The following is a 57,671-nucleotide window of genomic DNA, read 5'->3' as shown; positions in this document are numbered from 1 at the left end:
TTCGGAAAGTCAAAAACATCCTTTGCTTCATCCACAATTAACCCAAAATTTAATTGGTCCTTGGAAATGACTAAAATTCTCGTCGTATCATCTACTTCTTTTTCATCAAGGCCAAAACGCAGTCTAAGATCAATAACTGGAGTGATAACACCTCGTAGGTTCATAACCCCTTTGATAAATGAATCCACATTCGGGATCCTTGTAATGGGCAACATTCGCTCAATCGATTGAATAAACTCAACCGGAATCGCATATTCTTCCTTTTCAATTCGAAAGACGATAACTTTCATTTCCTCTGATGCCGTTAATGCATTTGTCATCTTTTTTCGCCTCCCATTATTACTTAATTAAAGCATTTGAGTCGACAATTAATGCTACTTGTCCATCACCGAGAATCGTCGCACCTGAAATAGCAAAGATATTCGTTAAATATTTTCCTAATGATTTTAAAACAACATCATGCTGTCCAATTAAGGAGTCAACGACTAATCCAGCGACCTTACTTCCTTTTTGCACAATAATCAATGAGTAAAAGTCTTCTTCAATCGCTTCTTCTGTCACATGAAACACGTCTCTTAAGAAGACAAGCGGGACCACTTTCCCTCTAAAATCAATCACTTTTTGATTATGCACCGTATAAATATCGGTTTTATTAACAATAGCCGTTTCAACAATTGATGTTAACGGAACCGCATATTTTTCTTTTCCAAGTTCAACTAACATTACATCAATAATTGATAAGGTAAGTGGCAATTGTATGGAAAAGATTGAACCTTGTCCAAGCGTCGAATTAACGGTTACGCTCCCACCAAGTGATTCAAAAGTCGTCCTTACAACATCTAAACCTACGCCTCTTCCCGAAATATCGGTAATTTTATCAGCTGTACTAAATCCAGATGAAAATAACAAGGAGTATACTTGTTGATCATTCATCGCTTCCACATCTGCTTCTTTAATAACTCCATTTTTTAATGCCTTTTGAATGACTTTATCGCGATCAATTCCAGCACCATCATCTTCAATTTCAATAAAGACATGGTTTCCACTATGAAAGGCTCGTAATGTAATCGTGCCAACTTCTGGTTTCCCTAGACGTTTTCTTTCTTCCGGTGTTTCAATTCCATGGTCAATCGAATTTCTTAATAAATGTACTAACGGATCACCGACTTCATCAATAATCGTCCGATCGAGCTCCGTATCTGCCCCGATAATTTCTAAATTCACTTCTTTATTTAACTCTTTAGATAAATTGCGAAGCATTCTTGGAAAACGATTAAACACTTGCTCAACTGGCATCATTCGCATCGTCAAAATGATTTCTTGTAAGTCAATTGAGATTCTTGACATTCGTTCCACTGTATCATTTAATTCACTATTTTTGAGCTCATTAGAGATTCTGTTCTAGACGGCCTCTATCAATCACTAACTCTTCAAATAGATTCATCAACTTGTCCAATCGTTCAATGCTTACACGAATGGTTTTATTTGAATCTGCTTTTTTAACTACTTTTTGTGAGGATGAATTTGTCTCTTCAGCAGGTACCTCTTCTTGTGTTTCATTCATAGGTTCAGAGAGTTCATTCTCATTATTTTGTTTTACTTGCTGTTCTGTTAAAGCCACAAAATCAACTTCTTTTATTTCAGAAATATTTAAAATTTGCTCCTTCACTTGTTCAATTGACGCTTTAGCGATAAAGGTCACTTGAAAATGATGGTCAAATTTTTCTTCTTCTAAAAGTTCTGTTGACGGGTTCGCTTTAATCACTTCCCCATGCTGCTCGAGGACCTCAAAGACCATAAATACACGGGCTGCTTTTAACATTGTTTGCTCATCAAGAGTCACTTTCATCACATACACAGCATAGTTTTGTTCAATAGATTGAAGTAAAACCGTTCTTTCAAATTCATCAAAACTTTCCTTCAAGTCACTTGAACCTTTAATGAGCTCTGCCGTTGCGGCAACCTCATTATGTATCTCATTTTCAACAAATTCTTTCCCATTAACCACCTGCTCTAATTTTTGGTTCATTAACCGAACATCACGTTTTCCCTCTCCACCTTCTGAGATATTCGTCACCATATGTTCCAAATCATCAATCGCCGCAAAAACGACGTCGAGCACAGTTGTCGTGACCGCTAATTTTTCATTTCGAATCAGATCTAACACATTTTCCATATTATGTGTCAATTGAGCTAAATCTTCAAACCCCATGGTTGCGGCCATCCCTTTTAAAGTATGGGCTGATCTAAAAATTTCACCTACGATCGCTAAATCATTTGGTGACTTTTCTAATAGTAATAAGTTATCATTTAATGATTGCAAATGCTCCTGACTTTCATCAAGAAAGACATCTAAATACTCTGCATTAATCAAGAAACCACCCTCCCCATCATCCCCTCATTTATAACAAAAAAATCGTCCAACACCTTAAATAAGGACTTTCTATATATAAAGAGGATCTATCCGCTTAATTTTATAACAAAACGGATTTCATAAACCAAATAAACCATTACTTTTATACTATAAAACAAATCGATGGGAAGCAATAGTAAATATTAATGAATTGATCATATTCTATATAAAAAATTCAACTTTAATAACAAGCTGTAACAGAAGGTACAACGGTTAGATTCTCGACCTCTGAATCGTGACCATTTGGTTGAATATAAATCGCCTTTACCCCAAGAGAAAGGGCTGGAGCGATTTCGTTAATAAAATTATCTCCAACAGAAACAACTTCTTCTGGTTTTACTTTGTATTGCTCGATTAAGTGTTGGATTAACCCTTTTGTATATGTAGGTTTTTTAGCGGATGTAATAATATGCTCAAATACGCCTACTAAATCAAGTTCGTTTAATAACCGTCCCACATCTTCACGGTCACTATTAGTCATGAGGACAATATTAGAGTCTTTTTGTAATTCGAGTAAAAACTCTCTTAATCCAGGTAATTGCTCAATCGTAAAATCATTAGAGACCATAAATTCTTTCGTTGCTAGATAGCTACTATAGCAATCATTCACACCGTAATGTTTTGCACAAGCAAAGGGCAACCACCAACCATCACCGATCGCTACTAGATTATCAAAATCAAACTGTTGGGCTCCAGGGTAAAAAGTTTGCAACTGCTCATCTGTGATTTTTTCTCCGTCCCAACGATAGGCAGCTGTCACTAATAAATCAATTGGATTAATAGTTAAAACTAAATCTCGGCGTACATCATATACTTTTCCAATTGAAACAAGATGCTTTCCTTCTTTCATTTGTTCGTACTCTCGATAAAACTCTTCTCTTTTTTCTAATGAAACTTTTGCTTGTAAATGCCTCGCATAATAGTCAAAATGCTCCGTTCCTTCATATAAAGTTCCATCCAAATCAAAAATGACAAGCTTTGAGTTTATTTCCATCTTTTTTCGACACTCCTTCCGTTTATATTTTTCAAGTATAATACCACTCCCCCTTTATTTACAGCGTTTTTCTTTAATTAACTTTAACTGACTTAATTATTAAGCTAGTATTAAAATTGTGAAACTTTGTCAAAAATTATCCCAATCTAGTGGATTTTAACTTTTCTGAACAGTATAATAGAAAAGTAGTTTACTAAATTACAAAAATTGGGGGTAATTCTTTAATGTCAAAGAAAATTTTATTAATGTTGTTTGCCTTATTTATGGCAACGGTATTAGTGGCATGTGGATCCGGTGAAAATACAACGGACGAGGGCACTACAGGTGGCGATAATTCATCCGAAGATACAACGGATGAAAATGAAGCTAGTGGTGATGTACCTGATAAAATCATTATGGGCTTTGTTCCATCTACAGACGCTGATAAAATCGCAGATAATATTAAACCACTCGAAGAAAGACTAGAGCAAGAGTTAGGTATTCCTGTTGAGGGACAAGTAATGACAAACTTCACTGCACTTGTTGAGGCGATGGGTAATGACCAAGTACATATTGGTTTCATTCCAGCCTTTGGATATGTACAAGTGACAGAACGCTATGATAATGTTGAGGTTTTTGCAAAATCAATTCGTCATGGTAGCTCGACTTACAAAGCTCAGTATACGGTAAGAACAGACTCTGATATCCAAACATTAGAAGATTTAGAAGGTAAAATTTGGGCATACCCTGACCAAAGCTCAACAAGCGGCTTCTTATTCCCAGCTGCTCAGTTTATGGATGATTATGGTGTAACAGATCTTGATGCTTTCTTTGGTGGTCAGATCCAAGCCGGTAATCATGATAATGCATTAATTACCGTCCTTGAAGGAGACGCTGATTTCGCCACAACTTTTGATGATGCTCGTACAAACATCGAGGGCGATTATCCTGAAGCAATGGAGGAGCTTCGTGTCTTAGGTTACACAGACGAAATTCCAAACGACACAATTAGTGCAAACAACAATCTTTTAAGTGATGAGCTTATCACTGAAATTAGAGATATTTTCTTAAGCTTTAATGATGACGAGGAAATGATCAACGTTATGGATGAAGTTTATAACTGGACTGGACTTGACGCAGCTGAGCATGACGAGTATGAAATCGTTCGTTCTGTATACAAAAAATTCCAAGAACAGTTTGATTGATCACTTGCATTTCTAAAACTAAAGTAATGGTTGGGGGGAGAACATTTTCTCGCCCCTCTTATCATGTTAACTCATTTTAACATGATAAGAGGGGGCTCAACATTGACATCCTAATAAATCAAAAATCTCAACTTTAGAACCATTGATTAAACCCTTTTATTATAATAAAAAAGGAGACTCATAGTAATGATAGAATTTAAAGATGTTTCACTCGTTTATCCTAATGGTACACAAGGGTTAAAAAATGTAAACTTAAAGATAAATCCAGGCGAATTCGTAGTCATCGTTGGCTTATCTGGAGCTGGAAAATCTACGTTAATTCGAAGCATGAACCGATTAGTTACACCAACAGAAGGTGAATTACTAATTGCCGAAGAAAACATATTAGACTATCGGACACGGCAACTTCGGCAACTTCGGACAAAAGTAGGGATGATTTTTCAAAACTATAATCTAGTAAAACGTTCTACCGTGATGAAAAATGTCATTTCTGGCCGTCTAGGACATACCGGAACATTGAGGAGCATTTTGAACTGGTACCCTAAAGAAGACTTAGCACTCGCTTACCGAAGCCTTCAACGTGTAAACATCGCGGAAAAAGTTTATCAAAGAGCCGATCAACTTAGCGGGGGGCAGCAGCAGCGTGTTGCAATTGCACGTGTATTAACGCAGCAACCAAATATCATTTTAGCTGATGAACCGGTTGCATCACTTGACCCACCAACCTCCCATCAAGTGATGACTTATTTAAAAAAGGTTAATAAAGAAGATAACATTACAACTATTGTTAACTTACACTTTATCGACATGGCCATGGAATATGCCGATCGTATCATCGGAATGAGAGCTGGTGAAGTCGTTTTTGACGGTCCCGCAAGTGAAGTGAGTGAACAAACTTTTGAAGAAATCTACGGAAGAAAGATTCGGGAGGATGACCTTGTAGGAGGTCCTGAAGATGAATAATAAACAAGTCATAACAGGAATTACATCAAATAAAACGAAGATTAGAATTTCCATTATATTTGCTCTTATTGTTGGCGTCTATATTTATACATCATGGGTTACCAATTCTTCATTAGCCGATTTGTGGGCTGGAAGAGGAGGGTTTATCCGAATCGCTACTGATCTATTCCCACCAAATTGGAACTATACATCTACCGTTTGGAATCAGTTAGTAGAAACCTTACATATGGCGATTATTGCCACTACAATTGCAGCCATTATTAGTATACCGATTAGTTTATTATCAGCGGCCAATTTATTTCAGAGCCCATTCATCCATCAGCCTGTTCGTTTTATTATGAATGTATTACGAACAATTCCTGACATTCTACTCGCAATTATATTTGTTGGGATTTTTGGTGTTGGAGTATTCCCTGGAATTATGGCTTTAATCATATTCTCTTTAGGTCTTTTAGCTAAATTAATGTATGAGACAATTGAATCCATTGATATGAACCCAATCGAAGCCATTCGAGCTTCAGGAGGAAACACACTCCAAGTCATTGCATATGCTGTCGTTCCTCAAGTTCTACCTCAATTTGTATCTTTTAGCTTGTACGTTTTCGAAGTCAATGTAAGGGCATCACTTGTGCTTGGTTTTGTAGGAGCAGGAGGAATTGGTCTACTCTTAAACCAACAAGTAAGCTGGGCAAATTATAATAATGTCATGACCATTATTATCATCATTTTCATTTCTGTCGTCATTATCGACTACATCAGTAATAAAATAAGGGAGAGACTAATATGACAGAATTTACGTTACCTCCTAAACCTACTAAAACGATTTGGCAAAAAACAAGGCCTTACTTGATCGCTGCCATTTTAATTGCCATTTATACATGGACATTTACGAGTATTGATATTCGTTGGGAGCGCGTCTTTAGCCAACGAACGATTGACAGTATTTTTAGAGTCATTCCACAGTTATTTTCTCCTGATTGGAGCGCCTTTGGAAAAGTCATGGGATTAATGTGGGAAACTATTCAAATGGCCTATACTGGTACTTTAATGGCAGCGATTCTAGCCGTACCATTTGGATTCTTTGCTGCGAGTAATATGGTTAAAAATAAGTTTTTAAATACAGCATCCAAATGGGTGTTAAATGGAATCCGTGCCTTCCCCGAGCTCATTTTAGCGTTAATGTTCGTAGCTGCAGTTGGGCCAAGACCTTTCGCTGGGGTTATCGCGATTGCGATTGGTTCGATTGGGATGCTAGGTAAATTGTATAGTGAAGTGATTGAATCCATTGATATGAACGTTGTTGAAGCACTTGAAGCAAACGGAGCGAACAAAATGCAGGTGTTATTTTACGGAATTATTCCACAAATTATTCCTGAATTTTTATCCTATGCTTTATACCGTTTTGAGATCGATGTTCGTGCCTCCACAATTCTAGGAATTATTGGTGCCGGTGGTATCGGTACATTAATTACGATTGCTACCACAAACCGAAACTGGTCCGAAGTAGGATTAATTTTACTTGTGATCATCGTTGTTGTTACAGTCATCGACATCGTCAGCTCACAAATTAGAAAACGTTTAGTTTAATAGGGTGGAGATGAGGGGCTAGAACCTCTCATCTTTTTTTGTGAGTCTTTAATATGCGGTACACTCGCCTGAGGGGATTTCGTACCGTAATCCTAGCAATAGTTCATTTTCATTACTTATTGCCGGTTAGTCGTACCCTAATCCTAGCAAAACTTAAGTTCCATTACTTATCCACGCTCTCTCAGCCCTCCGCCACGAGCTCACATTTTATTAACGCCAAAAAGCCGACAAGCAGTCGCATTGCTCCTTGTCGGCTCTTATTTTTTTCCTCCTCATCATTAACGACTATTTAACTCACTGACTACTTGCTAGCCATTCAGATTTTGTCTCGGCTGTTTTTTTTCTTCTTACTAGTTCTTGAATTTCTGTCATTAACCTTTTTTCATTCGCTTTTGAAAAAACTAATGAATGAATTGGCTGATGTTGGTCTCTAAAAACAAATAATGAAGTTGATTCGACTTCCTTTTGGACTTGATACTCATAAGCCATTTTGTATAAATACAATTGCGGCTCATAGATTGATAAGAGCTCACCACCTGTTTGTTCGATTTTATTCGTCTTAAAATCAATTAGGTGAATTATGCCCTCTCGTTCGACTATTTTATCAATCTCTCCGATTATTTCCGCTCCTGCTTGGGCTAATGGAAATGAAAAGCTCCATTCATTCGCTACTGGACGCCCTAATTGAGCTCGAATATCTTGATTATACGTCTTTAGTAGCTCCTGCAACTCTAGACGAACCTTTCCTTTCACATCAGCTTCACTTATTTTATTTAAAGACTCATCAATCGCCTGTTCTTCGTCAATTCCGTTATCTAAAAGCTCACAGGCCTTATGAACAATGGTCCCAAATTCATTTGCTTTAATCGGCAAGGCCTCTTCCTGAGTAGGTGATTGTTCATTTGAGTTCCTTTCTTCTTCTAACCCAAGAACATATCGTTCAAAATAAGCCCCTTTATCGTGAATAAAGGTCATGACTTCTGAAACCGATAATGGCGTTAACACTTCCCTACTTTTTAATAACTTCGGTGCGTCGTAATTTTGCCCTTTTGGTGACCAAGCTCGTTCACTTAAGGCACCGATTTCTTCCTCAATCAATTGTGATAACCCAGTTGCATTTTTCGCAAATTCAACCATCTCTAACCAAGAATGCTTACTTCCTTTTTCACATCCAACCATAAGCAAATGATCTCTTGCTCTTGTTGCCGCTACATAAAATAACCGCTTCTCTTCTTCTCGGGCTTCTAAATTCCCTAAATCTTTTGCTATCGGGTAACCCGGCGTTTCAACTACAGCTGTCATTTGTTCCTCTTCTTCGTCTGATTCTAATCTAAAAACAATTCCAAGTTCTGAGTGAAAACGAACAATTCCTGTGTCCGGGCGTGGCCGTCGATCCATTTGCGGCAAACAAACAATTGGAAATTCCAAGCCTTTAGACGCATGAACAGTCATAATGTGAAGGGCATCCCCATCAAGCCTTTCCATTTCAGCCTCGCCCTCTTTTTCACTCAATTGCATCCGTTCATCAATTACCTCTACCATTTCTTCATAAAGGCGGCATTGATTTTGTTCTAATAAGCCAATTAACTTCTCGACGTTTTTCACTTTTTGTAACCCATTCTCTTGCAACAGTAAACTATTTTTCAAACCAATGTCTTCAAACATTCGCTGTAAGTAGCTTAAAGTAGATTGTGTAGGTTTACTTGAAATATACACTTCTAACCAGCCTTGAAGTTTCAAGGCGGCTTCAAAAATGACTGGTCCAGCGATTAATTCATTTTTTAACGTATAAAGGAACTCATAAAGTGACTGCCCTTCCTCCAAATGTTCTTGAATGTCCAAGAGCTCATTTAGTGTTAATCCAATTAATGGACTCCTTAGTAAAGCCGTTAGATAAAGGTCTTCAAATGGACGGTTCAACCAACGAATAAAATGACTAAAATCAATTACTTCTTGCCTTTGAAAAAAAGCAATTCCTCCATAGACGGTATAGGGAATTTGGTAAGATGTCAAAGCACGCTCTAGTTGAAGCAATTGCGTCCTTGTCGGTATTAAAATCGCGATATCTTTCCAACTTGGTTCTTGCCACACCCCATTAGAATTCACTAATGGTTTTCCTTCTTCCATCATCGTTACGAGCCTTTTTGCTAATTGAATATATTGATCCTCATCTTCATCGGTCTTAAAAAGTTCAATACTTTTCTTTTCGAATGATTCAGGTTCCCGTGCCGCCTCAAGGGCCGTATATTTTGTTTCAAAGGCAAAGTCAGGTTCAGGTTTCATGATACTTGAGAATATATGATTCACCGTTTGAATAACAGGATCAGTCGTTCGATAATTCATATTCATTAAAATCGTTTCAGCGTCTGGACTTGTTTCTGCCCCTTCCTCTAGTTGGTTCATTAAAGAAACATTGGCCCCTCTAAACCGATAGATCGACTGCTTCGTATCCCCAACAATAAATTGATAATCGGGGTCAATTCGTTTTAACATTTCAAGTTGTAGTTGGTTTGTATCTTGAAATTCATCTACCATAAAATGGCGGTATTGCTTCCGACAGGCGGCTTGAATACTTAGATTATTTAATAGTGATACGGCTTTTTGCTGTAAATCAGAAAAATCAACTAACCCTAAATAATCTTTTCGACTTTGATAGGCATAATCAAATTGTTTAATTAGTTCTACCAACCGTTTCAAAAGATCGACCGATTGCTCACTAAAATCTAAGCTCCCTGACATATCCTTCCACCATTTTTTCAATGGTTTCCACTCTAATTCAAATAAATCATATAGCGGTGGAATTTTCTCTTGCCATTTTTTATCGGTACGACTTGGCATACACTCTTCACAGATCTGGATGTATTCTCCAACAGGCAAACGTTCATGCAAGTCAGCAAAACCATTCTCTATCTTTTGAACATGCTTTTTTTGAGCAGCAGTTAACTCGTCATATGCTGGAAATTGACGAATATAATCATTCGCTTTTGTATGAAAGGATTGAATCTTTTCAATCAATTGTTGCCCAACAGCCGCTTTTTGAATCTCGACCATCTCCTCAACTCGCAGCTCCTGAACCTTTGATGGCCCGACAAACCACTCACGCATTTGATTTAATATCGAAAAAAGATAGTCTGTCAAACTGTCTTTTGACAAATAATCAAAAAAGGGCTCAGCTCGTTCCACAAAAGCCGATTGCTGAAAAAGCTTCTGAATGAGTTCCTTTTTTAACTGATTCGCTTCAAGCTCGTCGATGACTTTAATTCGTGGTGGGAGTTTGGCATAAATGGCATATTGACTAAGGATTTGCTGACAAAAACTATGAAAGGTCGAAATGATCGTCCTCTCTAATGCATCCTTTTGTTCCAACCAAAATCGTTGTTCCTCGTCCTCTTTGGAGTCAGCGATTTTTTCATTAATACGGCTACGGATTCGGTCTTTCATTTCACGAGCGGCCTTTTCTGTAAAGGTAATGGCAACAATTTCATCGATTGTCACGCCCATGCGGTGCTGGGGATTCGTTCGCTTTAATTCACATAAATAAACGATTCTTTCTGTCAAAACTCGTGTTTTTCCTGAACCAGCTCCGGCTGAAACAACGACTAAAGAATGTTCATTAAAAATCGCCTGTTCTTGGGCTTGATTAAACTTCATCACTGCTCCCCCTTTCTTTCTGCTCCTCTGTCACACGACAAATCGGTTTATATGGGCAAAAATCCGAACAATCCAACGGTTTCACTGGGTATTCTGTATAAGTCCCTTTCCATAATTTCTCGATTTTTTCTGGTAGTTCATTTTCATTCATATAATCGTCCGTAGCCCAAGTAGATTCCTGGTTTCTCGTTCTTGAACTTACGAAAAAAGGCGAGTCTTTGCCAATAAAATCGGGTCGCCACACGCCATTCCCCGCTCTTTTTTCGGGGTCGCGTAAACTAATATAACTCGCTCCATACCCTGTCATCTCTTGGTTCAATTGATCACTTAACTGCTTTTGCATCACATACGCATAAAGAGGCAATTGGAGCTTTAATCCGGCTTGAATTTCTTCTTTTTTGATCGATGCTTGTCCTGTTTTATAATCGTAAATCGTAAATCCTTTTTGATCTGTGTCCACTCGGTCAATTTTCCCTCTTAGATACAAGTTCTCACCAGTGGATAAAGTAAAATCAAAATAAATCGGGGCTTCTAGTGCTTCAATTTTCATAGACGGAATTCTGTCATTGTCCCAGAAATGTTTCCTTTCCGCTAACCACCATTTCTTTAACCTTCTTTTCCACAATTTCTTTAAAAGTTTTAAATCTAACGCACTAATCTCAGCATTACGTTCCACTATTTCTTCCCAACCGTCTTCAAATTTCTGTTCAAGTAAGCTCGGTACTTTCCTTTTGACATCATCGGATATCGAAGAAAAAGGCACTCCAATTAATTGTAATTCTTTATAAATCGATTCAATAATGTCATGAACGAAGTCACCAATATCTAGGGGAGAAACTTGCTCTGAACGCAAAACAGGTTCCTGAATTTGTAGCTCTCGTTCCATTGCATATTTAAAAGGACATCTTGCATATGCCTCAAGAGCTGTAACCGTGGTTTCTCCCTTTTTTCTTTTCTGCTGGTGTTTTTTTTCAATGCTTTCCTCAAACAACTCCAAACGTTGCAATCGTTTTTGATAGGCCTTCAAATGAGCCGGCAAAACATTTTTTTGGAGTGCATACCCTTTCCCTACAAAATAAGATAAAAGTTCTTCTTGTTCTTCTTCACCTAAAACATTTTTTAACTGGCTTCTTTTTACGAATGTCCAATCTTTCTTTTCCATTTCAAGCCCTTCTAAAATAGGCGATGGCAAATGTGGGTGAGCTGCATCAAGTCCACGGACATACGAAAAAACAATCTCCTTTGCAACATAAAATAGTTGTTGAAAAAAAGCTTCCTGGCTTTTACGAGATAGCAGCTGACTAGGAGCTCCATTAACAATAGGCAGGGCTGATAAATCCCGTTCATTTAAATAACCTGATAACGTATGAGAACGAGGAAAAATCCCTTCATTCATCCCGACAACAAATAATTTCTGCCCTTTAAATAAACCAATATCTCGCCAAGTATGTAGTGCCACCCCGTCCTTATGTCCTCTCTCAATAAAAAGTTCGATCGCCTCACTTGATTCTTTTAACCATTCATAAAATAACTCCTGATTCATAAATAGCGAACCTAAGCCGCGATCAGTCAGTGTAACAAGTTGCTCGTTTATCTTTTCTTCCAATTTTTCTAACGCACGTTTTTCAGTTGAGATATTTTTTAAAAAAACAAGTTCCTCTTCTTCTCTTAATTTTTGAACCCAAATCTCTTGCCAATTTAGTTCCTCTAAAAACTGCTTAAGGATATTTAAATAATCCATAAAAGAAGCTTTTTTCGGCCATGTCCAGTTCCTTGTCGTTTTAAAAATAGCTTGTACTTGTTCATTGATGGCCTGTCCTTCTGATAAGAACGTTTTTTTCTCTTTAATATATTTATTCGCCTCTAAAAAGGAAAGCGAAAGAACTTGTTCAAATAAAGCAAGAGAATCCCATTTTGATAATGGTCCACCTTGTTTTTCAAAACTTAATTGAAGTAGGTGGTAGATGCCTGTCTCTGATAATTTTTTTTGTTTAGCTGTTTGAAAAGGGATTTGATATCGTTTTGCCTGTTCTAAAAGAGGGGTTATGTCTTCTCGCTCATTTGCAAATAAAATCGCCTGTTCCGAAAAGGGTAAATCCGATTGAGCAATTTCATATAAGATCGCTTTTAATTCTTCTTCTTTTGTAGAAGCGGCCGCTAAGCTCCTTTTTGGGTTTACCTCATTCGCTTCAGCTAGACGATAGTGATCGGTAAACCCAATTTGCCCCAACTCTAACCTCGTTTGCTCAACGATCGAAAAGTTGCGATCATTCGGTAAATAAATCTCAAGTGACATACCGATTTCTTTTAAAGTTTTAATTAATAAGTATTGCAAAGGATTAAAGCTATAAAACCCATCAACAACGATTCTAACTGGATCAATTGGATACTTTTTCAACAATTCAACCGCAAAGAGAATATGATTTTCTGGATCATACATCTTGTTATCTTTTAAAATTTGCTTCTCGTACTCTTCAAATAAGTTCTTCAGCTGAATCAAGGATTCTGGAATGTCATCGAGAGTTAAACCTAGTCTTTTTAACTGTCCGTATGTATCAGCAAATCCCTTTGATTGACCGAGTGTTTCAACCATTTCAAAGTCATATTGGTTCCGCTCTACAAATTGTTGAAAAAACAAAGTTCGCTCGTGCTCTGTAATGGAAACGATATTTGGTTCAATCTTTTGAATAAAAAGTTGAGCTAATTCATCAAAGTTTAAATAATGAAGGTTTTTTTGACGTTCTAATCCTTTACTTAACCAAATTCGCGAAGGCAACACATAAAAAACCTTCATCTCTTCTTTTTGCTGGAAGGCAACAAACTCATCTAGTCGCTCTTGTTTGGCTACATCTCTAAATGAAGTTCCATAAATAGTATGCGTCATATATTCCCTCCAATTGGTTTATTCCTTTCTTTTCTCATGTCCGTATGTAAAAGACCATCATGCATATAAGATTCTGAAACCGAATAAAAACCAAAAGACTGATAAAATTTTTCTAAATAAGATTGAGCTTGAATAAAAATCGATTTCTGCTCTTTTTCTTCTTCTAAAATTGAAATTGCTTTGTTTAATAACTGAACACCGTAACCGAGGGAACGTTGCTTTTGTGCGACAATCACTCGTCCAATCGAAGCCTCCTCAAAATAGTCCCCCTTAAGAAAAAGACGACTGTAGGCTAACATCGCTCCATTTTCATCTTTTAAGAATAAATGTAATGCTTTTTTATCTGCTCCATCTAATTCTTCATATGGACAATTTTGTTCAACAATAAAGACATTTACACGTAAACGGAGGATTTCATATAGTTCTTCATTTGTTAGCTGATTAAATTCTTTCACAACCCAATTCATCATCATTTCCCCTACCTAACCCGATTTTCAAAAGATTGATTTCTTCTATTTTAGCATAAAGAAAACTCACCCTCCGCTTCCCAACCTCTCATTTCTTTCTAAAAATAAAAAAAGTACAGCTTCGATCTCTCAAAGCTGTACTATCTTTTAATTAAAAGGAAATCACTCTAAAACCCATTAACGGTACAATTATCAGGATAATAATAAAAGCTCCCCCTAATACACCGGCATTGTTTAACTTTCCTTTTTTCGTTCTTGTTAAGATAACTTCCATTAACCCGATTAAGGCAATCGCTAATAAGCCTTTAACTGCGTACATAGCTGCGAATCCCCAAGAAGCAAATAGTAAATAAATACCTGAAACGACCATAATTACAAAGAACAATCTTAAAATCATATGTAGAATTTTTCCTGCTTTTGCTTTTCCACCTTTTAATAAGAAAAAGGCAATAATAAAGAGCAAAATTGTAATCGCCCATCCACTTGAATGCAAATGGCTAAACATTGTTTCCATTTTAATCCTCCTAAAATAATCAAAGTTATTACTGGTCCTCATTTGTATTATAAGCGAAATAGGAATAAGAATAAACTTTTAGACCTATGTTGCCATAGAACCATCATAATTCCAAAGTTTTTTTGGCTTACTCCCTCCATTAAAGAAGCTTTTGACCAAACAATGAGCCTATTAAGGCAACCGCCGCCTCAGCCGTCGTATTTTTCTCATCTAAAATCGGGTTCACTTCCACAAATTCTGCTGATGTAATGATTTTTGCTTCTGCTAACATTTCCATCGCTAAATGACTTTCACGATACGTGACACCACCAATGACAGGTGTCCCAACTCCTGGAGCCTCGAGTGGGTCCAAGGCATCCAAATCAAAGCTTAAATGAACACCATCTGTCCCTTTGGAAACATGGGCAATCGCTTCCTCCATGACACGAGTCATACCAAGCCGGTCAATTTCATGCATCGTGAACACTTTAATATTTAATCGTTTGATCAGAGCTTTTTCCCCGTCATCTAAAGATCGAGCCCCAACGATGACAACGTTTTCAGGTTTTACTTTAATTTTAGCTTTTCCTATTTCAATTAGCTCGTCTTCCCCTAAACCAAGGCTAACCGCTAGTGGCATACCGTGTATATTCCCAGATGGAGATGTCTCAAGCGTATTTAAATCCCCATGGGCATCATACCAAATTAACCCTAAATTTTCTTTCGTTTGAGCCACACCAGCAAGCGTCCCAATCGCTGTACTATGATCGCCCCCTAAAATCAACGGAAAATAACCCGTCGTTTCCACTTCCTCAATCTGATTTGCTAACGCTGTACATGCTTCAACAATTTCATTTAAATGCCTTAGCTTTTGTACCTTTTCCCCTTCCCTTGAAACAGGAATATCTCCAAAATCAACAACCTCATCACTCAACCTTTTTAAAGTCGCTTCGAGCCCAGCATATCGAATCGCACTCGGCCCCATGTCGACCCCTCTTCGACTCTGTCCTAAGTCTAATGGGACACCAATGATGCCTATCTTCTTTTTTGTCATAAAACTACCCCCATTGTGATATTTTCTCACAATATATATTTCGAGTTATTTCCCCAAAAACCCTTTTAAAGCGAACGAAACATTTTGCGGACGTTCGGCTAATCTTCTCATAAAATAAGCGAACCAATCATTTCCATAAGGTACATAAATACGGACTTGATAGCCCTGTTTCACTAACTCCCTTTGCAAAGATTCCCTAAATCCATATAGAAGCTGAAACTCAAATTTATGTCGAGGAATTCTCTCTTTAAAACAATATATTTTCACCTTTTCGATGATTCGATGATCATGGGTAGCAATAGCTGTAAACTCCCCCTCTCGTAAATGTTCTTTAATTCTCTCAAAATATTGAACATCAATTTCTTCTTTCGTTTGAAAAGCAATCGCTTTTGATTCTTTATAAGCACCCTTAACAAGCCGTAAGCGAGCCCCTTTTAAATGTTGAATATCACTTTTAGCCCGGAACAAATAAGCTTGTATTACAGTACCAACTGTATCAGGAAATTCATTTCGTAAACTTTCTAACAAAGTTATCGTATCTTGGCAATAATCAGAGCTCTCCATATCAATACAAACAAAATTACTCGACCGCTCAGCCGCCATCACAATTTTTCTAACATTTTCATAACAAAACTGCGGACTAATACTTAATCCTAGTTGAGTCAACTTAATCGATAGCTGACTTTTCAAGTGATGCTTATTAATCTTTTCTAACATTTCTAAACAAGTAACTGTTGCTTGAAGGGCTTCTTCCCTAGTTGTGACAAATTCTCCTAAATGATCAACTGTTACTAAAAAACCTTGTTCATTCAAATGTTCGATAATTTTTCGAGCTTCCTCAAGCGTCGTCCCTGCAATAACTTGTTTTGCTCCAAATTGTAAACCAAATTTTTTCGCTAAATGATTTAAGAGCTTATTTTTTGATAACATTAAAAAAAAGAGCCTTGTCATTTTATTAAACCACTCCTCATCTCACATAATGAGAGTTGAAATCATTTATTCTCCTTATTCATTTATATGCGATGGGATTGGGGCTATTCATTCCGGTTCGTTAGGTTTTAATAGGTGAAAAAGAAGCTACCCCATCAGGCGTCATGTTCATGACCTATTAGGGATAGCTCCTTTGCCATATGCATTAATTCAAGTCAAAATGTTTGCCGTTTAGCTCGTAAATGACCCATTCGGTAATGTTTGTAGCATAGTCGGCAATTCGTTCAATGTAGCGACCGATAAAGGCTAGTTGGGTTATTTGATTCACTCCGACCTCACCTGAATTCATTTCAAATAGCTCCTTAATGATTTCACCGTACATCCGATCAACATGATCATCAAGGGAAGCAATTCGTTGAGCGAGCATGGCGTCTGATCCGTCATACGCTTTTAACGATTCCTCGATCATTTGCTCGGCAAGATGAAACATTTTAAGCATTTTTTCTTTGGTATCAGTTAACAGTGAATTGTCTAGGCGACGGGCCGCTTTTGCCATATCGACAGCTAAATCTCCGACCCTCTCTAGATCACTCGAAATTTTTAATGTCACAATCAATTTTCGTAAATCCGTAGCGACTGGTTGTTGTTTAGTAATTAAAAGCGTAACGGAGTCATTAAGTTGATGCTCAAGCTCATTAATAAAATGGTCATCTTGAATAATCGATTCCATTTTAATCAAATCAGCTTCACGGAAGGCTTCATGTGTTTCATTTAATACTTCTGAAACTCTTGTACCCATCCCTAACAATTGATTTTTGATTGCTTGTAGTTGTTGCTGAAAATTTTCTCTGCCTGCCATAGATTGCACCCCCTTAACCGAATCGACCCGAAATATAATCTTCGGTACGACGATCGGTTGGATTAGAGAAAATTTTGTCCGTTTCGTCATACTCAACGACTTCACCATTTAAGAAAAACGCGGTGCGATCAGAAATACGTGCTGCCTGTTGCATGTTGTGTGTAACGATTACGATACTATAATCTTGTTTTAATTGTTGAACAAGCTCTTCTACTTTTAACGTTGAAATTGGGTCAAGAGCTGAAGTCGGTTCATCCATCAAAATGACATCAGGCTCAATAGCTAAACAGCGTGCGATACAAAGACGTTGCTGCTGCCCTCCAGATAATCCATAAGCATTTTCGTTTAACCGGTCTTTTACTTCATCCCAAATATAGGCTCCTTTTAAACTTTGCTCCACAATTTCATCTAATATTTTTTTATTTCGGATTCCATGAATTCTTGGTCCATAAGCGATATTATCATAAATCGATTTCGGAAATGGGTTTGGCTTTTGAAAAACCATTCCGACTCTCGTTCTTAATTCTTCTACTTTAAAAGACTTCTTGAAAATGCTTTGCTCTCTTAGTTGAATATCTCCGGATACCCGAACGATAGGAACAAGCTCAACCATCCGATTTAACGTTTTTAAATAAGTGGATTTCCCACATCCAGATGGCCCAATAATGGCGGTTACTTCTTTTTCATAGATCGATAGGTTAATATCTTTCAAGGCATGATCTTGACCATACCATAAATTTAAGCCTTTTGTATCGTAAACGACCTTTTTATCTTGTGCTTGGTACTTCGGCTTTTCATTCACTGAAATGGAAATCTCTTTCTTTTTCGGTTCCGTCAACATCGTCATCGTTTCTCCTCCTAAAGACTAATATCTCTTTTGAAATTTATTTCGAATAATAATCGCAATAGAATTCATTAAGAATAAAACAACTAATAAAACCACAATCGTCGCCGCTGCTAAATTAGCGTATTCTGCTACTAAAGCTGAATCCAATGTCCAATAATAGATTTGCATCGGCATAACTGTAAAGCGGTCAAAAATACTTTCCGGGAATGGAATTAATAGAGCTGGGATTCCAATTACGACTAATGGAGCTGTTTCTCCAATCGCTCGTGATAACGATAAAATCGCTCCCGTTAAAATACCAGGTAGGGCAGATGGTAAGATAATATTTTTAATCGTTTGCCATTTAGTAGCTCCCATCCCATAAGACGCTTCACTCAAATGGTTCGGTACCGCACGTATGGCTTCTTGAGAAGCGACAACAACAATCGGTAAAACGAGTAAGGACATCGTTAAACCACCTGCTAAGACCACATTCCCTAAGTCAAACCCACGAACAAAAACCGTTAAGCCTAAAATTCCAAAAACAATCGAAGGAACACCCGCTAAGTTCGAGATATTCGTTTGAATAAACGATTGAAGTCTTCCTTTTTTCGCATAGCATTCTAAATAAATGGCTGTTCCAACACCGAGTAGCATCGTAACTGGTGCAACAATAAGCATTAGCCAGAGCGTTCCTAAAATCGCTCCCATAATCCCTGCATTTTCCGCTCGAGTTGATAATTTATTTGTTAGAAAATCGAAGTCAATCCAACCTATACTTTGAGAAAAAACCCGATAGATTAATATCGCTAACACGAGTAATCCAAATGTTGATGCAAGAAAAAAGAGTGACTTCGCAATCGAATTTCTCACTAATCGTTTATCGATTCTACTTTGAACTTTTTCCATATCCATATATCGCATATTAGTATTCCTCCCTATACTTACGGGAAATATATTGGGCTAAGACATTCATTAATAACGTAAAAACAAATAATGTCATCGCAACAGCATATAAGCTGTAATAGATAGTAGTGCCTGCAGCAGCTTCACCGCTTGTGATTTCAACAATATAGGCGGTCATTGTTTGCATCGATTGAGTAATATCGAATGTAAAGTTTTTTGAACTTCCGCTAGCAATTGTCACGATCATCGTTTCACCAATCGCTCGTGATATCCCTAATACAAACGAAGCAATGATTCCTGAGATCGCGGCTGGAATGACAACCTTCCCTGTCACTTCAAGCTTAGTAGCTCCTAAAGCCAAAGCTCCTTCTCTCATCGAGTTTGGAACTGAGCTCATCGCATCCTCTGATAAGGAAGCGACCATTGGGATAATCATAATTCCCATCACAATCCCTGGACTTAATATATTCGTAGCTTCGAGTCCTGGAATAATCGCTCTTAAGATAGGAGTCACAAAGGTAAAGGCAAAAAAACCATAAACAATCGTTGGAATACCTGCTAGTAACTCTAAAATCGGTTTTAACGTTTTTCTTACTTTTGCTGAGGCGTATTCACTTAAATAAACGGCCGTCATCAATCCAATTGGAATCGCAACGAGCATCGCTATTAGTGAGGACAATATCGTTCCCGTAATTAAAGGAAGAACACCAAATTCAGGATTTTGACTCAATGGTTTTAAGACAGTACCTGTAAAGAAATCCAAGAAAGGCACACGTCTAAAAAACTCAAGTGTTTCAGTTAATAAGGTAAAAATGATCCCTACTGTTGTTAACACGGAAATCGTTGCAATGGTAAACAAAAGCTTCGGCATCAACTTTTCCATAATCGTTGTAAAGTTCTTTTTATGTTTATTTTGCTCAATCATTTCTTGAACGGTCTTTTTATTCGTTACTGTCTTGCTCATTTGTTCGGCTCCCTTCCCGCCATTTGTTCCCTTTTGAAAAGAGGGGAAAGAAACTCATTTCCCCTCCTCTATTTCTCTTTTTATTTTATAAGCCTTCTAGATAATCGATGAACTCTTGAGCTTCCTCATCTGGAATTGGGGCAAAGCCTGTTTCTCCAGCGAAGTCATTAATATGGTTCATGACATACTTTGCAAAATCTAATACTTCTGGTTTGCTTTTCGCATTATCCACATTTAAATACGTGAATACCGGACGTGTAAATGGTGCATAATCTGCCTCTTCGCCGATTGTATCAAGTGATGGAGCAACCGCACCTTCACCAAAATCAATACTTACAGCTTGTAATTTATCTTGGTTGTTCACATAATATCCAAATCCGAAAAAGGCAATTCCGTTCGGGTCTTCAGCAATCAAGTTCACTAGAGTTGAATAATCTTGTTGCAAGTTAACACCATCGACTAAATCTTGTTTTTCTAGCACTTCGTCAAAGAAAAACTCATAAGTACCATGATTTTCGTTCGGACCATAACGATTTACTTCAGTATCTGGGAAATCTGGATTAATATCAGACCATTTTTCAATTCCGCCATCTGCTAAGAACATTTGTACAACGTCCTCTTGCGTAAGCTCTGTTGCCCAATCATTTTCAGGGTTAATGACAAATGTTAAACCATCTAATGCTACCTTTAGTTCTTTTACTTCCATTCCTAACTCATCAGCAAGTTGTTGTTCTTCTTCTTTTATTTCACGTGAAGCATCATTAAAGTCTGTTCCGTTTTCTGCTAAGAATCTTTGAAACCCTGCTCCTGTTCCAGCACGGCTGACTTCAACCGATACTCCCTCTTGTTCATTAATCATATATTCTTCCGCTAAAATCGCCATTAAGGGATAAACAGTACCAGAACCATCAATGACAACACTACCTTCAAGCTCAGCATTTTCATTGCCTTCTACTTCTGCACTTTCATTTTGATTCTCTGAATCTGTGTCGTTCTCATCTGCATTTGTTCCTGTGTCATTAGAACCTCCACCACAAGCTACTAAAATAACGGACATTAAAGCGACTACTAGTAAGACAAAGTACTTTTTTGATTTCACGAATTGTTCTCCCCTTTTCTTTATCAATCAGTTTGTTTTGGAGACTAGCTCCTCTTTACAACTTCAGTATACGGTCACTTTATTAAGACAGTTTGCATCATTTGTAAAGCTTTCATAAATGGACGTAAACATTTTATTGAGAATGTAAATTTAATATTAAGGTCGTAAAGAGCTCTTTTAAAACAAAAAAAAGAGCCAAAACGCTCTGCCCCTTACCTACTTACTATTTAGATAAATAGAATCTTAATGTGAAAATCAAAATGGAACCAATAATTGATAACCGTACTATAAGGAAGAAATCAACACCCTTATTCTTCCATCGTTAGAAACCCCCGTCACTCTCCATTAATACTTTCTCAATGTACAAAATAAAAAGAACCACTCTTTTCCTCATTTGAAAAGTGGTTCTTATGTTTTCTTTGATAAAGTTTATCTTTTTTTGTTTTTGTTTTTCTTGTAAATAAGGATAATTCTACATAAGGACTTCTCCCAGTTTCAGGATTTCGACGACCTTCCCTCACTAACTTTTCTCTTTGCTTTTTCGCTTGTGATTTCGCCACTTTTTTCACCTCATCATTAAAGATTTGAACACTATTATCTATGATTTTTCATTTAAATTCAAGTCTAATATTTGGATCATCTATTCACTATAATAAATCTAATATATATTCGAGGAGTGACGAGAATGATTCGAAAAGCGATTGTAACCGATATCCCCCACATTCAAAACTGGATTTATGAGCGTGCAAAAGATATTCAGAAGAAAGAGCTTTCCCAATGGGAGTTTTATTTAACCCAAGAGAACACGCAAATTGTATTGGATGACTTTGAACAGAATACTTTATATGTATTAGTAGACAAGAACGAGACACCCATCGGTTCATTTACGTTAACACTAGGAGATGATTGGGATTTTAACCTTTGGCCAGACCACAAAGATAAACCCTCTTTTTATTTACATCGTGTAGTCGTTCCACTCAAGTTAAAAGGAGAAAAGATTGGCTCAAAGCTCATTTCATCTGCTCAAAAAATAGCATCCACCGCTGGATACTCACTCCGACTAGACTGTGCCAGATTTAACCCATTTTTAAAACCTTTTTATCTTCAACACGGCTTTGTATTAAAATCAACATTAGAGGAATTTTTGTTATTTGAATGGAAAGAGGGAACCGAAATTAAATGAATAGGACCATGATCGATTCACACCAAGACATGTGGGCTGTGAATCGTTTTTATATTTGAACCGCCTTTCTCCTTTTTCTCACAACATTCCCGGCCAAACGATAAAAAAGCTATAAATCGACTTTAAAGTAAATTTGTAGCCTCATTATAAGATTTAAGCACTTTCACCTTTCAAACTCTAGTTTCGTTTCATCGGAAAATTCGATGTCTATTTCAAAATCTTTCACATCACGATTATTTATACTAAAATAATTTAAAATCGAATTTTTTAAATCTCTTTTACTTGCGTCTGCACTCATTGGAACTTCTTGAAACAAAGCTTCAATTGCAGCTTGGGCCTGGGCACCATAAATCGTTTCCTTGTTAGGAACTCGATATTTAGCGACGACATATTGAGGCTTCACTTCATACTCTAGGTCATACTTTTGACCGTCCTTCAGTTCAATTTCTAATTCAAAATCAACGATCGATACATTCGCAAGCACTGGCAAACTAAACAGAAGTAAAAAAGAAAAGACAGCAAAGCTTATAACGAAATGTTTTTTCAATTAGGTTCCCTCCTTTTTGTTTTCTAGAATAATATTTCCTTTGAATCAATTTTTATTCTGCTCTGCTTAGCTGCCCCTAAAAAAAACTGCTTATTGACAATTTTCAATTACTTCGATAAAGTGAATACAAATTTGAAATGTGGGGATTAGGTACGTTAATGAAATTTCTTTAACGTTTAAAAGGGAATCCGGTGAAATCCCGGAGCGGTCCCGCCACTGTATTAGAAGAGCTGTAACTTCTGATCACTGATTCTGTCTAGAATTGGGAAGATCGTTATAGCAATGACGCTAAAGCCAGGAGACCTGCCTATTCTAACAGCACTGACTAACCCACGGGAGATGGGGAGGTGTTAAAAATATCATTGGTATAACAGGATATTTTTACCCACTCATGATGGTAAAAATATCCTTTTTTATATTTATAAATACATTGGAGGTATTTTTGATGGGAGAGATTAGAACTAGCAATCTTGGTTATCCAAGAATCGGAGAGAAACGCGAATGGAAAAAATTATTAGAAGCTTATTGGGCAGGTAATGTTACAGAAGAGGACTTTTTCAAAACAATGAAAGAGTATCGCCTTCTTGGATTAAAGAAACAAAAGGAAGCTGGCATTGATCTTATTCCTGTAGGAGATTTTAGTTTTTATGATCATGTGTTGGATCATTCGACCATGTTCGGTTTGATTCCCAATCGTTTCGATCATGTCGGTGAGACCAATCGCTTAAAAACTTATTTTGCAATAGCACGTGGAACGAAGGAAGCTCCTGCAAGTGAGATGACAAAGTGGTTTAATACGAACTATCACTACATCGTACCTGAATTAGAGAATAAAAAACCTAAGCTCGTTCACAATAAGCCACTCGAAGCATATCTAGAAGCAAAAAAAGAACTCGGGATTGAAGGAAAACCCGTCCTAATTGGACCTTTTACTTTCCTTAAATTATCAAAAGGCTATCAAAGCAGCGATTTCGAACAACATCTGAACGATTTTATTCCTATTTATATCGAAATTTTGCAGCAATTAGAACAAGCTGGTGCCAAGTGGGTACAAATCGATGAGCCAAGCCTTGTCAAAACTTTAACAAGCGAAGAAATCCGTCTATTCACATATACTTACCATAAATTAAAAGAGGCCGTTCCTCAGTTAAAAGTCATTTTGCAAACTTATTTTGACGCAGTTAGCTCTTATGAGGAGATTATTTCATTACCAGTTGAAGCGATCGGTCTTGATTTTGTCCACGGTTATGACGAAAACATCGCTTCATTAAAAGAATTCGGTTTTCCAACTGACAAATATTTAGCTCTTGGAATCATTGATGGGCGAAATATTTGGAAAGAAAACTTACAGAATATTGATACAAAACTTACAGAAGTAACAGCAGTCGTCCCACTTGAGCAACTAATCTTGCAGCCATCTTCTAGTTTGTTACATGTACCTGTTACGTTAAAACATGAAACGAAACTGGATTCACTCGTCTTAAGTGCTCTTGCCTTTAGTGATGAAAAGTTAGTCGAGTTATCAACCGTCAAACATTTGGCTGCGGCAAATGCAGAAGAAAAAGCGGTTGTACTTGAAAAAAACAATCAATTATTTAATCAAATCAGTTCATCTGAATGGCGCCGAAACGGTGTTAGTGAAAGCTCTAAACGTAAAACGAAAAGAGCAACAACTGTTAAAGAACGTCAAAGAATACAAAATGAAAAATTCCAGTTACCACTTTTACCAACAACAACGATTGGTAGTTTCCCACAAACGAAAGAAGTACGAAAGTCTCGGAATTTGTGGAGAAAAGGTGAGTTAACAAATGAAGCCTACACAACTTTTGTACAGGAGCAGATTAAAAAGTGGATTGGGATTCAAGAAGACCTTGAATTAGATGTCCTCGTACATGGTGAATTTGAACGAAACGATATGGTTGAATTTTTTGGAGAAAAACTAGGTGGGTTTGTCTTCACACAAAACGGCTGGGTGCAATCATACGGATCCAGATGTGTAAAACCTCCAGTTATTTTTGGCGATGTGCAATTCCTTGAAAAAATGACGGTCGCTGAAACCGTTTATGCCCAATCACTAACAGAGAAACAGGTAAAAGGGATGTTAACTGGACCTGTCACGATTCTAAATTGGTCATTTGTCCGTAACGATTTAACTCGACAAGAAGTTGCTTATCAAATTGCAGAAGCCTTAATTGAAGAGGTAGAAGCACTAGAAGCGGCTGGTATTGAAATGATTCAAGTTGATGAGCCCGCCATTCGTGAAGGTCTTCCATTAAAAGAAAAAGATTGGGCGGCTTATTTAAATTGGGCCGTTGAAGCATTCCGAATTAGCACAGCAACTGTAAAAGATTCGACCCAAATTCATACGCATATGTGCTATAGTGATTTCCGCACAATCATTAATTCAATTTCAGACTTAGATGCCGATGTTATTTCGATTGAGACATCTAGAAGTGCCGGAGAGATCATCTCTACTTTTGAAACAAATGTGTACGATAAAGGCATCGGACTTGGCGTCTATGACATTCATAGTCCACGAGTACCTAGCGTTAACGAAATGACAAAGGTCATTGAGCGTGCACTGGAAGTTCTACCACAGGAGCTATTCTGGGTCAATCCTGATTGCGGATTGAAAACACGTGGAGAAGAAGAAACGGTAGCAGCACTCAAGAACATGGTTGAAGCAGCGAAGGAAGTTCGAGTAAAATCGGAGACTGCACAATTAAGTTAAATCGATAATGTTTTAAAAGGACTCTAACCATACTCATTGGTTTAGAGTTCTTTTTTTCTATAGTGCATCGACTATTTAAACAAAAAAACCTTGAACGAGCACTTGGCTCATTCAAGGTTTTTTCATTATGCTGGATATACGCTTACTTGTTTGCGGTCACGACCAACACGCTCATATTTCACAACGCCGTCGATTTTTGCAAATAATGTATCGTCTCCACCCTTACCTACGTTCGTTCCAGGATAAACGCGAGTACCACGTTGACGAACTAAGATTGATCCGCCTGTTACAGCTTGACCATCTGCACGTTTAGCACCTAAGCGCTTAGAGCGTGAGTCACGTCCGTTTTTAGTACTACCTACTCCCTTTTTCGAAGCGAAAAACTGAAGGTCCATTCTTAACATAGTATCCACCTCCTCATTATTTACTGGCTATAATGGTCATATGTTCATGATACTCTTGTGCAATTGATTGAAGTGATGCGACCATTCCTTCAAGAAGAAGCTGAACTTTCTCAAACGTGTCCGCATCCAGACTAGCTGGCACAGAACAAAAAAGATAGCCACCATCTTCTTTCATCTCAACATCTAATTCGACATTCAAAATCGAATAAATCGCATTCACTGCACCTAATGACACAGCAGAGGCCCCCGCACAAACGAGGTCATATCCATATGGACCGGATTCAGCATGACCACTCATTAAAAATGAGTCAATCTTCTGGTTATCATTGCGTGTTACTTTTACCGTAATCATGTCAATTATGCGTTAATTTTTTCAATAACGACTTTCGTGTAAGGTTGACGATGACCTTGCTTACGACGGTAGTTTTTCTTAGCTTTCATTTTGTAAACGATGATTTTCTTTTGACGACCGTGTTTTTCAACTTTCGCCGTTACAGTAGCACCTTCTACTAAAGGAGCACCTACTTTTACATCATCGCCACCGACCATTAGGACCTTGTCAAAGCTAACTGTTTCACCAGCTTCAGCCTCTAATTTTTCGATGTAGATCTCTTGACCTTCAACTACTTTAAGTTGTTTACCACCAGTTTCAATAATTGCGTACATTTCTGCACCTCCTCATATACTCAGACTCGCCATCATTAGGTAGAAATTATAACATTTCGTTTAAAAACCTAGTCCGTGCGGTTGTAGTCGTTTGGGTGCGACCAAATAACTAACATTTGCAATCATACCATAAGAGCAAATCCGCTGTCAATCCTTGCCCGGTGCGTTTTTTATGTCTTTTTCTATTATCATTTTATCATCAAGTTTATGGAAAAAATAGCCTCTCGAACTTCGCTTTTGTGAGGAGCTTTGACGTTTTTTTAAAATTAATGCTAGCGATATAGTTTTGGGCGGCGTTACTCGGCCTTTTTTATACAATATCCCCGGCTAACCCCACACTACACAGTAAAAAAGGCAAAGGAACCATACCATTCCTATGCCTTCACCTCTATATTTACTCTCGCCTTAACGATTAAACGCTCTTAACATCCAGGCGTGTTTCTCTAAATTAGCCTTTAATGCAATAAACATGTCGGCTGTTGGCTCATCGCTTCCTTCTTCCGCTAACTCAATAATTTCATTCATTTCTACGACCATTCGTTCAAAGTCGTCTGCAACGGCTGCGACCATTTCTTCAGCCGTTTCAGCTCCACTTGCTTCTTTGACCGTAGAAAGTTGTAAATACTCAGACATAGTCGCAATTGGTGTTCCTTTAATCGCTAAAATACGTTCCGCTATTTCATCAATTTGTACTGCTGCTTCTCCGTATAATTCCTCAAACTTTGCATGTAAAGTAAAAAACTGTTCGCCTTTAACATACCAGTGATAATTGTGTAATTTTGTAAATAATACCGACCAGTTCGCTAATTGCCCATTAACTTTTGTAATTAATTGTTGATTCATTCTCATCCATCTCCTTGTTTGTTTTCTTATTATGTTTATATCATATCATTAATTATAATTATTATCAATAAGAAACCATTATAATTAAATAATAAATATAAAAAAAGAGTAAGATGACGGTCATCTCACTCTTTTTTTTTATCCCTATTACTTTCGTTCTAACTTACTTAAACCAAAGTGGATAGCGTTGAATCACACCCGATTCACCGCTCCCGAAAATCATTCTCCGCGTCCTAGAGGTCACGGAGAAACTCTGAGCGTAAGAATATGGCTATATCATTTAGCTTTACTCCACTCGCTGCATGCCCTACGCGTTCCGCGGGTGAACCGGGAGCCTCCTCACGACAAGTCGCTGCGGGGTCTCCCGTGTTTCACTAATCCCGCAGGAGTCTCCGGGCATTCCGCTCGTTCCGTTTTGGTAATCCAACTCATAGAATAACATTGAATGAAGTTTCTTCTCATTTAGTCTTAGAATACTACTTTTTCAGTGGCCCCCGCGTCCTGTGGGGTAGCACCGAACTAACTTTTTTATCAAAAAGTGGATTTCGGCCTGCCACTAGATCCCACGGGAGTCTTCTCATGTTTTCGTCCGCTAGGGCACAGCGTAATCTCTATTTACATACTTGTAGGTAATAGCGTAAAGTGACTTAATTCAAAACGGAGAAATAAAGAACCGAAAAACAACTAAAATATGTTCTTTGGACACGTTCTCTACTTCTATAGCTGGTTTTGTCCCTACCTCAGTATCTTTTATTTCGATTTTTTTAATTGTTCTAAGCGATGAGCAGCCTCTTCTAATGTGCCACTATAGCGGATCGAAAAAGCTTCTTCGTTCATCGCTTTATTAGGGTAAATGAGGATCCGATAAGCCAGTGCCTCTTCTAGGCGTTTTAAATGTTGACCTTTCTCACCAAGGAGCACTGTCTGAACTTTACTTGGGATCTCGATGACAATGGCTTCTTGATCGCCACCTTTATATTCCCATAATAACCGTTCAATTTTGAAAGCTTGAGCTTCATCAGACAGCACAGAACCTTTTCCATGACAAGTTGGACATGTTTTGGATAAACTGGCTTGCAAGTTGTTTCGCACCTTTTTTCGAGTCATTTCAACTAAACCAAGACCAGACATGCCAACAACATTTGTTTTGGTACGGTCAGATTTTAAGGCCTTTTTAAAAGCTTTTAAAACCGCTTCTTTATGTTCTTCTTTTTTCATATCAATAAAATCAATCACAATAATACCTGAAATATCTCTCAATCTTAGCTGATTGGCAATTTCTTTTGTTGCCTCGATATTTGTTTTTAAAATCGTATCTTCCAAATTAGTCTTTCCCGTAAACTTTCCTGTGTTGACATCAACAACCGTTAAGGCCTCGGTTTGGTCGATCATCAAATACGCTCCATTTTTTAACCACACTTGACGTTTTAAAGCTTTCTCTAATTCCTTTTCAACTCCAAATGCCTCAAAAATATTTTCTTTCCCATGATACAACCTTAAGGCATTGCCTAAATGAGGATAAGACTCAAATAAAAGCTTTAATCTTTTGTAATCAGGTAAATGATCGATCACGATTTCTCCAATGGAATGGTGGGCAAAATCTCTCACAATGCGTTCAAATAAACCCGAATCTTGATGCAAGAGGCTAGGAGCCTTTTTCTCCACTAAATCTTGGCGTAATTCTGCCCAGAAAGCCCGTAAAAAATGAAGCTCTTGTTTGAGCTCTTCCGCTGAAAGTCCTTCACAAATGGTCCGGATAATCACTCCTTCATTATCTTGAAGAAGGTTTTCACCTATTCCCCTTAAGCGTTCTCTTTCATCCTCAGAGGAAAACCTTCTAGAAACACCTACATATCCGCCTTCTGGTAAATACACAACATATCTGCCTGGTAAAGAAATGAGGCTTGTTAAGCGAGGCCCTTTTGTACCAAAACCTTCTTTTGTCACTTGGACAAGGAGCTCTTCCCCTTGAGTAACAAATTCAGAAATGCTGCGTTTTTTCTTTTTCTCATCCTCTTCTTCTAATAGATGAAAAGAAAGCAAGTCATCTCGATAAATAAAGCCGTTTTTTTCACGCCCAATATCAACAAATGCGGCTTGCATGCCCGGCAGCACATTAACGACTCGAGCTAAATAAATATTGCCAACAATTCGTTTTTCAACTGGTCGTTCAATCATAAACTCAACAACTTCACCATGTTCAACAATGGCCGCTCGTCTTTCTTTTGTATTCATATTAAAATAAATATTTCTCACGGTAGAAGCCCCTTTATTTCTTCATTTCATCCTTTGGTTCGTCTCTTTTTCGTACGAATTGTTGCCACTCATTCACAACCACTATATTTTTATCATTCGGAAATCATCGTGTTCCGTACTATCAAGCCACTCCTTTAATTGGATTCGTGAACGATTTCCTAAAAACGCCATTAATAACATTGACTCTGGTACATAAATAGGTGCTTCCTTTGATTGAGAAGACACCACTAACTGATGTGTTACACCTCGTTCAAAGAGATCCATTACATCTTTAATTATCATTGTATCATCAACTCGTATCGTTTTGATAGGTCGCTTCGGCACAAAAGCATTTCTCCCCATTAAAAAGCGAACAAATCGATAATGGCGTTGTTTCCACTCCAAATAATTGTTTAAGATTAAAAAGGAGAACACGACCCAAATATTAAGATGAAATGAAAAGAAAAAAGAAACGATCATAATGCAGGCGATTAAAATGAAGAAGGAAAGTTTTCTTGCTGTAGCCATCCCCTTTTTATATGGGGAGCGATAACAACATAACAGCTGCAAAAGTCGCCCACCATCAAGTGGTAAAATCGGTAACAAGTTAAATAATAGGATGACCAAATTATGATTTAAAAACAGTTGATGAGCTTGCTCCGACCAAAAAGAGCTTCCAGCGAATGAAAAAGACAAACCGATCATCCAGACGTGCTGAATAGGACCGGCTAAAATAATCATTAGTTCTTCACGAAATGGTTTATTGCCATTGTCCTCAATTTCGGCCACTCCTCCAAATGGTAAAAGCTCAATTTTATTTATTTTCCATTTAAAATAAGAAGCCGCAACAGCATGGCCTAATTCATGAATAAATACAATCATAAAAACCATTAATACTTCACGAAAATAACCGGTTATAATACCAATCCCTAACACAAACCAGAACAAAGGATGAATTTTAATTTTCCTCGCTAATAGAAACCATTCATTCAAATGAGATGACATCGCTTGGATCAATGTAAGAATCCCCTTTTTGTATGGCGAAGTAAAACTGACCTTTTTCCTCTCCTTCCGTTTTGGAGACTGTACCAATCGTATGTCCAGCTTGGATATGATCATAAATATTCACATCAATGGCATTAAGCATGCCATAAATCGTTTTCGTTTGATCATAATGTTGAACGACGACTCTTTTGCCAATTGTTTCGTCTTCTCCAATTGATTCAACAAACCCACCCTTGACCGCTTTTACTTCTTCCAAGGCTCCCGTCTCCACTAAAATCCCATGTCCATTTTCTGAAAATCGTTCCGTAATTGTTCCTCCCGAAGCAGGAATTGCATAATCCATCTCGTTGATTGGCTGCTGCTCTGGATCTGGTTGCTCATCTTTTACTGGTAAAAGAGCAAGTGGTCGTCCAAATTGTTCCTCATACCAATTGGCAATCATTGCAAATTGAAATTCTTGTTCGTACGCATGAGCGACAATTTTTTTGGTTCCTTCCAACTGTGTCACATTTCCTTTAAAAGAGATGGCAATGAGTAAAAATAAACAGGCAGCTATCATGATTCTTAATAAAAAGAAACTCTTATCATAAATGACACCATCGCTTTTCGGTTCTGTGGAGTTATGTTGAAAAGAGTAAGGCTTTTTTGATGGGCTCGATATGTCTGTTGCCCGATTTAAATCAAGCTGCTCCCTTGGCCTTTTGGCTAATCCTCGATTCCGACGCTTTAAATCCGCGTCTCTTTTTAATTGATTTAATTTATTTGACATGTGCATCCCCCTTAGCGCACCTTTTTCACATCTGCTTTGTATAATCTATGACTTGTCCGGTGTACTTATGCCATAATAGAAAGACAGATTTTAATAAGCTCAGGGAGAAAAGGAGGTTACATATAAATGAAAAGGATAGGTGTTCTATTAGCAGGAGGAGAATCAAGACGTTACGGTTCGCCTAAAGCCTTTGCGATGTTAAACTCTAAACCATTTTATCAACATAGCCTTACTTGTTTAGAATCATTCACAGACAAACAACTCATCATTAGTCATCCAAACCTCGTTTTAAACTTCAAACAAAACGGGCATAAAAACATATATACAGATAAAGAACCGTATCAAGGGTTAGGACCATTAGCTGGAATTTTCTCAGCAATGGAATATGAAGACTCAGATTGGTATGTGATTGCCCCTTGCGATACCCCTTATATCAAGGAATCCATTTATCAAAGGTTAATTCAACAACTTAACCAACCAAACAGTGATTATGATGTCGTTATTCCGCTCGTAAATGGCAAACGACAAACGTTAATCGGCCTTTACCATATAAGGACTAAACCGAAGATCAAACAATTATTAGAAGAAAAAACATTAAAAGTAGGGGCATTATTTCAAAGAGTGAACACTTTATTTGTAGAGGATTCAATGTTTGATAAAGACCCCCAATCTTTTCTGAATATAAACCATATCCACGATAAACCAAAAGAATAAGAACGAAATTTAGACTAACTCTTATAAACGTAGCCAAGAAAGAAACGGAATAAATCTACTTTTTGTTTGAAATAATAATAAATATTTAATTGAAATGGGTGTAAAACTTTGATCATTGCTATCATATTGTTGTTTATTGCTTCTAGTTATTTTTCAGCGAGCGAGACAGCATTAACTGCTACAAATAAAATCAAACTTCAAATCAAAGCAGCAAATGGCGACAAAAAATCTAAAAAATTATTGAAGCTCGTCACAAATGCGGAAGAATTTATTCCTGGGATTCTAATTGCTAATAACGTCCCTAATATTATTCTTCCTTCCTTAGTAACGATTGTAGCGTTACAATATGGCTTACCTGTTGGAATCGCGACAGGTGTATTAACCGTTTTAATCATCATTTTTGCTGAAGTATTGCCGAAATCGATTGCGGCTGCATTTCCAGAAAAAATCTCCTATCTTGTCTATCCGTCTACTAAAATTATGCTGATCATTTTAAAACCTTTAACGTATTTACTAAATGCCTTCACACGATTAGTCATAAAAATAATCGGTCAAGATGATGGAAACAAAGCAACTTTCTCAAAAGACGAAATGCGTGCGATGGTGGACATTGGACATACAGAAGGCACTTTTGAAAACGAAGAGATGTATCGATTGAAAGCAATGTTAGATTTTCAACATTTAAATGTGGCGGATGTGTTGAAAACACACCGAACCGAAGTACAAGGAATTTCTGTTGATACCACATTTGACGAAGCAAAAGAAATCCTTTTATCCAACCAATTTACAAGATATCCTGTTTACGAAGAGAACCTTGATAACATTGTGGGTGTTTTTCATTCTAAATTTTTTCTGAACTGGTCACGTGAACCTGAACAAAAAATAATAAAATTCTCTGATCCCCCTTTATTTGTTTACACTTTTCAACCGATTAACTGGGTGTTTCGTAAAATGATGAAGGAGAAAAAACATTTAGCAATTGTGCTAGATGAACATGGTGGAACAGAAGGAATCATTACACATGAAGATCTTATTGAAACGATGATTGGACAAGATATCGAGGATGAGACGGACATTGATGACCATTTATTAGACCAACACACTGATTCAACTATTATTTGTGATGCCAAAATCTCCTTAAGGCGCCTAAATAATGTTTTTCAAACAGATATTCCTGAGGAGTATGATAATTTAGCTGGGTTTTTATTACATCAATTTGGCTACCTACCAAAAGTCGGAGAAGAGCTAAACGATGGGAAGTTACTTTTTGAAATTGTTGAAGCGGATTCAAGGAAATTGATTAGAGTTAAAATTACAAAATAGTAAAGTCTCTTTCAAAATAATTCATTACATCAAAAATTTTCTAAAGAAATAAAATGAACCATCTACCCTGATTATAAGGATAGATGGTTTTATTTTTATAAATAAATATCAATCACATTCTTCTGTTCAACATTTAATAAGTTTTCAAGGTGATTTTTTTGTATTTTCCATCCACCTTGACGGTAACGGTTTTGAATGACATCTGCCTCTACCTTTTGGCCATTCACTGAAATGAATTTCTCTTTTTGGTTTAAGTGATACACGAATGTGACCGTTTGTCCATAAAACTTATAGTCAAACGTTAAATCGTTAAGTTCATTTGGGATGACTGGATCAATGATTAAATCTCCTGATTCTTGACGAATCCCTAAACAATTCGAAATCAATTGATTCATGTAGATTCCAGGGCCACTTGAGTAAATTCTCCATCCACCTTTTACAGCAACCGAACCATCACGTAGTTTTCCAAAATGATCTTGTGCCTCATAACGATCGTTGAACTTCCCGTCTGAACTACTGAAATACGAATTACTTTGTCTTCTTTCAGCATTTGGAACAACATCTTGAATACCTACCGGATTAATAGTTTGTAGCCCTTTCCAAACCTCATCGACTTTCCCAATTTTCGCCATCGCTTCTACAAAACGAATGTGAGCATGAACATATTGTAGCCCAATTTCACGCCCGAAGTTGGACGCTTGCTCGGCACGTTGGAAGTTCGTACTAACACCACCACGGTATTGGGCTGGACGATTCATTAAACGAACACCATCTGGACAAGAAAGCTTCTCTTTAATCAATTCATAATGAGACTCAGCTTGTTCTGGAGTTAATAATTCCCCTATCATACTACGAGTCATTGGTAATAAACGATAATTAATGCCTGTTTTCGTATCCTCTGGATGAAGCATGAGTTCTGCCTGATTTGGTTTTTCTAAATAAACAAACCCCGGAATCGTCTCGGTTGAAAGCATATATTCATGAAAGTCTTTTTCAATTCCACGGACGATTTTAGTTAGCTCAGCTGATTCTTCTACAAACATACCTTTTATTGCCACAGAGAAATTACGAAGCACCTGGTACGTCAAAGAAACGGTCCAACTACTGACCATAAACTCTCTTAATTGCGGGTTTGCTGGCTGTAATGTATCGTCCCAATCTCCATCTCCATAAGAAGAAAGATACGTATCATGGACAAAGTGAGTTTTTATATACTCTAGTTGCTTTTTAATATGGTCTAAAATGGTATACAACTCTTCTGTTTGTTTAAAGTCGCTCCGTTTTGTAAACGGGACTTTTTCTTCTAAAATCGAATAGTCTTCTGTTGCGATGAGATAATCACTAACTACTTTAAGTGGCCAAACGATAATGTCCCCATGACTTTCACCCGCTTTAATATGCGAGTATTTATCAAACATAAACCATTGAGGCCAGTTGCCATCATTGTCATATTGATGGGTATAGACGGTTTTAATAATTTCTTTCACAGACTCATAGTTTTGAGTCGCCATAAAATATTCCGTTGGTCCTTGGCAAACGTCTCGTGTTCCCCATGCCGCTCCACCGTATTGTTCCAATCCGTGCGGGACAGAGAAATGAACGAGCATGTTGTGCGTATACCACCAAGCTAGTGCATTGACTTTTTGTAATTCTTCAGTCACTTTTTCCCTTTGAGTTAAATGAAAACCGTTCATTACTTGACGGAAGTAATTACGATACTTTTCTTTTTCAATTTCAAGCTTTGTTTCGTTAAATGGAAGCTCTTGACCGTTCAACAACCCTTGAATCGTCATTGTCCACTCATTTGACTCCTCAAGATCAAAGACCATTAATGACGCACTATTTGCTTCAACATTTGTGACGAGAGCTGTCTCATCAACTAATTTAAATTCCGCTCCTGCTAAACGTACACGATAAGTAAGATTCGGATAAATATTGGAGCTATCTGCATGTTCAGCCGCTTTAAATGTAATAATGTTACCTTTTTCTGTAAAATGATAAGGCTGATCGTGCTCATTGGTGTTCATTGTCACTTGGTTTGTAACAAAATAACGATACGCTTTTCCTGATTGTGTTTTGAATTCTAATTGTACTTCAGGAGTGTCAACGCTTGTATAATTGGTAATGATAAACATCTCACCTGCTGTTTTATAATACCAGCGAACATAGTTAAAGCCAATTTCATATAAAGATGGCATTGTTAATAATTGATAAGTATCCTTCAATTGAACATAGATTCGTTGTCCAGATGTTTTACTAACATTTAAATGATTTCTAGCATTAGATAGTAACTTATTAAAGTTTGTATTACCAACAACTAATTGAGCGTTAAATAATCCATACATATAGGAAGTAGAGGTTATGACCGAATCATTTAATTTATCGTTATGACCACTCATAATGATATGACCATGTGGACGTTCAACAATGAGTTCTTTTTCTTTTAAGACGACATGCTCATACGTATCCGTAAAGAAAGACAGCAAATTTTCTCCTTCTTTCTCTTCTTGATGACGGTTTGGATACATTTTTTCAAGCTCTTCATTCGTAAATGAAACGGTTTGTAACGGAGCTCCCACTTGCTCTTCCTTCTGAACTTTTGCTACCTTTTCAAAAGTCTTTGTATCCCCCGACTGTACTTCCTCCCAAGCAGCGGCAACAATATCTTGATATTCTAGTTTTTCAATGGCGGCTTCATGATTTCCTAAAAAGAGACCATAGAATGTGAATTGAGCCGTTCCATTTAAGGTAGTCGCTTCAGATTGTAACGCACTGTATGCAAACTCATATTGATAAATTTGGTTAGCTAAACTCTCTTTTAATAAAATTTCTGGTCGATTCGTTTCTTTATAAGATAACCCGAAAAATTGAAACCCGTCAGTTGAATAGCCTACTGCTTTAGATAAAGCTCCTTGCTGTAAATAAGGGAAACCAGATGATTGTCTTTGATTTTGGCGTGAGCAAAGAATATAACCTTTTTCTTTGTCTTCAAATACTTTATGATCAACATACTGAGCAAGATACGCTTCATTATTTCGAACGGCCCCTTTATCAGCTAAACCGATGTCTTGTCCATAAATGATATCAACTTTTTCATCAGCACCATCTAATCTAATATTCCAAAACCAAACACCTAACGTTGATAACTGAAAGGATACTTTATAAGAGATCCCTTCAACGCTGCCACACCAAACTACTTCTGAATCTGAAAATTGGACTTCACTGTTTGATTGAACACCTAGTAATGGAAAAGCTTGAATTCCCTCTTCACGGTAAATACGTAAATATAAATTATTCATTGAACCATCAACAGGATTGGACATCCATTGGTTAATCATGACATGCTGATGGGTAACTTCAAAAATATCCCCACTATTTAAAAAGCGAAATTGATAGTCACCTGCCGCTACTGTGTATGTTGACTGAGCTATTTTCATCATAAAAACCCCTTAATGTAATAATGTAAAGCTTAATTTTTTTCCTTCTTGACTGTTTGTACCGATGAAGATGTCGAACTGACCAGCATCACTCGTAAACGATAAGTCAGCGTGATGATAACGAAGCATTTCTTCAGTAATTTCAAAAGATACTTCTTTTGCTTCACCTGGTTGTAACGAGATTTTTTCAAAAGCTTTTAATTCTCTGACCGGCCGGACGATTTCACCAACTAAATCACGTATATAGAGCTGTACGACCTCTTCACCATAAACATCACCCTCGTTTGAGACTGTAACCGTAGCCGTTAATTTCTCGCCTACCTTAAGTTCCTGGTGAGATAATGAGGCATTCTTATATTCAAAGGTCGTATAACTTAAACCAAAACCAAATGGCAATAGCGGTTCATTCGGAATATCTAAATATTGTGAGACATAACGGACTTGAGCATCTAGTGCTCCCTTTGGTCGACCCGTGTTAAAATGGTTGTAGTAAACAGGAATCTGTCCAACATGATAAGGGAAGGACATCGAAAGTTTTGCCGATGGATTAACATCACCATATAATAAATCGGCAATCGCTCTTCCTCCTTCTGAACCTGGGAACCATGCTTCTAACAGACCCTCCACTTCATCAATCACACCATCTAAATCAAGTGGACGTCCATTAAATAAAACCGCTACAATCGGCTTATTTAATTCTTTCATCCTATTCACAAGCTTTAATTGAGCAACTGGTAAACGAATATCTGCTAAACTCCCTGCTTCACCGCTCATTTCAGATGCTTCCCCTAAAGCAAGAACAATGACATCCGCTTCTTTTCCTATCTCTAGCGCTGCTGCTAATTCTTCCGCTGTCATAGATTCGATTTCAGCAATAGGAGCGAGCGTTAGCTTATCTGCCTTTAATTTAGATTTAAAAGCTTGTTCAAGGTTTATAGCCTTTTCACGACTTCCTTGCCAAGACCATGGACCAAGAATATCTGTGTTGTTAGCAAAAGGACCGACTAAGGCCACTTTTTGTTCCTTTTGTAAAGGAAGAATGGAATCATTTTTAAGTAATACACTTGATTTTGTTGCTAGTTCATAAGCTACTTGACGATGTTCTTCACTTAAGATAACCTTTTGTTCAAGTTCTTCATCCGCCCCACGATATGGGTTCTCAAATAAACCTAACTTTTCTTTAAGCTCTAAAATATGCATGACTGATTCATCAATTAACTTCTCTTCAATCTCTCCAGCTGTAACGAGTTCTTCTAAATGACCTGCATAACAAGAAGTCATCATTTCAATATCTACGCCTGCTTCGATCGCTTTTTTAGCTGCCTCTTTTTTATCTGCTGCGATACCATGTGGAATCAGCTCTTTCACAGCACCCCAATCTGATATGATAACCCCATTAAAACCCCATTCATCGCGTAATAGTTCCCGCATTAGCTTTTTATTACCGGTTGCTGGGATCCCATCGACCGTATTAAAAGCGGTCATGACCATTTCGCACCCTTCATCTAATGCCGCTTTATAGGCTGGTAAATAGGACTCGCGTAATTGACGTTCCGACATATCCACCGTATTATAATCACGTCCACCTTCTCCAGCCCCATAAGCAGCAAAATGCTTCACACACGCTGCGACACGATGATGATCCTTAGATACATCCTCACCTTGGAATCCACGAACAAACGCTTTGGCAAATTCGGCATTTAAGAACGGATCTTCACCAGTTGATTCCATCACTCGTCCCCAGCGAGGGTCACGGACTAGATCAACCATTGGAGCAAAGGTCACATGAACACCGGATACGGCGGCTTCTAGTGCGGCAATCTGAGCACTTTTTTCTGCCAATTGCGTATCAAATGAACATCCGATCGCAAGTGGAACTGGAAATATCGTTTTAAAACCATGAACAATATCAGCCATAATTAATAACGGAATGCCTAATCGATTTGATTCTAAGTGAGCCCTTTGAATGGACTTTACTTCACTTGCTCCTGAACCACCTAACACGGATCCACTATTATGAATCGTCTCCTTTGTTATCCCAAGGTCCTCCATTGGGCCTGTAATTTCTCCCTCTGTATAAGCACCATCATAGAAAAAAGTCGCAAGCTGAATAAGCTGATCAATTTTTTCTTCTAATGTCATCTCTTTTATAAGTGAATGAATATCCATGTTGCACCTCCAAGTTTTCATTGAAACGTTTCAATTGAAAGGCATAGCTCTCCCTCAAGCTATATAAGAGCGAAGCTACTGAAAAAATAGGTTATCCAGCTGCATACCCGCAGCAATCGAGGGTATGCAGCTTGCCCCGTTTTTGTTCAAAAATAGAATGCTTACTTCTCTTCTTTCCACTCTAAAAGCTCTTTTGCCTTTTGAACGTACTTGTTTTTCATATAAAGGTTCCAAATTAATCCGGAACGATAGTTTTCAAGCATTAATAACGTAATCCCTTTATCAATTCCAATCACACGTTCAGCGTACCAAGCTGATTCTACATCTAAATTATAGGAGTCCATAAAACCATATTCACCCCAAAGTTTTGGATGATTTTCGTACATATATTCTAGTGCTTCAATTGATTCTTTTGGTGTAAATACAATTGAACCAGCTGGACCACAAGGCGGAACCGTCCCATCAAATTGTACCTTTACCTCTTCGTAAAAAGGAGGAGTACCAGGTACAATATAACCAGTTGGTCCTTCACAAGCTGTTAAACCCCAAGCATTTTTGTGATACGTTTTAAGATTTTCTGGATTATCAATACTGAATTGACGACTTGCTAATGAGGCTTTTACTGAGTTTTCAAACCAATCAATTCCATCTTTATCTTTAATACCTTTAAAATTAAACCAAGCATGTGAGAATTGGTGGGTAAACAAGGCACCACCTGGAGAATTATAAAATTCATACTCTCCGTATGTTCCTAAACGTCTTTCAAACCCATCATAAATTTCTTTTGGCACTGGATGAGTTGGTGAACCGACCCCAAGAATGTATTGCATCATTTGTTCAGCATACATGTCCCACTGACCAAAACCACCTGTTTCCTCTTGATACCCCATAAAGAATAAATTGCGATCTTTGTCATAGTATAAAGTCCAATCGACACGCTGATAAATCTTTTCAAACAGTTCTTTAATCTCACCACCAAAATATTCTGCTGATGTCACAGCACCATTTAAGAAAAGGGATGTATCTATAATCGAAGCACAATCATGGTATTCTTCATATCGTTTTGCTGTTTTCATATTTAAAAAATGAAAGAAAAATCCACCGACATGATCGACATTATAAAGGAATGTTTCCAATGTTCCTTTTGTTCGTTCATAACCTTCTTCAAACGTAATCCAATTTCTTTCTACCCCAATCACAATCGCTGATAAACCAAAACCAACAGAGGCAATACTCGCTACTTCCGTACTATCACTACCTGTTTTATCTAAAATCAATCCATACCCAGGGCTTTCTTTATCTGTATTTGCTTCCTTCCAGAAAAAATCAAAGCTACGTCTTACTTCTTCGTCAAGTAAATTAAATGTTGTCAAAATTTTCACTCCCCTATTTATTCTCCAGTAATACCCGAACGATCTACACCTTCAACAAACCATCTTTGTGTTAAGAAGTAAACAATTAATAATGGGAGAATCGAAAGCATCGTTCCCGCCATATTTATCCCTTCATTAATTGTCGTTTCAGAAGTTCCCATATCCCCTGCATACATTTGTTCATACGTTGCGACAAACCGATTTAATTCTAATGGTAAAGTCGTTAATGAATTACCAAAATAAATCGCTGCAAGCGACGTTTCATTCCAATACCAAACGAATGAGAAAAGAAACGAGATAATAATCGCTGGTCCAGCCATCGGAACCGCAATCGTCGCAAAAATTCGAAAGTATCCCGCTCCATCGAGTTGGGCAGCTTCCTCTAATGATTGTGGAATCATTTTAAAGAATTGATAGAAAATCAGGATGAAAATTGCACTATTTAATCCTTGCCCAAATAGTGCAGGCAATAAAAACGATTGAATATTGCCTAAGATTCCTAGCTCATTAAAAAAGACGTATCTTGGAATCATTAACACTTGTGGCGGGATAATAAAAGTCGCCAAAACGAAGACAATCAATGTTTTCTTTAATGGAAATTGAAATCTAGCAAACCCATACCCAATCACGCCTGCAACGGCTGTTTGCACGATTGCTGGTAGAGCCGTAACATAAAGCGTTTGTAATAAGGTTGGCCAGAAATCAAGCACTTGCATCGCCCGAACATAATTCTCCAAATACCACCCTGTTGGAACCCAGTTCACTAAAGGATTTAATAAGTCATCAAGCGATTTTAAACTATAGGAACCCATATAGATAAGCGGGTATAAATAAACAAACCCGATGCCAATGAGTAACCCATAAACAACAAACTTTAATAAAAAGCCATCTTTTCCTTGAATACCTAGGAAAAATCTTCTCACCTTCATAAAGTCGACGCCTGTATTCTTTTTTCTATCTTGTGAGATTCCTTTTTTTATCATTTGAATCCACCCTTTATGAGTACTTTTTTCTCGTTCTTATTGACAGTAAGCCTACACTTAGTGCAATAACGAACGTAATGACAATAAAATAGATCCATGATAAGGCAGAGGCATAACCAAATCCCGTATCAATTCGGAACATATTACTTTGAATATGGTTAATGACCGGATTAATCGCAAAGATAGAATACATGACGATCGTAAAAATCGTATTCACAATAATCATTGGAAAGATGCTTGGTAATGTCACTAACCAGAAGCACTCCCAATTGGATGCACCATCAATTTTCGCCGATTCATACACTTGTTTATCAAGCTTTTGCAAGGCTGCTAAGAAGATGAGAATTTGAACACCTGAATACCATAAAATCATGATCAGATTATCCATTAAATAAATGATAATCGTATTAATCAACCCATCTGTCCCAGCCATTATCGTCGCAAAAATCGCATATTCTTCTATAGATGGAATAGAGGTTACTCCTTGATCGTTTAACTTACTAATAACAGGACCACTTGCGATAATAACCGGTAAAAAAAAGATAGTCCGGAAGAAATTTTTGAACCGAATGGGCTGATTTAGTAATAGAGCAATAATTAACGAAAAGACAATAATAATTGGTACAGATAATGCTAGCTCTCTTAAAAAGACTAAAAAGATTTGGGTAAATTGAGCATCGACAGCAAAGGCATATTCATAGTTATCAAACTTAACAAAGTCGGTTTGAATTCCTTGTGTTGTAATCGTCACATCCTGGAAACTTAAATAAAGTGAATACACTAATGGTATCGATGTGAATACGAGAAACCCGAGAACCCAAGGTAAAATAAAGGTATAGCCGATTAAACTTTTCTTCGTCTTTAATGATAGTTGTTTCATGACTGAATCCCCCAGTCGATTACTTTAAACCCTCTAGCTTCGATCTCAATTTCAACTTCATCGACCACATAAGGTTCGTTCGTGTAATTGACGAAGATTGATTTATCATTGGAGTAGCCTACTTCTACAACCCCTGATTCATGAACAGTTCTTGATATGATGGATTCACCTTCCACTTCACCTAGGCTATCTTTGACCATTTGATACTGATAGACAATGCCTTTTTCCCAATCGTTGTACTGTGATGTGTACAATGATTTTGATGGCGTGTGCATTAATAAATGAGAAGGTTCGGTTGTTAAATAGAAAGATGGATAGGCTCCAAATTCAATCATTCTTAACAACTCTTCTTCCGAATTAAAATGAAAGTTTGAATGTGGACCATAATAAGGAACATAACCCTTTAAGACTATTTGTATAAAAGGCACCGTGTCTGTCACATAACGATAATTAGATGAATACATCGGAATGTCTAAATAGCGTTCCATATGAGACCACATATAATCAAAAGGTTGATAAAGAGCTAACGGGCCAACCCCCGCTTGTAACTCCTCAAACATTTGCTCATAAGTCTCTTTCATCTCAGCTCTTGTTGAATGTGTTTGTCCGGCATAATTTGAAAACAATATTTGAGCACTTTGCTCAATCGCTAATCGAGAAATATTATGTTCATTAAAGTCCGAAACATCCTCTTGAGCCATTTTTAATGATCTTTCTGGATTTAAAATAAAATAGCGTTCTTCCCCTGAGTTAACTGTAATTGTTTCAGCATTCATCTTTCTAGCAACATCAGTCCTCCCCGAGTATCCTGAAGCATTTGCATGGGCTGAAGAATAATCGGTTTGAAAATAGAACGGAATTTGTTGCTCATCCATGTATTCGGTTACTTCCAATACATCCTGTTTACCACCTAATTTGCGATCAACCGGGAATTTTTGCGGAAGTGTACCAGAAATCCCACCCTTTGTCCATCCACGGTATACAAGATGCATGTTCTCAACATCTTGTGCTTTCAAACGTTCCACATATTCAGGTAATTTGGCGACTTCCGTCATCGGGTAAATGGAATTCCATAAAAGACCTGTCTTCACTTCCCCTCCTAAAAATTCGAGGCGAATATCGACTTCATCCTTTTGTTTAGCTAGATTCCCTTCTTGAATGAGGTAGTCTTGATACACATGAGCCATCCCAACATAGTTCGCTTCCTCTTCTACTAGAAACTTGATTTGCTGTTTGATATCAAATTGATTCATGTCTTCTTGATAAGCATTAAATCCACTCATACTTTGACTTGTTGGCTGGTAATATTCATAGCGATAATGATATTGAGAGGTGACCCAATTAAAATCTGTTGAGACCCCAGATGGAAAAGCGATAATTTCACTGAACTCGCTACCTTCCTCAATAAGAGAAACAAAACCATTTTGATTAGCACCGTGAACGACACCATAGACCGGCATCGACACCTGTTGCCGGGGATTGGTTCTTGTCGTACTACTTTGAGGTGTTCGTTTAAACGCCTCATCCTTCCCATAGACAAAAGCTTGATAAGGTGACAAGGCCCCTAAATTTCCGTCCTGAAAACGGATCAAAGCCCCACTACCGTCCGGAATAAACATATAACCATTCACTTCATTCTGATGAACAGCCCCTAAAAAAGGATATAACCTTAACATGACTAACTGATTGTCTTCTTCGGTTATCGTTTCATATGGAATTAACAGCTCAAGACCATCGTCAGTTAATGCTACTTCTAAGCGAACGGTAATACCGGCATCAAATGGAATGATAGCTGAGAAGCCGTCTATCTCCCTATCAATATTTACTTCAACTTCATTTGTTAAAATACTTTCAGATTGAATATTGCCACGACAATCGATGTACTGAATCGTCACAGCTGAACGAGCTAGACTTGTCCATGTATTGTTCAAATTAAATTCATGGTCGGCTTGAATACCTGAACTCCAGACATAACCTGTTCGTTTATCTACTACTTTAATGGCTAATGAATCACTCTCTACATAAAGCTGTAACTGTTCATTTTCTGTCACAAAATCGTATCCAGTTAAATCAAACTCTCCCTCTGACCATTCTTCTACTTCCTCTTCAGGTAAAGTAAATTGATTAGAAGAATATCTAAGAGCTTCATTTTGCAGCTCTTCTTGAATTTCGGATACTTCGGTTTCTGGATCATCATCAGAAAGGGCGGCCAAAACTTGAACCGGAAAGACAATCATAATGACAAGCAATAACCATCTCCATTTCTTAAACACGAAGAACCACCTCCTGAATGAACGACCAAATAAAGTCTACTAATTGGTCGACCAATACATATAGTACAAAGAAAATTAACACCATAATAAACATTCCAAAAATCGTCACGACAATATTTCGAACCGTTCCCATCCCGGTAAAATCATGAAGCTCCTTAATCATTAAAAACAAGAGAATCAATGACCAAATAATAATAATTTGTAAGGGAAATTGATAAAGGAAAGCTTCATTATAAGTTAAAACATTTGAAATTAATGTTATCGGGATAATAAAAATAATCAGTGGTGCTAACGAATAAATCGTTCCAATATACACGTGACGGAATCGACCTTCCCCATCTGTAATCGTACTGACTAAATAGTTCGTAACAATAAATAAAGCGAGGGGCACTAGTACCGTCCCTATTTCAAAAAAGAGAGTAATTTGTTCCGTAGAACGTGTATTAAATAAAAAACCAGTCCAATAAATCGTTAATAAATATTCGGTAACAAACACAACATATAAAATCGTCGCCGACAGAATCGAAGCTCGTTCATCCACACGTAAATAGTACAAACTATCAAGTGGCTTTTTAAGAAATCGAAATAAAAACAACAATTCACTCATTAATTTCTGCTTTTTAAAAGCTTCCTTTTTCTCCTTTATTGGCCGTAACGTTTCATAACGTTTATCTAAAAACTTTAAAAGAGCTCTTAATGTCAAAAATGCGATTAATAATACAAAAACAAGACTTAAGTTTTCTTGGAGCCACTGATAGCGAATTTCCCAAAAAGCATCAGAATAGTTTTCTCGATCTTGAGCTAATTCAAACTCATAAGCGGCTTCATTATAAAGCTGTTGTTTATATAAGGCCTGTCCTAACGCTTTATGAGCCAAACCAAATGAGGAGTTTAATCGTAATACTTCATTCCAATAATCTTCACTTTCGATGTAATGACCTTCAGCATACAAGGCAAGCCCTTGATGAAGAATCGTCGTAAAATCGGTTGGCTCAAAGACTTGGACTAACCCTTGCTCTTTGTCCGTGACATACAATCTGCCGAGATTATCAACCTCGATCCCAGACGGTTGCATCGATAATCCAAGACGGTTGGAACCATCCTCACGCCCCCCGAACATAAATAATAAATCACCGGCACTATCATACTCGTAAATAATACCATCGTTACCTACTGTATAAATATTTCCTATCGTACCGATCGCGATATCACGTAAATTTGTTCTATCGGTCACATCTGGCGAGAGCATATTAAGCCCTGCAATATTAAGCTGACGAATCGCTTCCCATTCTGTTCCAGAAGTAATCGTATATAATAGTCCTCTATCATCAATCGTAATATTATTAGGAGCTGGCGGAACTCTCATGAACATACTGGCTCTTTGTCGCTCCGTTGTGAGCATATCCGTAATAAAAGATCCTATGGTCGGTCGGGTTGTATTCACTCCAAAAAATCCAAGAAACTCTCCATCTTGATTTAATTGGATAATTCCGTTTGTGGATCCTTCCCCGATAATGTATAGATTCCCCCGCTGATCAACCGATAACTTTTGTGGTTTATAAGGAGAATTAACCCCAAATAAAGGAGATTCTGGTCTTGTGTATTCGAACAAAAGCTCCCCAGTATCATCGAATTTAAGAACAGCTTCCTTTGCATAATCAGCGACGTATAAATTCTTTTCTTCATCTACAAAAATTCCAAGTGGTTGTTGTAAAATGCCTTCCCCATATACTTGAATCACTTCTCCATTGTCACTCATTCTTGTGACTACTTGCGTCCCTGAATCTGCTATATAGACTTCATTCATTTCATCAATAAACAAATCCTCAGGGTTGAGCAATTCTACATCTTGCCCAAATAAACCAATAGGAATATAGGCTGTTTGTGTTTCAATTACTTCTCCATCTGCTGATAATGTTTCTGTTTTATAAGAAACTGAATCAGCCGCAAGCGATTGTAAGGGAAACAATACGATGAGAAGAAGACTAAATGCAGCGATCAAAAATTTTCTCATGTCCCTACCTCCTATTGTTTATTTGATTCCTGAATGGGCCATCGTATTCATGACTTGACTTTGTAAAATGATAAAGATAATTAAGTTAGGAACAAACATAATCAATGAGGCAGCCGCAGCCATCCCTTGTCCCGCTACTGTATTACCAGATGTATCTGAAGCTAATGTCGACATAAAGAAGGAGAATGTTTTTAAATTCTCATCATTCACGTATAACACGGATGTCTCAACGCTATTCCAAACGAGTTGGAACGATAAAATAGCAATAGTAGCAACAGCCGGTTTCACAAGCGGCATGACAATTTGCCAAAAAATCCGATAATCAGACGCTCCGTCCATTTGGGCCGCTTCAATTAACTCGTTTGGAATCTGGTCAATAAACTGCTTCACTAAAAATAAACCAACCGGCATCGCTAAGAGTGGAAATATATGAGCTAAAAAGTTGTCCAATAAACCAATTTCATCCATTAATAAATATCTTGGAATTGTAACAGCTGCTGGAACAAACATTAAAGCTAATGTATTGATTTCAAAAATCGTTTTCTTTAACTTAAATCGTTTTTTTGATAAGGCATAACCTGCCATTGTACTAATTAATACGGTCAAAAAGACGACCGCGGTTGTAATGATAAAGCTGTTAAATAAATACCTAGAAACAGGAACACCTGTAGCACTCGTTATGCTAAATAAATCCGTGAAGTTTTGTAACGTTGGTTTTTGTACAAAAAACCTTGGCGGATAAGCAAATAACTCATCAAGCGGTTTAAAAGCGTGCATAAATATATATACGATCGGTAACGCCATAAACACAGCTAATGGAAGTAAAAATAAATAAAACTTAATTTGGCTACGGTGAAATTTATCAGGATTTATTTTTGTACCTTGAAAAGATGACATAGTTTACACCCCTAATAGGAAAATTCCACGCAATTAATCCTTCTCTCCAAATAATCTCCAAGCTACTTTAGAGAATAGATAGATAAATATCAACAAACAAACAGAGATTGCAGCAGCATAACCCATTTCATAACGAATAAATCCATAATCTTCTAAATGGTTCACCATTAATTGACCTGCATATTGTGGTGTTGGATTAGCTCCAGATAATTCAACTCCGATGGCACCAGCTGAAAATGTACCCACAACAGCCATAACAGCACCAAAGAGCATTTGAGGTTTCATCGAAGGAATCGTAATATAAATAATTTCTTGAAATCTATTTCTAATTCCATCGATGTAGGCTGCCTCGTAGATTTCCTTATTAATATTTAAAACACCTGATAGCATCGCTAAAAATCCAACACCCATACTTCCCCATATCGTCACGACAATCATAATCATCATAAGATGTTCAGGTGATTGTAACCATTGAATCGGTTCAAGAATGACCCCTAATGTTACTAACATGTTATTTAGATAACCTGTCTCATCACCACTAAAGATAATCTTCCAGACAACTCCCATGGCGATACCTGCTGTCATAGAAGGAGAATAGATAATCAAAGCTAAAATCATTCTCGGCAATTTGGAAATTTGAGCGAGCATCCACGCCAAAATAAAAGAAAGGACATAACCACCTGGTCCAACAATAAGGGCAAAGGTGAGCGTATTCGGTATAATATACTCCATAAAAACGCCGTCTTGAGTAATTAAATTGACATAATTACTTAACCCTACCCAACTTGGACTTTCAATTGCATTAAAATACGTGAAGGATAACCCGATAGCCGCCATGACAGGTAGCACAATAAAGATTAAAAACATTAATAAATAGGGGGCTAGAAATATCGCTGTACTCGCATGATTTTTAATCGTCTTCATCAATCACTAACCACCCTTCAACCTGCTCAATAGTCGGGATACGATATGGCCTTACAACTTGACCATTTTCGATATATCCAAACTCTTCTAATTTTCTTCGCATTTCTCGATCGATGTTTACAACCGCGTCATCAACAGCTGACCTTGTTGTTTCCCCATCAAAAACAATCGTATTCCATACATTACTTATTTCACGTTCTACCATATAAGCATATGGTGTTTTTGGAACTTCTTTTAAATGTTCCCATTGCTCAAGCACCACTTCTTTATGCTCTTCTGGTAAAGGTAGTTGCCCAAACGAGACAACATTTGCGGTATTCCACATATATTCTGGTCCATATAAAGTTTGCAAGCTTGTTGCAAATTCTGTTTGCACTTCACTAGACATCCACCATTTTAAAACTTCCCAAGCTTCTTCCTGAAGGTCACTCCCTTCAAAAATCATCGTTGATTGACCAGATCCTGTTGCCCATCTAGCAACCGTTCCATCCTCTTGCTCCACCCCAGGATGTAAAGCAATTTGCCACCAGCCAGATATTTCTGGTGCGGCAGCTGTTAACTGTACATAGGTTCCAAAATCAGCGATTCCAACTGGCAAAGTCGAATATCGGAAATGATTATAGAAATTTGGTACTTGTAATGGCGTACTATAAAGCGTATTTAATTCAGCCATAAATTGAATCCCTTGTAACGACTCTTCACTATCAATTCTTGTGCCAATGCCATCTTCTTCATAAAGGTCGCCACCAAATTGGTAGATGAATGGAGCTGTTGTTTGGAAAGGCTTAAAAGCAACAGCACCTGCAATTGGTGTATAGTAATTAAAACCATATCTTTGTAATTCCGGTAAAATAGCGGTTACATCGTCCCACGTATCGGGTACAGGAATATTAAGAGCTTCCATGATGTCTCTGCGATAAAACTGAACATGAAAATCTTGTGTTTCAGGTAATGCATACAAACCATCCTCTACTATATAAGGAAGAAAAGCACCCGATGCAAATTCTTGACCAACTTCAGCAAAATCATCAAATTGTCTTAAATCAACGGCCGCTCCACGAATCGCTAACTCATATGGGAGCCAATTACTAATACCAAAAGCGATATCAGGCTGAGTATCCGCTGCACTTGCTAAAATTAATTTTCCTTCATCAGGCATGAGTGAAAACTTCACTTCAATTCCGGTTTCTGGTGTGAAGTTTTGGTCAACCATGTTTTGCAAGAGCTCCACATATTGCCTTGGGCGATTAACCCAAACTTCAATCGTATCTTCAGGAACTTCTGACATCGCTAGGTTATCCTGTCTAAATGAATTGATAAAACGAACAACCGCTTCTCTTGACTTTGTCCACCAGCCTACTTCTGGCGCAGGAATATCCTCACCCGTATGAAGATAAAAACGATCGATGGTTAGTGGTTGCACTTGTAAACTACCGATTAAATTTCCTAATAACTGAGCCGAAGAATTCGAACCTTCTGAAAGCTGCGACATTTGATTCGGAATTCTATCTGGTTCTTCAGCTAACACAACAAGCTTATCAATTGCCATTTTTAAAGAAGTAATTTCAGTCGTCTCGAACCCTGAAGATAATTGTAATAAATACTCTTTTTCTTCTTGTAATTGCCGAGCCCAATCTAATAGTGTTACATCAATATCAGGAATGTAGTCGCTAATCACCCAATCTCTTGAGCGGTCCTGCTGATTTCCTGTTAATTTACGAATTGATAATGAAAGCTCCTCAATTCCTTCCATCACTTCATTAATCTTAATAAGCACTCTCCCATTAATAGAAGCGTCCGATTCCAATGTTAGCTCATTACGTCCTTCTTCTAAATAGAAATAAAAAGGTTCACCCTTGTCATTACTAAACGTTTCGTTATACCAGCTATTATTATTTTTAAACGCGTACTGTTCTACTTCTTTAAATGGAATTTCTCCATTAATTGATAACGTGCGATAACTTAGTGAACCCGTATCACGATTTTGTTTCACTTTAAAAGAAAGGTGATAATATCCTGTTTCCTCCACATTTACTTCCCAAGTCACAGATTGACCTGGTCTTGCCCAAGAATCTCCACCAAATGTATTTAATAGAAGCTGATCGTTTTCATAAGGCACAACAGAAGGATCTTGAACAGCAGTCGGTCGAACATAAGAGCTGTTTTTTACATATGGATATTCAGCTTCATAAACTTGATAATCTCCTTCATACGCAAGACCCGAATGACTGTTTAAATATTCTTCATAAATAGGTATTTCTGTAACGGATGTAACATACGCATCACCTAGAAGCATCTCCCCTCTTAAATTTACGAGGCTAATTTCATTCATTCCCTCTTCTAAATGAAACTGGAGGGGGCGGCTATGTATGTGACTAGAATCAACGGCTTTTATATGATGCCACTCTTCTAACGGGACTTGTGTTGGAATAATTTCATTCCCAAAACGGTCGACGTCAAAATCATTGCTCTCATTTTGCCAATTAACAGGAAAGACAATTCTTCTACTTTCAAAATACGGATACTCTCCGTTAATCTCAATAGCACCTTCTATCGGAACAATCAAATCTCCTAAAGGGTAGTAATCAAAACTTAATTCGTATAAACCTTCCTCTTCTACTTCCACATTAAAGCTTACAGACTCTTGATTATGCCAATAGAATACACGATCGTTGTACCCTTTACTTTCTGACTGTTCTAGCAACCGCTCACTCTCTTCTCCACTAAAAGAAGATGGTGCGATAGCACGGTCAAAAGCTGCCGTGCTATCAATCCCATTACTCTTCCATTCGTCGAGGATAAGGTGGTAACTTGGTTCTATGACTTGCTCGGTCGAATCAATAGAAGAATCACCGTCTTGTGCTATAACCACTACTTGTGGAGTTAAAATCAATATGATAAACGACCAAAACAATATCTTAGATTTCATGATTTTTACCTCCCTAACTTCTTAAGCATTACCTATTAATCGCTTCAAGACCCTCTTCGTATTTTTCATTCGCTAATTGGTTAACTTGACTAGCATAGTCCTCTATATTAATTTCACCACGTACAGCTGCATCTAATAATGCCGCAATATTAGCGTTTGCTTCTTCCCCTACTGAAATGCCTGTTGGTGCTTCCCAACGAGATTGAGCAAAACCAGGAACCGTTTTAACTGGTTCTACTACCGCATTATCAATATTTTCATAAGCTTGTCTTAACCCAGGAACGTCCACTCTTTCAAAATAAGAATCTAATACATCGTCATTTGTTGTCATTGGCATTGAACTTAAGCTAAATCCTTCTTCATTATCAACAATGTCGATACGTTTTAAGAATCCATCTTCACCAAATGATAACCATTTAGCTAACAAATAAGCTTCTTCTGCATGCTCAGTACTTTTTGAAAGACCGAAAAAGTCATTTGTCATAACGACACGGTCACCAGGAATTCCGACAAAGTCCCAGTTGAAGTCTGCATTTTCTCCGTAAACACCAGCTGCATAAGAACCATCCCATTTAAAAGCAATTCCACTGTTAAACCAAACTTCATTTTCATCTTCACCATTAAAACTAGCTCTTTGATCTTCTGTTAACGTCTCATAAGTATAATCATTTGAGATAAAAGAGTTCGCTAAATTAACACCACTTATAAATTCATTACTGTTAATATTAAAACCATCTTCATCGCTATATGTGTACCATCCCATCGACTCATTTGCCGTTGCAGGATACCAATCTAAAATCGTGAATGGATGGTTAAGACCAACGACCCCACTATTCACACTCGTTATGCTACGAACAGCATCATTAAAATCATCAAGTCCCATTCCAAATTCAGGAGCATTTAAATTAGCTTCTTCAAAAAGATCCTGGTTTACAAAATAACCTAAGAAATGCTGTGCTGCCGGGATTGCATAAACATTTTCATCATATGTGACAGCTTGTATAACAGCATCAGGAATATTAGTGAAATCAACATCCCCTTCAGTTACTTCGTTTAATGGTAATAACCAATCATTAGCAAGTCCTGTTGGCACTTGTGAAAGCATAAAAACATCAGGCATCGCTCCCGCACTTGCCGCTGTGGATAAAGACCCATTCCAATCCGCTGGATCGATAGAATCATCAATCTCAACATTGATATGTGGATATTCATCTTCAAAAGCTTCAATCAACACACGCTCAAGATTACGATCTTGCTCCGTTCCAAAGGCCCAGCTTGCAATCGAAATCGTGACTTCTTCTTCACCACCATTTGTATTCGTTTGCTCTTCATTATTATCATTACTACAACCAACTAACGCAAAAATACTTAATGCTGTTGCTGTTAATAACGCAAGTGATTTTTTCTTCATAGCTCTTTTCTCCTTTTATAGATCCTGGTTCATTCAAGATCCTCATTTTTTATTACACGTGAGAAAATCTAACAATTACAATTTAAAAAAATAATTGAAACGTTTCAATTTATACAGTTACAGAAGCCTTTAGTGAAACTTCTGTATCGTTTTACATAAAATTAAGTCGATGAACGTGAGATAAATTCTATTGGAACTGGCTCAACCTGTACATGCTTCTTTCCTTCTAACAATTCGAATAAAGTTTCGGCTGCTTCCATTCCCCATTGTTTTTTTAACACACGAACCGTTGTTAATGGTGGCTGAAAATATTGGGCAAGAGCAATATCATCAAAACCGATAAAAGCGATATCATTTGGCACTGACATTCCTTTTTCCTGTACGGCTTTTATCGCTCCCATCGCCATCTCATCATTGGCAGAAATGAAGGCCGTTGGATACGTCTGTTGATCCTCTAAGTACTGTTTCATACTTAACAGTCCACTTAATTCAGTAAAATCGGCACGAATTAAATCCTCTGGTAAAAAACGGATCTGATGCTTCTCCATTGCTTGTAAAAAACCTTTAAGACGCGTCTCTCCATCATAGGAGTCAATCGCACCAGCAATAAACCCAATTCTCTTATGTCCTTTTTTTACCAAATGCTCAACCGATTGTTCAATCCCCGCCTCATTCGGCAACAGAACATTTTTAGTAAACGGGCCTTCCACCTTCCGATCTAATAGCACAATTGGCATTCTTGATGACGCTAAATCCTCTATTAATTGATCGGTAATGTGATAGTTTAAAATAATCGCACCATCCACATGTTTTTCAATTAATAAGCGATGTCTATCAACCGTTGCACATACAACCATTTCATAGCCACGTTCAATCACGACATCTTGAATTCCTTCTAGTAATTCATTAAAGAAAGGACCGGTAAATCCACTTAAAAATAAACCAATGATTTCACTACGATTTTTCTTTAAATTTTTGGCACTACCATTTGGATGATAGCCAATTTCCTTTGCAGCAACTAATACTTTATTTTTAGTCTCTGGTGTAATTAACTTACTTCCATTGATAGCATAAGAAGCCGTAGCGATACTGACATTTGCTCGTTTTGCGACATCTTTTAATGTTGGCAATGCTCTAACCTCTTTACAACAAATTAAACGATTTCAACCAAGCATTTCTCTAATTGAAACGTTTCAATTAGAATTATAATTCATTAAGAAAACGAATACAAGATGCTTTTCTAAAATACATAAACCCATTCTTAGTTTTCCTTAATAGAAAATTGCTCCGTTTCTAATAAATGCTCTCCATTAGAGCCAATCGGATCTTGATGAAAGTGTTGACGAATAACACCATCCTTTAAAAAATTCACAATAGACGCCAGAATCATCCCTTGGTCCAACGACAAATAAATTTCATTCACTTTTCCTTTTGGAAATTGAACCGTGTCATAAAAACCATATTCGCCATAGGCTCCTAACTCTTTTAACACACCTATATTATGGAATACTTCCTCTGGTGCATATTCCAACGCAAGAAACGATGCATGTGATGTGACGGTTCCTCCATCTGGATAACCTTCACCTGCCCCGAGCACTGGAGCACCAAATTCTAAATAATTATTTTCAATAGCTGCTGGTGAAAATCCCCAAACATCCATTTGTTGATTTTTCGCATAAGCAATTTGGGCTTGTACATGACGCTTATTATTTAACCCTAAGCCATTTGGAGCTAAGTTCTTTTCATCGATTATAATCGCAGGCATTAATGCTTCAAACATACTCCCACCCCAGCTCGGGACATATTTGATTCCTTCATACTCATAGTGTCCTTGATAAAGGCGATGACCGTCGATTACCTCATAATGCCCATTAGGTTGTTGAGACTGCCATGTGTCTTCTGGTAAGAAGGTCCGATACAAACTCCACCAGTGACGTTCTGGTACATCTTCTTTTCCAATGGCTAAATAACTCGTAATTCTCGTTTCCGAATAGAACATTCCATAATGGTGATCCGTCAAGTGGCCCGCTTCCACATCATATCCTCCATGAAATTGGCCAACAGCTGAATCATATAACGCAGAATAATCCATTTGTACAACTAAAGGTTCCGTTTGCATCTGCAGTTCTGGAAAATATTGCCCAATGACAACAAGAGCAGCCGTTAACCAGCCGTTATCAACCGTAGAAATAAATTTTCCCCAATCGTTCATTAATTCGGCACTGTCTGTGTAATACCAATTGAAATAAAGGCCATTCCACTTTTCCATTTCATTCAAAGTCTGTAATACTCGAGCCGCTTTTTCACTTGCTTCATTTACTGCTTCAAATTCGAGTTCAACAGCTGCCACCAAACTTAATAAATACATCGCAATATTTGTTGGTGACGTTTGTTCATACCGTATTTCTCCATTATGAAGGTCAACCCTATCTAACGTTAACCCTGTGTTTGGATCGGTGTACTCTTCAAAAAAAGCATACGTATCTTTTGCAATTTTCATTAACTCTCGGTCATCACTACCCAAAGAAATGGTTGCTTCATGTTGATCCTCTTTTACAGTTGTAAATATCGTCACTCCAGCAACCAAAATGACAACTATTAAAATGACCCATTTTTTATTCAATTTTGAACCCCCATAATACTTAAGCTATTTGATTTTACTGCCCCCCTTTTAATTGAAACGTTTAAATGAACGAATTAATGAAACCGCATACATTAAATATACCTTGACCGTTTCTGATTTTCAATAGAAATTTTGTGTCTTTTTTATTGTTTTCATTATTAGGATTGTGCGTCTTTGTGTATCCTTTGTGACATCTTTTCTCTTCGATTCCTTACTTTTTGTCTCGTATTTCCTCCTTTACTAAACGCTTCCCCTCCCTTTCTTTACATTCTGCGACGCGTTCCTCGTAAACGTATTCTAACCTATTAATATATCAAATAAAGGAGTGGATCACCTTTTTTTCCACATACCACACCGCATTCCTGTTTATTCACTCTTTATCTTGTTTATGAGATAATTGAGTCGTTGGACAATCATAAGTTTTACGGAACGTGGGTATTGGGTAAATGTATATATAGTTATTTTTTCTCATGAAAGGAGTCATATCGATGAAAAAACGAAAACTAGGTCGTTCTAATTTAGAAGTGAGTACAATTGGTTTAGGTTGTATGTCGCTTGGTACAAATGAACAAGAAGCGCTCACCATTCTCGATACAGCGATTGACCGCGGGATTAATTATCTTGATACGGCGGATTTATACGACCAAGGCTTAAATGAAGAATTTATTGGTAAAGCTTTAAAAGGCAAACGCGACCAAGTCATTTTAGCGACAAAGGTCGGGAATCGGTTTGAACGAGGTGTCAGCGGCTGGAGCTGGGATCCATCTAAAAAGCATATTATCTCTGCGGTAAAAGACAGTTTATCTCGATTAAAAACCGATTATATTGATTTATATCAATTACATGGTGGCACAATCGATGACCCCATTGATGAAACGATTGAAGCATTTGAGCAATTAAAGGACGAAGGTTTGATTCGTGAATATGGCCTATCATCGATTCGCCCAAATGTTATCCGTGAATATGTCAAACGTTCAAATATTGTGAGTGTCATGATGCAATATAGTTTGCTTGATCGGAGACCTGAGGAGCTCTTTCCTTTCTTAGAAGAGCATCAAGTCAGTGTAGTTGCACGGGGTCCAGTCGCAAAAGGAATATTAACCGAAAGACCATTTGATAATCTTCCAGATAAAATAAAGAAAAATGGCTATCTGAACTATTCGGCTCGAGAACTAAGAGAAACAAGAATTGCTTTAAATGAAATGAAGCAGCAGCACAGGATGAATGAGCTCGCCCTCACCTATTGTCTCTCTCAGCCAACCGTTGCCTCCGTCGTTGCCGGAGCAAGCAGCTTAACGCAATTAATTGAAAATATTGATGCTTCACAAGTGTTTCTACCAGAATCGTTCCAAAAACAATTAAGTGCTCTTACAAAACAAGACTTATATAAAGAGCATCGTTAATATGAATTGAAGCTGTTTAGAAGGGGCTGTCCCAAAGTCATGAAGATGACCTTTGAGGGTTCAGCCCCTTTTTGAATGTATATTAAAGTGAGAGGTAGGACACCCATCCACTTCGGTTCCAATAAATAGAACGAAAGTCTACTTAATGTTCATAAAATAACTTTTTAGACACTTTCTTTGATAAAATATAAAGAATTTATAAAATATCTTAAATTTACCAACCTGACAAATATAATAAAAAGAATATAAGGGGGAGAAATCCAATGAACGATAAGGCGATTTTACTCGTTGAAGATGATCCAGAAATCGCACGCATTGTTTGTGATGATCTAAGAAAAAATGGATTTACTGTTACTTGGTCGTCTACAGGGCAAGAAGGGTTAGAAGATTTTAAAAAGGGAGAATATACATTAGTGCTTATCGACTTAATGTTACCAGAATTAGATGGATTTACATTATGTAAGTTAATTCGTGATGAATCGGATATTCCACTATTAATCATTAGTGCAAAAATTGCCGATCAAGATAAGATAAAAGGATTAAATTTAGGTGCAGATGATTATTTAACAAAACCTTTTAGTTTAGATGAATTAAAAGCACGCATTCATTCTCATCTTAGACGCTACAATCGCTACAAAGGCATCCAAGTCGAATCTCCTCT

45 protein-coding genes, 1 pseudogene, 1 riboswitch and 1 other annotated feature (2 of these 48 only partly in view) are annotated in these 57,671 nt (G+C 37.4%); of the genes and pseudogenes, 10 read left to right on the top strand and 36 right to left on the bottom strand.

Translation table 11 applies throughout. From position 1 onward, the window contains the following. The 3 genes and pseudogenes from AA0017_RS03320 to AA0017_RS03310 form a co-directional block, all read right to left on the bottom strand. Window positions 1-320, bottom strand: the 5' portion of a protein-coding gene (locus AA0017_RS03320; protein WP_413379524.1) for a chemotaxis protein CheW. It extends 136 nt beyond the left edge of the window; 320 of the gene's 456 nt are visible here — the first part of the coding sequence; its start codon is at window positions 318-320; the stop codon falls past the left edge of the window. 19 nt (window positions 321-339) lie between these two features. Continuing rightward, a pseudogene (locus tag AA0017_RS03315) lies at window positions 340-2,374 on the bottom strand (chemotaxis protein CheW). Window positions 2,375-2,594: 220 nt separating this feature from the next. Further along, window positions 2,595-3,407, bottom strand: coding sequence for an HAD family hydrolase (locus AA0017_RS03310; RefSeq protein WP_413379521.1), 813 nt, complete (start codon window positions 3,405-3,407; stop codon window positions 2,595-2,597). A 224-nt stretch (window positions 3,408-3,631) separates the two neighbouring features. Between AA0017_RS03310 and AA0017_RS03305 the strand changes: the two genes are divergently transcribed. The 4 genes from AA0017_RS03305 (at window position 3,632) to phnE (AA0017_RS03290) (ending at window position 7,141) form a co-directional block, all read left to right on the top strand. Beyond that, window positions 3,632-4,591: a phosphate/phosphite/phosphonate ABC transporter substrate-binding protein gene (locus AA0017_RS03305; RefSeq protein ID WP_413379518.1), complete on the top strand. Its 960-nt coding sequence runs from the start codon at window positions 3,632-3,634 to the stop codon at window positions 4,589-4,591. A 186-nt stretch (window positions 4,592-4,777) separates the two neighbouring features. Beyond that, the gene (gene phnC, locus AA0017_RS03300; RefSeq protein WP_413379515.1) at window positions 4,778-5,554 is read left to right on the top strand and encodes a phosphonate ABC transporter ATP-binding protein; all 777 of its coding nucleotides are present in this window, start codon (window positions 4,778-4,780) and stop codon (window positions 5,552-5,554) included. Next, entirely contained in the window at window positions 5,547-6,341 is a 795-nt protein-coding gene (phnE, locus tag AA0017_RS03295) for a phosphonate ABC transporter, permease protein PhnE (protein WP_413379513.1), read from the top strand. Before phnC ends, phnE (AA0017_RS03295) begins: the two co-directional genes overlap by 8 nt. Then, entirely contained in the window at window positions 6,338-7,141 is an 804-nt protein-coding gene (phnE, locus tag AA0017_RS03290) for a phosphonate ABC transporter, permease protein PhnE (protein WP_413379510.1), read from the top strand. Before phnE (AA0017_RS03295) ends, phnE (AA0017_RS03290) begins: the two co-directional genes overlap by 4 nt. 294 nt (window positions 7,142-7,435) lie before the next feature. On the opposite strand, the gene AA0017_RS03285 is transcribed toward phnE (AA0017_RS03290), so the two are convergent. The 12 genes from AA0017_RS03285 to AA0017_RS03230 form a co-directional block, all read right to left on the bottom strand. Further along, a complete protein-coding gene (locus tag AA0017_RS03285; protein WP_413379507.1) occupies window positions 7,436-10,792 on the bottom strand; it encodes a UvrD-helicase domain-containing protein in 3,357 nt (1,118 codons plus the stop codon). Then, on the bottom strand, window positions 10,782-13,676 hold the full coding sequence (locus tag AA0017_RS03280) for a PD-(D/E)XK nuclease family protein (protein WP_413379504.1): 2,895 nt from the start codon (window positions 13,674-13,676) through the stop codon (window positions 10,782-10,784). The genes AA0017_RS03285 and AA0017_RS03280 overlap by 11 nt, the downstream gene beginning before the upstream one ends. After that, complete coding sequence (locus tag AA0017_RS03275; RefSeq protein ID WP_413379502.1) at window positions 13,673-14,143, bottom strand: GNAT family N-acetyltransferase; 471 nt, start codon at window positions 14,141-14,143, stop codon at window positions 13,673-13,675. Before AA0017_RS03275 ends, AA0017_RS03280 begins: the two co-directional genes overlap by 4 nt. 151 nt (window positions 14,144-14,294) lie before the next feature. Then, window positions 14,295-14,657 (bottom strand): DUF1516 family protein, encoded by a 363-nt coding sequence (locus tag AA0017_RS03270; protein WP_413379499.1) that lies wholly within the window; start codon window positions 14,655-14,657, stop codon window positions 14,295-14,297. Window positions 14,658-14,796: 139 nt separating this feature from the next. After that, window positions 14,797-15,690: an arginase gene (gene rocF, locus AA0017_RS03265; RefSeq protein WP_413379496.1), complete on the bottom strand. Its 894-nt coding sequence runs from the start codon at window positions 15,688-15,690 to the stop codon at window positions 14,797-14,799. A gap of 45 nt (window positions 15,691-15,735) precedes the next feature. Then, window positions 15,736-16,641 carry a proline dehydrogenase family protein gene (locus AA0017_RS03260; protein WP_413379494.1) on the bottom strand — a complete coding sequence of 302 codons (906 nt, stop codon included), beginning with the start codon at window positions 16,639-16,641 and terminating at the stop codon, window positions 15,736-15,738. 184 nt (window positions 16,642-16,825) lie between these two features. After that, complete coding sequence (phoU, locus tag AA0017_RS03255; RefSeq protein WP_413379492.1) at window positions 16,826-17,479, bottom strand: phosphate signaling complex protein PhoU; 654 nt, start codon at window positions 17,477-17,479, stop codon at window positions 16,826-16,828. 13 nt (window positions 17,480-17,492) lie between these two features. Beyond that, window positions 17,493-18,326 carry a phosphate ABC transporter ATP-binding protein PstB gene (gene pstB / locus AA0017_RS03250; protein WP_413379490.1) on the bottom strand — a complete coding sequence of 278 codons (834 nt, stop codon included), beginning with the start codon at window positions 18,324-18,326 and terminating at the stop codon, window positions 17,493-17,495. Window positions 18,327-18,344: 18 nt separating this feature from the next. Continuing rightward, window positions 18,345-19,229: a phosphate ABC transporter permease PstA gene (gene pstA, locus AA0017_RS03245; RefSeq protein ID WP_413379488.1), complete on the bottom strand. Its 885-nt coding sequence runs from the start codon at window positions 19,227-19,229 to the stop codon at window positions 18,345-18,347. A 1-nt stretch (window position 19,230) separates the two neighbouring features. Then, window positions 19,231-20,175 carry a phosphate ABC transporter permease subunit PstC gene (pstC, locus tag AA0017_RS03240; RefSeq protein ID WP_413379485.1) on the bottom strand — a complete coding sequence of 315 codons (945 nt, stop codon included), beginning with the start codon at window positions 20,173-20,175 and terminating at the stop codon, window positions 19,231-19,233. 85 nt (window positions 20,176-20,260) lie between these two features. Then, entirely contained in the window at window positions 20,261-21,274 is a 1,014-nt protein-coding gene (locus AA0017_RS03235) for a PstS family phosphate ABC transporter substrate-binding protein (RefSeq protein WP_413379483.1), read from the bottom strand. Between the two features lie 356 nt (window positions 21,275-21,630). Beyond that, a complete protein-coding gene (locus tag AA0017_RS03230; protein WP_413379481.1) occupies window positions 21,631-21,834 on the bottom strand; it encodes a hypothetical protein in 204 nt (67 codons plus the stop codon). A 125-nt stretch (window positions 21,835-21,959) separates the two neighbouring features. On the opposite strand from AA0017_RS03230, the gene AA0017_RS03225 reads away from it, so the two are divergent. Beyond that, window positions 21,960-22,457 carry a GNAT family N-acetyltransferase gene (locus AA0017_RS03225; RefSeq protein ID WP_413379479.1) on the top strand — a complete coding sequence of 166 codons (498 nt, stop codon included), beginning with the start codon at window positions 21,960-21,962 and terminating at the stop codon, window positions 22,455-22,457. A gap of 163 nt (window positions 22,458-22,620) precedes the next feature. Here the strand turns inward: AA0017_RS03225 and AA0017_RS03220 are convergent, their stop codons facing one another. Next, window positions 22,621-23,004 carry a YusW family protein gene (locus AA0017_RS03220; protein WP_413379478.1) on the bottom strand — a complete coding sequence of 128 codons (384 nt, stop codon included), beginning with the start codon at window positions 23,002-23,004 and terminating at the stop codon, window positions 22,621-22,623. 131 nt (window positions 23,005-23,135) lie between these two features. After that, window positions 23,136-23,330, top strand: a riboswitch (cobalamin riboswitch). Window positions 23,331-23,449: 119 nt separating this feature from the next. Between AA0017_RS03220 and metE the strand changes: the two genes are divergently transcribed. Then, entirely contained in the window at window positions 23,450-25,735 is a 2,286-nt protein-coding gene (gene metE, locus AA0017_RS03215) for a 5-methyltetrahydropteroyltriglutamate--homocysteine S-methyltransferase (RefSeq protein WP_413379476.1), read from the top strand. Window positions 25,736-25,860: 125 nt separating this feature from the next. On the opposite strand, the gene rpmA is transcribed toward metE, so the two are convergent. The 7 genes from rpmA to AA0017_RS03180 all read right to left on the bottom strand — a co-directional run bounded on the left by rpmA (window position 25,861) and on the right by AA0017_RS03180 (window position 31,657). Next, the gene (rpmA, locus tag AA0017_RS03210; RefSeq protein WP_413379474.1) at window positions 25,861-26,139 is read right to left on the bottom strand and encodes a 50S ribosomal protein L27; all 279 of its coding nucleotides are present in this window, start codon (window positions 26,137-26,139) and stop codon (window positions 25,861-25,863) included. 16 nt (window positions 26,140-26,155) lie between these two features. Then, window positions 26,156-26,491 (bottom strand): ribosomal-processing cysteine protease Prp, encoded by a 336-nt coding sequence (locus tag AA0017_RS03205; protein ID WP_413379472.1) that lies wholly within the window; start codon window positions 26,489-26,491, stop codon window positions 26,156-26,158. Between the two features lie 5 nt (window positions 26,492-26,496). Then, entirely contained in the window at window positions 26,497-26,805 is a 309-nt protein-coding gene (rplU, locus tag AA0017_RS03200) for a 50S ribosomal protein L21 (protein ID WP_003321802.1), read from the bottom strand. A 12-nt stretch (window positions 26,806-26,817) separates the two neighbouring features. After that, window positions 26,818-26,898: a sequence feature (ribosomal protein L21 leader region), on the bottom strand. A 312-nt stretch (window positions 26,899-27,210) separates the two neighbouring features. Continuing rightward, complete coding sequence (locus tag AA0017_RS03195; RefSeq protein ID WP_413379470.1) at window positions 27,211-27,648, bottom strand: Dps family protein; 438 nt, start codon at window positions 27,646-27,648, stop codon at window positions 27,211-27,213. 750 nt (window positions 27,649-28,398) lie between these two features. Next, window positions 28,399-29,904 (bottom strand): Rne/Rng family ribonuclease, encoded by a 1,506-nt coding sequence (locus tag AA0017_RS03190; RefSeq protein WP_413379468.1) that lies wholly within the window; start codon window positions 29,902-29,904, stop codon window positions 28,399-28,401. Between the two features lie 81 nt (window positions 29,905-29,985). Next, a complete protein-coding gene (locus AA0017_RS03185) occupies window positions 29,986-30,900 on the bottom strand; it encodes a M50 family metallopeptidase (RefSeq protein WP_413379465.1) in 915 nt (304 codons plus the stop codon). Then, the gene (locus AA0017_RS03180) at window positions 30,869-31,657 is read right to left on the bottom strand and encodes a peptidoglycan DD-metalloendopeptidase family protein (RefSeq protein ID WP_413379463.1); all 789 of its coding nucleotides are present in this window, start codon (window positions 31,655-31,657) and stop codon (window positions 30,869-30,871) included. The genes AA0017_RS03185 and AA0017_RS03180 overlap by 32 nt, the downstream gene beginning before the upstream one ends. Before the next feature lie 126 nt (window positions 31,658-31,783). On the opposite strand from AA0017_RS03180, the gene AA0017_RS03175 reads away from it, so the two are divergent. Together AA0017_RS03175 and AA0017_RS03170 are read left to right on the top strand one after the other, a co-directional pair. Next, window positions 31,784-32,371 (top strand): molybdenum cofactor guanylyltransferase, encoded by a 588-nt coding sequence (locus AA0017_RS03175; protein WP_413379461.1) that lies wholly within the window; start codon window positions 31,784-31,786, stop codon window positions 32,369-32,371. Between the two features lie 108 nt (window positions 32,372-32,479). Continuing rightward, window positions 32,480-33,694 (top strand): hemolysin family protein, encoded by a 1,215-nt coding sequence (locus AA0017_RS03170; protein ID WP_413379459.1) that lies wholly within the window; start codon window positions 32,480-32,482, stop codon window positions 33,692-33,694. A 95-nt stretch (window positions 33,695-33,789) separates the two neighbouring features. Here the strand turns inward: AA0017_RS03170 and AA0017_RS03165 are convergent, their stop codons facing one another. The 13 genes from AA0017_RS03165 to AA0017_RS03105 form a co-directional block, all read right to left on the bottom strand. Further along, on the bottom strand, window positions 33,790-37,134 hold the full coding sequence (locus tag AA0017_RS03165; protein WP_413379458.1) for a GH36-type glycosyl hydrolase domain-containing protein: 3,345 nt from the start codon (window positions 37,132-37,134) through the stop codon (window positions 33,790-33,792). A gap of 9 nt (window positions 37,135-37,143) precedes the next feature. Then, window positions 37,144-39,300, bottom strand: coding sequence for a glycoside hydrolase family 3 N-terminal domain-containing protein (locus AA0017_RS03160; RefSeq protein ID WP_413379456.1), 2,157 nt, complete (start codon window positions 39,298-39,300; stop codon window positions 37,144-37,146). Window positions 39,301-39,461: 161 nt separating this feature from the next. Beyond that, window positions 39,462-40,673 carry a glucoamylase family protein gene (locus AA0017_RS03155; RefSeq protein WP_413379454.1) on the bottom strand — a complete coding sequence of 404 codons (1,212 nt, stop codon included), beginning with the start codon at window positions 40,671-40,673 and terminating at the stop codon, window positions 39,462-39,464. Between the two features lie 17 nt (window positions 40,674-40,690). Beyond that, a complete protein-coding gene (locus AA0017_RS03150; RefSeq protein ID WP_413379452.1) occupies window positions 40,691-41,656 on the bottom strand; it encodes a carbohydrate ABC transporter permease in 966 nt (321 codons plus the stop codon). Window positions 41,657-41,669: 13 nt separating this feature from the next. Further along, entirely contained in the window at window positions 41,670-42,536 is an 867-nt protein-coding gene (locus tag AA0017_RS03145; RefSeq protein WP_413379450.1) for a carbohydrate ABC transporter permease, read from the bottom strand. Beyond that, entirely contained in the window at window positions 42,533-44,809 is a 2,277-nt protein-coding gene (locus AA0017_RS03140; RefSeq protein WP_413379448.1) for a DUF5696 domain-containing protein, read from the bottom strand. Before AA0017_RS03140 ends, AA0017_RS03145 begins: the two co-directional genes overlap by 4 nt. Beyond that, on the bottom strand, window positions 44,802-46,823 hold the full coding sequence (locus tag AA0017_RS03135) for a YIP1 family protein (protein ID WP_413379446.1): 2,022 nt from the start codon (window positions 46,821-46,823) through the stop codon (window positions 44,802-44,804). The genes AA0017_RS03140 and AA0017_RS03135 overlap by 8 nt, the downstream gene beginning before the upstream one ends. 18 nt (window positions 46,824-46,841) lie before the next feature. Beyond that, window positions 46,842-47,720 carry a carbohydrate ABC transporter permease gene (locus AA0017_RS03130; RefSeq protein WP_413379444.1) on the bottom strand — a complete coding sequence of 293 codons (879 nt, stop codon included), beginning with the start codon at window positions 47,718-47,720 and terminating at the stop codon, window positions 46,842-46,844. Window positions 47,721-47,753: 33 nt separating this feature from the next. Then, window positions 47,754-48,644 carry a carbohydrate ABC transporter permease gene (locus AA0017_RS03125; protein WP_413379442.1) on the bottom strand — a complete coding sequence of 297 codons (891 nt, stop codon included), beginning with the start codon at window positions 48,642-48,644 and terminating at the stop codon, window positions 47,754-47,756. Further along, entirely contained in the window at window positions 48,631-51,573 is a 2,943-nt protein-coding gene (locus AA0017_RS03120) for an extracellular solute-binding protein (protein WP_413379440.1), read from the bottom strand. The genes AA0017_RS03125 and AA0017_RS03120 overlap by 14 nt, the downstream gene beginning before the upstream one ends. Before the next feature lie 28 nt (window positions 51,574-51,601). Then, complete coding sequence (locus tag AA0017_RS03115) at window positions 51,602-52,984, bottom strand: ABC transporter substrate-binding protein (RefSeq protein WP_413379439.1); 1,383 nt, start codon at window positions 52,982-52,984, stop codon at window positions 51,602-51,604. A 161-nt stretch (window positions 52,985-53,145) separates the two neighbouring features. Next, window positions 53,146-54,114, bottom strand: a complete 969-nt coding sequence (locus AA0017_RS03110; RefSeq protein ID WP_413379436.1) for a LacI family DNA-binding transcriptional regulator — start codon at window positions 54,112-54,114, stop codon at window positions 53,146-53,148. A gap of 131 nt (window positions 54,115-54,245) precedes the next feature. Next, a complete protein-coding gene (locus AA0017_RS03105; RefSeq protein WP_413379434.1) occupies window positions 54,246-55,607 on the bottom strand; it encodes a glucoamylase family protein in 1,362 nt (453 codons plus the stop codon). 488 nt (window positions 55,608-56,095) lie between these two features. Between AA0017_RS03105 and AA0017_RS03100 the strand changes: the two genes are divergently transcribed. Continuing rightward, window positions 56,096-57,010 carry an aldo/keto reductase gene (locus tag AA0017_RS03100; RefSeq protein ID WP_413379432.1) on the top strand — a complete coding sequence of 305 codons (915 nt, stop codon included), beginning with the start codon at window positions 56,096-56,098 and terminating at the stop codon, window positions 57,008-57,010. 263 nt (window positions 57,011-57,273) lie between these two features. Next, window positions 57,274-57,671: the 5' portion of a response regulator transcription factor gene (locus tag AA0017_RS03095; protein WP_413379430.1), read on the top strand. 310 nt of this gene lie beyond the right edge of the window; the window shows 398 of its 708 coding nt (coding positions 1-398); its start codon is at window positions 57,274-57,276; its stop codon lies off the right edge, out of view.

Origin of the sequence: Alkalihalobacillus phoenicis (assembly GCF_047302405.1) — a bacterium.
Lineage (GTDB): Bacteria > Bacillota > Bacilli > Bacillales > Bacillaceae_D > Alkalihalobacillus.
Note: the sequence above shows the minus strand (reverse complement) of the source record. Positions and strands in the feature narration are given on the sequence as shown.

Excerpts from the sequence above, each read along its gene's own strand:
- AA0017_RS03120 (WP_413379440.1), bottom strand. The coding sequence starts at position 51,573 with ATGAAATCTAAGATATTGTTTTGGTCGTTTATCATATTGATTTTAACT.
- AA0017_RS03180 (WP_413379463.1), bottom strand. The coding sequence starts at position 31,657 with ATGTCAAATAAATTAAATCAATTAAAAAGAGACGCGGATTTAAAGCGT.
- AA0017_RS03115 (WP_413379439.1), bottom strand. The coding sequence starts at position 52,984 with ATGAAGAAAAAATCACTTGCGTTATTAACAGCAACAGCATTAAGTATT.
- pstC (WP_413379485.1), bottom strand. The coding sequence starts at position 20,175 with ATGAGCAAGACAGTAACGAATAAAAAGACCGTTCAAGAAATGATTGAG.
- AA0017_RS03100 (WP_413379432.1), top strand. The coding sequence starts at position 56,096 with ATGAAAAAACGAAAACTAGGTCGTTCTAATTTAGAAGTGAGTACAATT.
- AA0017_RS03310 (WP_413379521.1), bottom strand. The coding sequence starts at position 3,407 with ATGGAAATAAACTCAAAGCTTGTCATTTTTGATTTGGATGGAACTTTA.
- AA0017_RS03280 (WP_413379504.1), bottom strand. The coding sequence starts at position 13,676 with ATGACGCATACTATTTATGGAACTTCATTTAGAGATGTAGCCAAACAA.
- AA0017_RS03130 (WP_413379444.1), bottom strand. The coding sequence starts at position 47,720 with ATGTCATCTTTTCAAGGTACAAAAATAAATCCTGATAAATTTCACCGT.
- phnE (WP_413379513.1), top strand. The coding sequence starts at position 5,547 with ATGAATAATAAACAAGTCATAACAGGAATTACATCAAATAAAACGAAG.
- AA0017_RS03195 (WP_413379470.1), bottom strand. The coding sequence starts at position 27,648 with ATGAATCAACAATTAATTACAAAAGTTAATGGGCAATTAGCGAACTGG.
- AA0017_RS03165 (WP_413379458.1), bottom strand. The coding sequence starts at position 37,134 with ATGATGAAAATAGCTCAGTCAACATACACAGTAGCGGCAGGTGACTAT.
- AA0017_RS03285 (WP_413379507.1), bottom strand. The coding sequence starts at position 10,792 with ATGAAGTTTAATCAAGCCCAAGAACAGGCGATTTTTAATGAACATTCT.
- AA0017_RS03305 (WP_413379518.1), top strand. The coding sequence starts at position 3,632 with ATGTCAAAGAAAATTTTATTAATGTTGTTTGCCTTATTTATGGCAACG.
- metE (WP_413379476.1), top strand. The coding sequence starts at position 23,450 with ATGGGAGAGATTAGAACTAGCAATCTTGGTTATCCAAGAATCGGAGAG.
- rpmA (WP_413379474.1), bottom strand. The coding sequence starts at position 26,139 with ATGTTAAGAATGGACCTTCAGTTTTTCGCTTCGAAAAAGGGAGTAGGT.
- AA0017_RS03150 (WP_413379452.1), bottom strand. The coding sequence starts at position 41,656 with ATGATAAAAAAAGGAATCTCACAAGATAGAAAAAAGAATACAGGCGTC.
- AA0017_RS03145 (WP_413379450.1), bottom strand. The coding sequence starts at position 42,536 with ATGAAACAACTATCATTAAAGACGAAGAAAAGTTTAATCGGCTATACC.
- AA0017_RS03205 (WP_413379472.1), bottom strand. The coding sequence starts at position 26,491 with ATGATTACGGTAAAAGTAACACGCAATGATAACCAGAAGATTGACTCA.
- phnC (WP_413379515.1), top strand. The coding sequence starts at position 4,778 with ATGATAGAATTTAAAGATGTTTCACTCGTTTATCCTAATGGTACACAA.
- AA0017_RS03125 (WP_413379442.1), bottom strand. The coding sequence starts at position 48,644 with ATGAAGACGATTAAAAATCATGCGAGTACAGCGATATTTCTAGCCCCC.
- phnE (WP_413379510.1), top strand. The coding sequence starts at position 6,338 with ATGACAGAATTTACGTTACCTCCTAAACCTACTAAAACGATTTGGCAA.
- AA0017_RS03175 (WP_413379461.1), top strand. The coding sequence starts at position 31,784 with ATGAAAAGGATAGGTGTTCTATTAGCAGGAGGAGAATCAAGACGTTAC.
- rplU (WP_003321802.1), bottom strand. The coding sequence starts at position 26,805 with ATGTACGCAATTATTGAAACTGGTGGTAAACAACTTAAAGTAGTTGAA.
- AA0017_RS03270 (WP_413379499.1), bottom strand. The coding sequence starts at position 14,657 with ATGGAAACAATGTTTAGCCATTTGCATTCAAGTGGATGGGCGATTACA.
- rocF (WP_413379496.1), bottom strand. The coding sequence starts at position 15,690 with ATGACAAAAAAGAAGATAGGCATCATTGGTGTCCCATTAGACTTAGGA.
- AA0017_RS03260 (WP_413379494.1), bottom strand. The coding sequence starts at position 16,641 with ATGACAAGGCTCTTTTTTTTAATGTTATCAAAAAATAAGCTCTTAAAT.
- phoU (WP_413379492.1), bottom strand. The coding sequence starts at position 17,479 with ATGGCAGGCAGAGAAAATTTTCAGCAACAACTACAAGCAATCAAAAAT.
- AA0017_RS03135 (WP_413379446.1), bottom strand. The coding sequence starts at position 46,823 with ATGAGAAAATTTTTGATCGCTGCATTTAGTCTTCTTCTCATCGTATTG.
- pstB (WP_413379490.1), bottom strand. The coding sequence starts at position 18,326 with ATGACGATGTTGACGGAACCGAAAAAGAAAGAGATTTCCATTTCAGTG.
- AA0017_RS03275 (WP_413379502.1), bottom strand. The coding sequence starts at position 14,143 with ATGAATTGGGTTGTGAAAGAATTTAATCAGCTAACAAATGAAGAACTA.
- AA0017_RS03160 (WP_413379456.1), bottom strand. The coding sequence starts at position 39,300 with ATGGATATTCATTCACTTATAAAAGAGATGACATTAGAAGAAAAAATT.
- AA0017_RS03225 (WP_413379479.1), top strand. The coding sequence starts at position 21,960 with ATGATTCGAAAAGCGATTGTAACCGATATCCCCCACATTCAAAACTGG.
- pstA (WP_413379488.1), bottom strand. The coding sequence starts at position 19,229 with ATGCGATATATGGATATGGAAAAAGTTCAAAGTAGAATCGATAAACGA.